This window comes from Streptomyces sp. NPDC054813, from assembly GCF_053611365.1.
In genome coordinates this window covers 244117-300059 of the sequence record NZ_JBSHAF010000003.1, presented here as the reverse complement: position 1 = coordinate 300059, position 55943 = coordinate 244117, and the positions used below count along the sequence as shown (strand labels likewise).

The 55943-nt window shown below is 67.2% G+C and carries 59 protein-coding genes, 1 tRNA gene and 2 pseudogenes (2 of these 62 only partly in view); 6 read left to right on the top strand and 56 right to left on the bottom strand.

Going from position 1 to position 55943, the window contains the following annotated elements; all coding sequences use genetic code 11:
• Positions 1-1870, top strand: partial view of an acyltransferase family protein gene (locus ACWGJB_RS07525; protein WP_453379273.1) — the 3' portion only. Its footprint begins 161 nt before the window's first position; 1870 of the gene's 2031 nt are visible here — the last part of the coding sequence; its start codon lies off the left edge, out of view; the stop codon is at positions 1868-1870.
• On the opposite strand, the gene truA is transcribed toward ACWGJB_RS07525, so the two are convergent.
• The 38 genes and pseudogenes from truA to ACWGJB_RS07335 all read right to left on the bottom strand — a co-directional run bounded on the left by truA (position 1833) and on the right by ACWGJB_RS07335 (position 27726).
• Positions 1833-2717: a tRNA pseudouridine(38-40) synthase TruA gene (truA, locus tag ACWGJB_RS07520; RefSeq protein ID WP_453379272.1), complete on the bottom strand. Its 885-nt coding sequence runs from the start codon at positions 2715-2717 to the stop codon at positions 1833-1835. The two genes, ACWGJB_RS07525 and truA, sit on opposite strands and share 38 nt — an antisense overlap.
• A 127-nt stretch (positions 2718-2844) precedes the next feature.
• Positions 2845-3354: a 50S ribosomal protein L17 gene (gene rplQ, locus ACWGJB_RS07515; RefSeq protein WP_453379271.1), complete on the bottom strand. Its 510-nt coding sequence runs from the start codon at positions 3352-3354 to the stop codon at positions 2845-2847.
• A 179-nt stretch (positions 3355-3533) separates the two neighbouring features.
• The gene (locus tag ACWGJB_RS07510; protein ID WP_003966937.1) at positions 3534-4556 is read right to left on the bottom strand and encodes a DNA-directed RNA polymerase subunit alpha; all 1023 of its coding nucleotides are present in this window, start codon (positions 4554-4556) and stop codon (positions 3534-3536) included.
• A gap of 124 nt (positions 4557-4680) precedes the next feature.
• Positions 4681-5085 carry a 30S ribosomal protein S11 gene (gene rpsK, locus ACWGJB_RS07505; RefSeq protein WP_003956432.1) on the bottom strand — a complete coding sequence of 135 codons (405 nt, stop codon included), beginning with the start codon at positions 5083-5085 and terminating at the stop codon, positions 4681-4683.
• Between the two features lie 70 nt (positions 5086-5155).
• The gene (gene rpsM / locus ACWGJB_RS07500; RefSeq protein WP_020941684.1) at positions 5156-5536 is read right to left on the bottom strand and encodes a 30S ribosomal protein S13; all 381 of its coding nucleotides are present in this window, start codon (positions 5534-5536) and stop codon (positions 5156-5158) included.
• A gap of 208 nt (positions 5537-5744) precedes the next feature.
• A complete protein-coding gene (gene rpmJ / locus ACWGJB_RS07495; protein ID WP_003998809.1) occupies positions 5745-5858 on the bottom strand; it encodes a 50S ribosomal protein L36 in 114 nt (37 codons plus the stop codon).
• A gap of 61 nt (positions 5859-5919) precedes the next feature.
• Positions 5920-6141 carry a translation initiation factor IF-1 gene (infA, locus tag ACWGJB_RS07490; protein WP_003948620.1) on the bottom strand — a complete coding sequence of 74 codons (222 nt, stop codon included), beginning with the start codon at positions 6139-6141 and terminating at the stop codon, positions 5920-5922.
• 238 nt (positions 6142-6379) lie between these two features.
• Positions 6380-7216: a type I methionyl aminopeptidase gene (gene map / locus ACWGJB_RS07485; RefSeq protein WP_453379270.1), complete on the bottom strand. Its 837-nt coding sequence runs from the start codon at positions 7214-7216 to the stop codon at positions 6380-6382.
• 105 nt (positions 7217-7321) lie between these two features.
• Positions 7322-7987 (bottom strand): adenylate kinase, encoded by a 666-nt coding sequence (locus ACWGJB_RS07480; protein ID WP_453379269.1) that lies wholly within the window; start codon positions 7985-7987, stop codon positions 7322-7324.
• Positions 7987-9300 (bottom strand): preprotein translocase subunit SecY, encoded by a 1314-nt coding sequence (gene secY, locus ACWGJB_RS07475; protein ID WP_453379268.1) that lies wholly within the window; start codon positions 9298-9300, stop codon positions 7987-7989. Before secY ends, ACWGJB_RS07480 begins: the two co-directional genes overlap by 1 nt.
• A gap of 608 nt (positions 9301-9908) precedes the next feature.
• Positions 9909-10364 carry a 50S ribosomal protein L15 gene (gene rplO / locus ACWGJB_RS07470; protein WP_007443991.1) on the bottom strand — a complete coding sequence of 152 codons (456 nt, stop codon included), beginning with the start codon at positions 10362-10364 and terminating at the stop codon, positions 9909-9911.
• Positions 10365-10366: 2 nt separating this feature from the next.
• Positions 10367-10549, bottom strand: coding sequence for a 50S ribosomal protein L30 (rpmD, locus tag ACWGJB_RS07465; RefSeq protein ID WP_006376032.1), 183 nt, complete (start codon positions 10547-10549; stop codon positions 10367-10369).
• The gene (gene rpsE, locus ACWGJB_RS07460) at positions 10549-11154 is read right to left on the bottom strand and encodes a 30S ribosomal protein S5 (protein ID WP_016645168.1); all 606 of its coding nucleotides are present in this window, start codon (positions 11152-11154) and stop codon (positions 10549-10551) included. Before rpsE ends, rpmD begins: the two co-directional genes overlap by 1 nt.
• Positions 11155-11190: 36 nt before the next feature.
• On the bottom strand, positions 11191-11574 hold the full coding sequence (gene rplR / locus ACWGJB_RS07455) for a 50S ribosomal protein L18 (RefSeq protein WP_089099426.1): 384 nt from the start codon (positions 11572-11574) through the stop codon (positions 11191-11193).
• 3 nt (positions 11575-11577) lie between these two features.
• Entirely contained in the window at positions 11578-12117 is a 540-nt protein-coding gene (gene rplF, locus ACWGJB_RS07450) for a 50S ribosomal protein L6 (RefSeq protein WP_360487416.1), read from the bottom strand.
• Between the two features lie 24 nt (positions 12118-12141).
• Entirely contained in the window at positions 12142-12540 is a 399-nt protein-coding gene (gene rpsH, locus ACWGJB_RS07445; protein WP_089099428.1) for a 30S ribosomal protein S8, read from the bottom strand.
• A gap of 213 nt (positions 12541-12753) precedes the next feature.
• Positions 12754-12939, bottom strand: coding sequence for a type Z 30S ribosomal protein S14 (locus ACWGJB_RS07440; RefSeq protein ID WP_003948630.1), 186 nt, complete (start codon positions 12937-12939; stop codon positions 12754-12756).
• 5 nt (positions 12940-12944) lie between these two features.
• On the bottom strand, positions 12945-13502 hold the full coding sequence (gene rplE / locus ACWGJB_RS07435; protein WP_093499638.1) for a 50S ribosomal protein L5: 558 nt from the start codon (positions 13500-13502) through the stop codon (positions 12945-12947).
• Positions 13502-13825 carry a 50S ribosomal protein L24 gene (gene rplX / locus ACWGJB_RS07430; RefSeq protein ID WP_030967306.1) on the bottom strand — a complete coding sequence of 108 codons (324 nt, stop codon included), beginning with the start codon at positions 13823-13825 and terminating at the stop codon, positions 13502-13504. Before rplX ends, rplE begins: the two co-directional genes overlap by 1 nt.
• A gap of 2 nt (positions 13826-13827) precedes the next feature.
• Positions 13828-14196, bottom strand: a complete 369-nt coding sequence (gene rplN, locus ACWGJB_RS07425; RefSeq protein ID WP_003992364.1) for a 50S ribosomal protein L14 — start codon at positions 14194-14196, stop codon at positions 13828-13830.
• Between the two features lie 100 nt (positions 14197-14296).
• The gene (gene rpsQ / locus ACWGJB_RS07420) at positions 14297-14584 is read right to left on the bottom strand and encodes a 30S ribosomal protein S17 (RefSeq protein ID WP_189268843.1); all 288 of its coding nucleotides are present in this window, start codon (positions 14582-14584) and stop codon (positions 14297-14299) included.
• The gene (gene rpmC / locus ACWGJB_RS07415; protein WP_030174543.1) at positions 14584-14808 is read right to left on the bottom strand and encodes a 50S ribosomal protein L29; all 225 of its coding nucleotides are present in this window, start codon (positions 14806-14808) and stop codon (positions 14584-14586) included. The genes rpsQ and rpmC overlap by 1 nt, the downstream gene beginning before the upstream one ends.
• Positions 14808-15227: a 50S ribosomal protein L16 gene (gene rplP / locus ACWGJB_RS07410; RefSeq protein WP_030788270.1), complete on the bottom strand. Its 420-nt coding sequence runs from the start codon at positions 15225-15227 to the stop codon at positions 14808-14810. The genes rpmC and rplP overlap by 1 nt, the downstream gene beginning before the upstream one ends.
• Before the next feature lie 5 nt (positions 15228-15232).
• Positions 15233-16060, bottom strand: coding sequence for a 30S ribosomal protein S3 (rpsC, locus tag ACWGJB_RS07405; RefSeq protein ID WP_093499641.1), 828 nt, complete (start codon positions 16058-16060; stop codon positions 15233-15235).
• Positions 16060-16407, bottom strand: coding sequence for a 50S ribosomal protein L22 (gene rplV, locus ACWGJB_RS07400; RefSeq protein WP_003974262.1), 348 nt, complete (start codon positions 16405-16407; stop codon positions 16060-16062). Before rplV ends, rpsC begins: the two co-directional genes overlap by 1 nt.
• Positions 16408-16451: 44 nt before the next feature.
• Positions 16452-16733 carry a 30S ribosomal protein S19 gene (gene rpsS / locus ACWGJB_RS07395; protein WP_052580781.1) on the bottom strand — a complete coding sequence of 94 codons (282 nt, stop codon included), beginning with the start codon at positions 16731-16733 and terminating at the stop codon, positions 16452-16454.
• A 12-nt stretch (positions 16734-16745) separates the two neighbouring features.
• Positions 16746-17582 carry a 50S ribosomal protein L2 gene (gene rplB / locus ACWGJB_RS07390; protein ID WP_189268841.1) on the bottom strand — a complete coding sequence of 279 codons (837 nt, stop codon included), beginning with the start codon at positions 17580-17582 and terminating at the stop codon, positions 16746-16748.
• Positions 17583-17620: 38 nt separating this feature from the next.
• A complete protein-coding gene (gene rplW, locus ACWGJB_RS07385) occupies positions 17621-18040 on the bottom strand; it encodes a 50S ribosomal protein L23 (protein WP_362562744.1) in 420 nt (139 codons plus the stop codon).
• Positions 18040-18696, bottom strand: coding sequence for a 50S ribosomal protein L4 (gene rplD / locus ACWGJB_RS07380; protein WP_352223083.1), 657 nt, complete (start codon positions 18694-18696; stop codon positions 18040-18042). Before rplD ends, rplW begins: the two co-directional genes overlap by 1 nt.
• A 7-nt stretch (positions 18697-18703) precedes the next feature.
• Positions 18704-19348 (bottom strand): 50S ribosomal protein L3, encoded by a 645-nt coding sequence (rplC, locus tag ACWGJB_RS07375; protein WP_132890200.1) that lies wholly within the window; start codon positions 19346-19348, stop codon positions 18704-18706.
• Between the two features lie 17 nt (positions 19349-19365).
• On the bottom strand, positions 19366-19674 hold the full coding sequence (rpsJ, locus tag ACWGJB_RS07370; protein WP_003948644.1) for a 30S ribosomal protein S10: 309 nt from the start codon (positions 19672-19674) through the stop codon (positions 19366-19368).
• Between the two features lie 455 nt (positions 19675-20129).
• A complete protein-coding gene (locus tag ACWGJB_RS07365) occupies positions 20130-20666 on the bottom strand; it encodes a hypothetical protein (protein ID WP_453379267.1) in 537 nt (178 codons plus the stop codon).
• A gap of 357 nt (positions 20667-21023) precedes the next feature.
• Positions 21024-21569, bottom strand: a complete 546-nt coding sequence (locus tag ACWGJB_RS07360) for an SMI1/KNR4 family protein (protein WP_453379266.1) — start codon at positions 21567-21569, stop codon at positions 21024-21026.
• Positions 21566-21973, bottom strand: a pseudogene (locus ACWGJB_RS07355) (DNA/RNA non-specific endonuclease); the annotation flags it as partial. The gene ACWGJB_RS07360 and the pseudogene ACWGJB_RS07355, both read right to left, overlap by 4 nt.
• A gap of 69 nt (positions 21974-22042) precedes the next feature.
• A pseudogene (locus ACWGJB_RS07350) lies at positions 22043-26180 on the bottom strand (RHS repeat-associated core domain-containing protein); the annotation flags it as partial.
• Between the two features lie 51 nt (positions 26181-26231).
• On the bottom strand, positions 26232-26444 hold the full coding sequence (locus ACWGJB_RS07345; protein ID WP_453379265.1) for a bacteriocin immunity protein: 213 nt from the start codon (positions 26442-26444) through the stop codon (positions 26232-26234).
• Between the two features lie 162 nt (positions 26445-26606).
• On the bottom strand, positions 26607-27065 hold the full coding sequence (locus ACWGJB_RS07340; RefSeq protein WP_453379264.1) for a hypothetical protein: 459 nt from the start codon (positions 27063-27065) through the stop codon (positions 26607-26609).
• A 13-nt stretch (positions 27066-27078) separates the two neighbouring features.
• A complete protein-coding gene (locus ACWGJB_RS07335; protein WP_453379263.1) occupies positions 27079-27726 on the bottom strand; it encodes a hypothetical protein in 648 nt (215 codons plus the stop codon).
• Between the two features lie 80 nt (positions 27727-27806).
• Here ACWGJB_RS07335 and ACWGJB_RS07330 point away from each other — a divergent pair, with 80 nt between their 5' ends.
• On the top strand, positions 27807-28151 hold the full coding sequence (locus ACWGJB_RS07330) for a hypothetical protein (protein ID WP_453379262.1): 345 nt from the start codon (positions 27807-27809) through the stop codon (positions 28149-28151).
• Positions 28152-28184: 33 nt separating this feature from the next.
• Here the strand turns inward: ACWGJB_RS07330 and ACWGJB_RS07325 are convergent, their stop codons facing one another.
• A complete protein-coding gene (locus ACWGJB_RS07325; RefSeq protein WP_453379465.1) occupies positions 28185-28664 on the bottom strand; it encodes a hypothetical protein in 480 nt (159 codons plus the stop codon).
• Positions 28665-28950: 286 nt separating this feature from the next.
• Between ACWGJB_RS07325 and ACWGJB_RS07320 the strand changes: the two genes are divergently transcribed.
• Complete coding sequence (locus ACWGJB_RS07320) at positions 28951-29487, top strand: hypothetical protein (RefSeq protein ID WP_453379261.1); 537 nt, start codon at positions 28951-28953, stop codon at positions 29485-29487.
• Positions 29488-29634: 147 nt separating this feature from the next.
• On the top strand, positions 29635-30477 hold the full coding sequence (locus tag ACWGJB_RS07315) for an FkbM family methyltransferase (protein WP_453379260.1): 843 nt from the start codon (positions 29635-29637) through the stop codon (positions 30475-30477).
• A 362-nt stretch (positions 30478-30839) separates the two neighbouring features.
• Here the strand turns inward: ACWGJB_RS07315 and ACWGJB_RS07310 are convergent, their stop codons facing one another.
• The 16 genes from ACWGJB_RS07310 to ACWGJB_RS07235 form a co-directional block, all read right to left on the bottom strand.
• Positions 30840-33377 carry a glycosyl hydrolase 115 family protein gene (locus ACWGJB_RS07310; protein ID WP_453379259.1) on the bottom strand — a complete coding sequence of 846 codons (2538 nt, stop codon included), beginning with the start codon at positions 33375-33377 and terminating at the stop codon, positions 30840-30842.
• A 206-nt stretch (positions 33378-33583) separates the two neighbouring features.
• Positions 33584-34777, bottom strand: a complete 1194-nt coding sequence (gene tuf / locus ACWGJB_RS07305; protein ID WP_351693772.1) for an elongation factor Tu — start codon at positions 34775-34777, stop codon at positions 33584-33586.
• A gap of 156 nt (positions 34778-34933) precedes the next feature.
• Positions 34934-37060: an elongation factor G gene (gene fusA / locus ACWGJB_RS07300; protein ID WP_352223089.1), complete on the bottom strand. Its 2127-nt coding sequence runs from the start codon at positions 37058-37060 to the stop codon at positions 34934-34936.
• A gap of 39 nt (positions 37061-37099) precedes the next feature.
• Entirely contained in the window at positions 37100-37570 is a 471-nt protein-coding gene (gene rpsG, locus ACWGJB_RS07295) for a 30S ribosomal protein S7 (protein ID WP_007384059.1), read from the bottom strand.
• A gap of 2 nt (positions 37571-37572) precedes the next feature.
• On the bottom strand, positions 37573-37944 hold the full coding sequence (gene rpsL, locus ACWGJB_RS07290) for a 30S ribosomal protein S12 (protein WP_003948652.1): 372 nt from the start codon (positions 37942-37944) through the stop codon (positions 37573-37575).
• Positions 37945-38430: 486 nt separating this feature from the next.
• The gene (locus ACWGJB_RS07285; RefSeq protein ID WP_453379258.1) at positions 38431-38532 is read right to left on the bottom strand and encodes an Lsr2 family DNA-binding protein; all 102 of its coding nucleotides are present in this window, start codon (positions 38530-38532) and stop codon (positions 38431-38433) included.
• A gap of 813 nt (positions 38533-39345) precedes the next feature.
• On the bottom strand, positions 39346-43245 hold the full coding sequence (locus ACWGJB_RS07280; RefSeq protein ID WP_453379257.1) for a DNA-directed RNA polymerase subunit beta': 3900 nt from the start codon (positions 43243-43245) through the stop codon (positions 39346-39348).
• Between the two features lie 102 nt (positions 43246-43347).
• A complete protein-coding gene (gene rpoB / locus ACWGJB_RS07275) occupies positions 43348-46833 on the bottom strand; it encodes a DNA-directed RNA polymerase subunit beta (protein WP_453379256.1) in 3486 nt (1161 codons plus the stop codon).
• A gap of 553 nt (positions 46834-47386) precedes the next feature.
• A complete protein-coding gene (gene rplL, locus ACWGJB_RS07270; protein WP_351694530.1) occupies positions 47387-47770 on the bottom strand; it encodes a 50S ribosomal protein L7/L12 in 384 nt (127 codons plus the stop codon).
• Between the two features lie 123 nt (positions 47771-47893).
• Positions 47894-48424, bottom strand: a complete 531-nt coding sequence (gene rplJ, locus ACWGJB_RS07265) for a 50S ribosomal protein L10 (RefSeq protein ID WP_351748947.1) — start codon at positions 48422-48424, stop codon at positions 47894-47896.
• A gap of 294 nt (positions 48425-48718) precedes the next feature.
• Positions 48719-49579 carry a hypothetical protein gene (locus ACWGJB_RS07260; protein WP_453379255.1) on the bottom strand — a complete coding sequence of 287 codons (861 nt, stop codon included), beginning with the start codon at positions 49577-49579 and terminating at the stop codon, positions 48719-48721.
• A gap of 239 nt (positions 49580-49818) precedes the next feature.
• Complete coding sequence (rplA, locus tag ACWGJB_RS07255; protein WP_351748951.1) at positions 49819-50544, bottom strand: 50S ribosomal protein L1; 726 nt, start codon at positions 50542-50544, stop codon at positions 49819-49821.
• Positions 50545-50625: 81 nt separating this feature from the next.
• The gene (gene rplK, locus ACWGJB_RS07250; RefSeq protein WP_037858373.1) at positions 50626-51060 is read right to left on the bottom strand and encodes a 50S ribosomal protein L11; all 435 of its coding nucleotides are present in this window, start codon (positions 51058-51060) and stop codon (positions 50626-50628) included.
• A 238-nt stretch (positions 51061-51298) separates the two neighbouring features.
• A complete protein-coding gene (gene nusG, locus ACWGJB_RS07245) occupies positions 51299-52183 on the bottom strand; it encodes a transcription termination/antitermination protein NusG (protein ID WP_453379254.1) in 885 nt (294 codons plus the stop codon).
• Between the two features lie 80 nt (positions 52184-52263).
• Positions 52264-52551 (bottom strand): preprotein translocase subunit SecE, encoded by a 288-nt coding sequence (gene secE / locus ACWGJB_RS07240; RefSeq protein ID WP_071385039.1) that lies wholly within the window; start codon positions 52549-52551, stop codon positions 52264-52266.
• 108 nt (positions 52552-52659) lie between these two features.
• Positions 52660-52732 (bottom strand) — tRNA-Trp (locus ACWGJB_RS07235).
• A gap of 262 nt (positions 52733-52994) precedes the next feature.
• On the opposite strand from ACWGJB_RS07235, the gene ACWGJB_RS07230 reads away from it, so the two are divergent.
• Positions 52995-54221, top strand: a complete 1227-nt coding sequence (locus ACWGJB_RS07230) for a pyridoxal phosphate-dependent aminotransferase (RefSeq protein ID WP_453379253.1) — start codon at positions 52995-52997, stop codon at positions 54219-54221.
• Between the two features lie 132 nt (positions 54222-54353).
• Complete coding sequence (locus ACWGJB_RS07225; RefSeq protein WP_453379252.1) at positions 54354-55394, top strand: adenosine deaminase; 1041 nt, start codon at positions 54354-54356, stop codon at positions 55392-55394.
• Between the two features lie 24 nt (positions 55395-55418).
• Here the strand turns inward: ACWGJB_RS07225 and ACWGJB_RS07220 are convergent, their stop codons facing one another.
• A protein-coding gene (locus tag ACWGJB_RS07220; RefSeq protein ID WP_453379251.1) for a hypothetical protein crosses the window boundary here: on the bottom strand, positions 55419-55943 show its 3' portion. Its footprint extends 144 nt past the window's final position; 525 of the gene's 669 nt are visible here — the last part of the coding sequence; the start codon falls outside the window, past its right edge — the gene reads right to left on this strand; it ends in the stop codon at positions 55419-55421.

Genomic DNA, 55943 nt, shown 5'->3' with positions numbered 1-55943 from the left:
CTTCCTCATCGGCGGCCAGCTGCTCGCCGAGATCGACAAGTCGGGCAAGGTCTCCCTGACCAAGTTCTGGGCCCGCCGCTTCCGGCGCCTCGCCCCGGGCATGTCCGTCGTCATCCTCGCCACCGCTGCCCTGGCATGGCTCTACGCCAGCCCGCTCAGGTTCCGCCAGACCATGGAGGACGGCCTCGCCGCCTCGCTGAGCGTCATGAACTGGCGCCTGGTCGAGACGGGCACCGACTACTTCGCCAACGACGGGACCCAGTCCCCGTACCAGCACTTCTGGTCGCTGGGCATCGAGGAACAGTTCTATCTGGCGGCCCCGCTCACCCTGTTCGTCACCGTCTGGCTCAGCCGGAAGGTGTTCCGCAACCGCGTCCTGGTGGGCGTGTTCCTCATGGCGGTGATGGCCGGGTCGCTGTACCTGTCCGTGACGCAGACCAAGTCGAACCAGCCGCTCGCCTACTTCGGCACCCAGACCCGCATCTGGGAACTCACCTCCGGCATCATGCTCGCCCTCGGTGCGCCGCTGCTCTCCCGGATGAATCGCGGGGTCGCCGCGGTGATCTCCTGGCTGGGGCTCGCCACCGCGATCGGCACCGCGCTCCTCATCTCGGCGGAGACCCCCCTGCCGGGGTACGCGGTGGCCGGTCCGGTACTGGGCGCCGCCATGATCATCGCCGGCGGGTGCGCGGCTCCCCGCTTCGGCGCGGAGTGGTTCCTGCACAACCCGGTGCTCAACTCCGTCGCGAACGTCAGCTACGGCTGGTACCTCTGGCACTGGCCGATCCTCATCCTCTGGCCCGACATCACCGGCCACGACCTCTCCTACTCGGACCGCTTCCGCGTCGCCTCGCTCTCGCTGATCCTGGCCTACGCCATGTACCACGTGATCGAGTTCCGGTTCCGGAACAACGCCCAGCTGGTGGCCCGCCCCTGGAAGGGGATCTTCGCCGGCGGCACGGCGGTCGCGGGCACGGCCGGGGCCGCCGCCATCGCCATGACCGTCCTCCCGCTGAACATCTCGGGCTCGGCCGTGGCCGTCGACTCCAGCACCATCGGTTACAGCGGCGCGGCGTCGGTGAAGAGTTCCGTGCTCCAGAAGAAACTCACCGCGGCCGCCCAGGCAGCCCTGCCGAAGTCTCCCGACGACCGGACCCACTACGGCTGCATCGACAACACCGACGTCGAGAAGTTCGTCATGCGTGACAACTGCGTCATCGGGGACCCGGCCGGGAAGAAGTCGATCGCCGTCCTCGGCGACTCCCACGCCTGGCAGTGGGGGGACGCGTTCAACGAGATCGGGAAGAAGCTCGACGCCAAGGTCGTGACCATGGCGAAGGGCGGCTGCTCCCCCGAGGTCTACGCCATCAAGAACCCCGAGCTGAACCGCGAGTACTCCGAGTGCGACAGCTGGCGTGAATCGGTGTTCGAGCAGCTCAAGGACCTCAAGCCGGATGTCATTGTCGTCACCAGCCGGGTCCGCCAGGAGGCCACCGAAGCCGGTGCCGAGAAGACCTTCCAGGCCCTGGAGGACTCCGGCGCCCACCTCATCTACATGACGGACACCCCACAGCCCGGCAAGAACGTCCCGGACTGCCTCGCCACCCACACCGGCGACATCTCCGCCTGCAATCCGGGCCAGGACGCGGCCATCGAGTTCCCCGACTTCCGGACCATGGAGGAGAAAGTGGCCACGCGCCACGGCGCGGTGATCATCGACACCCTGCCCGCGTTCTGCGCGGACAACGTCTGCCCGACGGTGATCTCCGGCCAGATCGTCTACTTCGATTCCAGCCACATCACGGCGGGTTACGCGAAGACCCTGGTGCCCTTCATCCAGCCGACGGTGAAGAAGGTGCTGGCCGGCTGACCACATGTACCTCGCCGCGTACCCGGCGGGCCTCCCGCTGCCGCTCGGCAAGCCGGTCGTCCGCCGGGTACGCGACCTCCTCCAGCGTCAGCCCGTGCGGCCGCACGACATGCACGGCGCTGTCACGCACCCGCGCGTCCAGCACCTTCCGCGGCCACTCCACACCCCGGTGCCCGTCGCCGACGAACAGCAACGCGCCCACCATGGACCGCACCTGGTTGTGGCAGAAGGCATCGGCCCGGACCTCGATCTCGACGACACCATCCACGGTACGGCGCACCCCGAAGTCGAGGATCTCCCGGACCGTCGAGGCCCCCTCCCGCTTCTTCGCGTACGCGGCGAAGTCGTGCTCCCCGACCAGTGACTTGGCAGCCGCGTCCATCACGGCGACATCCAACTCCCAGTCGTGCCACAGGACGTGATTGCGCAGCAGCGGATCCACACCCCCCGGCCGGTCCCCGACCCGGTACACGTACCGTCGCCACAGCGCCGCGAACCGCGCGTTGAACCCCGTCGGCGCCTCACCCAGCTCCCACACCCGCACGTCCTTCGGCAGCCGCCCCGCGAGCCGCTTCAGCAGCTTCTCGCGCTGCTCCTCCCACACCCCGGCCGGCAGATCGACATGCGCCACCTGCCCCCGCGCATGCACCCCGGCATCCGTCCGCCCGGCCACGGTCAGGTCGTACGTCGTCTCCTGTGACCGAGTGACGACCCGCAGCGCCTCCTCGATCTCCCCCTGCACGGTCCGCTTCCCCCCGGCCTGCTTGGCCCACCCGTGGAAGTGGGTGCCGTCGTAGGACAGGTCGAGACGGACACGGACGTGGCCGGGCTGAACTTCGTCACTCACGGGAGAATCCTCTCAGGGCAAGAAAAGCGGGCCCGTCCCTGAAAGGAACGGACCCGCTCACGCGCCCCTTCAGGGGCGCGGTGAACTGCGCGACCAACCACTACGGCGCCGCAGTCAAAGGAAGGCCTTACGCCTCCTTCGACTCCTCGGCCTCGTCAGCCTTGGCGTCCTCGACGACCTCGGTCTCCTCGACCTTGGTCTCCTCGGCCTTGACCTCGGCGTCCTTGGCGGCACGCTTGGTGGCGGCCTCGGCCTCACCCGTCGCCTGCTGCGCGACCGTCAGCGCCTCGACCAGCTCGATGACAGCCATGGGCGCGTTGTCGCCACGACGGTTACCGATCTTGGTGATACGGGTGTAGCCACCCGGACGGTTCTCGTACCGCGGGCCGATCTCGGTGAAGAGCGTGTGCACGATGCTCTTGTCCGTGATGACCTGGAGCACCTGACGGCGGTTGTGAAGGTCACCCTTCTTCGCCTTGGTGACCAGACGCTCGGCGTACGGACGCAGCTTGCGCGCCTTCGCCTCGGTGGTGGTGATGCGGCCGTGCTCGAAAAGCGCCTTCGCGAGGTTCGCGAGGAGCAGCTTCTCGTGCGCGGCACTGCCGCCCAGACGGGCACCCTTGGTGGGCTTCGGCATGGTTCTTCTCCTGTGTGTCTGCCCCGGCCGTATCAGGTACCGGAGTCAGTATCCGAGCGGGCGGTCGCCCGTCGGAGATCCGGGGCGTCCCCGAAGGGGCGTCCCGGAGGGGGCGCGGGGAACTGCGCGATCAAGCACAGCGCACCCGCACCCGAGTACGGACCGCGCGGCCCGAGCTCTTAGTACTGCTCGGTCTCCACGAAGCCCGCGTCCGCGTCGTCGTCGGCACCGAAGGCGTCGGCGGCGGCGGTCGGGTCGAATCCGGGCGGGCTGTCCTTGAGGGCCAAGCCCATGCCGGCCAGCTTCGCCTTGACCTCGTCGATGGACTTCGCACCGAAGTTGCGGATGTCCAGGAGGTCGGCCTCGGAGCGCGCCACGAGCTCACCCACGGAGTGGATGCCCTCACGCTTGAGGCAGTTGTAGGAGCGGACCGTGAGCTCCAGCTCCTCGATCGGCAGCGCCAGATCGGCGGCCAGGGCAGCGTCCGTCGGGGACGGGCCCATGTCGATGCCCTCGGCGTCGATGTTCAGCTCACGGGCGAGACCGAACAGCTCGACCAGGGTCTTGCCGGCCGACGCCATGGCGTCACGCGGCCGCATGGCCTGCTTCGTCTCGACGTCGACGATCAGCTTGTCGAAGTCGGTGCGCTGCTCGACACGGGTCGCCTCGACCTTGTACGTGACCTTGAGCACCGGCGAGTAGATGGAGTCGACCGGGATACGGCCGATCTCCTGGCCCACCTGCTTGTTCTGCACGGCGGAGACGTAACCGCGGCCACGCTCGACCGTCAGCTCCATCTCCAGCTTGCCCTTGCCGTTGAGCGTGGCGAGGACCAGGTCGGGGTTGTGCACCTCGACACCGGCCGGGGGCGCGATATCGGCGGCGGTGACCAGACCCGGGCCCTGCTTGCGCAGGTACATCACGACCGGCTCGTCGTGCTCCGAGGAGACGACCAGCTGCTTGATGTTGAGGATCAGGTCGGTGACGTCCTCCTTGACGCCCGGCACGGTGGTGAACTCGTGCAGGACACCGTCGATGCGGATGCTGGTGACAGCAGCGCCGGGGATCGACGACAGGAGGGTGCGACGCAGGGAGTTGCCGAGGGTGTAGCCGAAGCCCGGCTCCAGCGGCTCGATCACGAACCGGGAGCGGAACTCGTCGACGACCTCTTCGGTCAACGAGGGACGCTGAGCGATCAGCATGTTGTGGATCCTTCAGTTGCGGGCGCCCGCTATTTGACGCCCTGCTGGTACTGCAAGGGTACGGGCGGTACGGCCCTTTTACGGAGCCGTACCGCCCGGAAACCTCAGGCCCGAAGGCGTCGCGTCAGACGCGGCGGCGCTTCGGCGGACGGCAGCCGTTGTGCGGGGTCGGGGTGACGTCCTGGATGGAGCCGACCTCGAGGCCCGTGGCCTGCAGGGAACGGATCGCGGTCTCACGACCGGAACCCGGGCCCTTCACGAACACGTCGACCTTGCGCATGCCGTGCTCCTGGGCGCGGCGGGCAGCCGACTCGGCGGCCATCTGCGCGGCGAACGGCGTGGACTTCCGGGAGCCCTTGAAGCCGACGTGGCCGGCGGAGGCCCAGGAGATCACGTTGCCGGACGGGTCCGTGATGGAGACGATCGTGTTGTTGAACGTGCTCTTGATGTGCGCGTGGCCGTGAGCGACGTTCTTCTTTTCCTTGCGGCGCACCTTCTTGGCAGCGCCCTGACGACCCTTGGGGGGCATCTAGTAACTCCTACGGGGAGGTGGTCGGTCCTACAGCGAAGACCGCTGATGAAGCGTTGTCCGCTGAGGACTACTTCTTGCCCGGCTTCTTCTTGCCGGCGATGGCGCGACGCGGGCCCTTGCGGGTGCGGGCGTTGGTGCTGGTGCGCTGACCGCGGACGGGCAGACCGCGGCGGTGACGCAGACCCTGGTAGCAGCCGATCTCGACCTTGCGGCGGATGTCGGCCTGGATCTCGCGACGGAGGTCACCCTCGGTCTTGATGTTGTTGTCGACGTACTCACGAATCGCGACCAGCTGCTCTTCAGTCAGGTCACGGACGCGGGTGTTCGGGTCGATGCCGGTCTCGGCCAGCGTCAGCTGGGAGAGCGTACGGCCGATGCCGAACACGTAGGTGAGGGCGACTTCCACACGCTTTTCGCGCGGGATGTCAACACCGGAAACGCGTGCCACTTCAATGGCTCCTGGTGATCTTCGGAGGTCTTCCGCAGGACCGGATCCCAGCCGCCGGCCTCTTCTGTTTCAAAGAGTAGGTACGACCTGGGTCCCCGGCCTCCGAACCGGGGGTGTCGAGCCGTGTGGGGCTCGGGCCCTGCGTATGAACAAATTCAGCTTGCGTCGCGCGAATCTCTGCGATGGATGCAGAGGGATCGGTCGTGCGTCAGCCCTGGCGCTGCTTGTGGCGCGGGTTCTCGCAGATGACCATGACCCGACCGTGACGGCGGATCACCCTGCACTTGTCGCAGATCTTCTTGACGCTCGGCTTGACCTTCATGGGATTGAGGTTCTCCGGGTCAGTTGCCGGCAGCCCCGCTCACACGGGACCTGGGCAAGATCTACTTGTATCGGTAGACGATCCGGCCACGCGTCAGGTCGTACGGAGACAACTCCACCACGACCCGGTCGTCAGGGAGGATGCGGATGTAGTGCATACGCATCTTGCCGCTGATGTGTGCCAGGACCTGGTGGCCGTTCTGGAGCTCGACCTTGAACATCGCGTTCGGAAGAGACTCGACGACAGTGCCCTCGATCTCGATGGCACCTTGCTTCTTGGCCACGCTTCGCCCTTCGAATCGACTACCTTGATCGACTCCCGCGTTTTCCCTTTCGGGCGCATGCGGACATGCGGGTGCACGAGAGCCGACGAGTCAGTCTACGTCAGCGCACCCGGAAAGACGAATCGGTGAAGTCTGCCCCACAGAGCAGATCATTAAGCGCCGTGCGCTGAAGCGCCCCTGTCAGGGGCGCGGGGAACTGCGCGCTCAGCCCCCACCCGGCCACAGCGTCGAAAAATGCTCAGGCCAGCGGATCCGGCGCAGCCGTGATCCCATGCTCGGCCAGCTTCGCCCGGCCCCCGTCGGGAGACGTCAGCACCAGGGGACCCTCTTCGGTCAGCGCAACGCTGTGCTCCCAGTGCGAGGACCAGGTCCCGTCGGTCGTGATGACCGTCCAGTCGTCCTCCAGCACCTCGGTCCGCGGCGTGCCCAGCGACACCATCGGCTCGATGGCCAGGCAGAACCCGGGGACCAGCTTCGGCCCCTTCCCCCGCCGCCGGTCGACGTAGTTCAGCAGGTGCGGGTCCATGTGCATCTCGGTGCCGATGCCGTGGCCGCCGTAGTCCTCGATGATCCCGTACCGGCCGCCGCCGGGCTTCGGCTGCCGGCGGATGTACGTCTCGATCGCCCGGGAGACGTCGACGAGCCGGCTCCCCTGCTTCATCGCCGCGATGCCGGCCCACATCGACTCCTCGGTCACCCGGGAGAGCTCGATCAGCTCCGGAGCGTGACCGGAGCCCACGAAGGCCGTGTAGGCGGCGTCACCGTGCCAGCCGTCGACGATCGCACCGCAGTCGATGGAGATGATGTCGCCGTCCTTGAGGACGACGTTGTCGGCCGGGATGCCGTGGACGACCACGTCGTTGACGGACGTGCAGATGGTGGCCGGGAAGCCGCCGTACCCGAGGAAGTTCGACTTGGCGCCGTGCTCGGCGAGGACCTTGCGGGCCACCTCGTCCAGGTCCTTGGTGCTGGCACCGGGGACCGCCACTTCGCGGGTGGCCGCGTGGATGGCGGCTACGACCAGGCCCGCCGCCCGCATCTTGGCGATCTGCTCGGGGGTCTTGATCTGCACCATGGGGGGCCTGCGCTCTCCGTCACTCACGTCAACGTCATCCGGATACCTGTACAACAGTACGGCCGCGGCACCCGAGGGGGCACCGCGGCCGGAACCGCCGCAGAACTACTTCTTTTCGTCCTCGTCCCGCCCCAGCGCTTCCAGCGCCCGACGGGTGATCTCGTCCACCGGGCCCAGCGAGGAGATCGTGCGGACCAGGCCCTGCGACTTGTAGTAGTCGATGATGGGCTCGGTCTGCGTGTGGTAGACCTCCAGCCGCGTACGGACGGTGTCCTCGGAGTCGTCGTCGCGCTGGTAGAGCTCGCCGCCGCAGATGTCGCAGACACCCTCGACCTTCGGCGGGCTGTACGTCACGTGGAAGACGTGGCCGTTGTCCTTGCGGCAGATGCGGCGGCCCGCGATCCGCTTGACGACCTCGTCCTCCGGGACCTCGAGGTCGAGTACGGCGTCGAGCTTGATGCCCTCGCTCTTCAGCAGCTCGTCGAGCGCCTCGGCCTGCGAGACGTTGCGCGGGAACCCGTCCAGCAGGAAACCGCCGGTCGCGTCCGGCTGCTCCATGCGGTCCTTGGCCATGGCGATGGTGACCTCGTCCGGGACGAGGTTGCCGGCGTCCATGTAGGACTTCGCGAGTTTCCCGAGATCCGTCTGCTGGCTGATGTTGGCCCGGAACAGGTCGCCCGTGGAGATGTGCGGGATCTTCAGCTTCTCGGCGAGGCGAACGGCTTGCGTTCCCTTACCGGCACCAGGCGGCCCGACGAGGACGATTCGCATCAGCGGAGGAACCCTTCGTAATTGCGCTGCTGAAGCTGGCTCTCGATCTGCTTCACCGTCTCCAGTCCCACACCCACGATGATGAGGATGCTGGTACCACCGAACGGGAAGTTGTTGCTTGCCCCAAAACCAACCAACGCCATCGTCGGTACGAGAGCGATCAGCCCCAGATACAGCGAACCCGGCCAGGTGATCCGGTTGAGCACGTACGAGAGGTACTCAGCGGTCGGTCGGCCAGCCCGGATGCCCGGGATGAAGCCACCATACTTCTTCATGTTGTCGGCTACTTCTTCGGGGTTGAAGGAGATGGCGACATAGAAGAACGCGAAGAAAACGATGAGCAAGAAGTACGAAACGATGTAAACCGGGTGGGTGCCCTTGGTCAGGTTCGTCTCGACCCAGGTCTTCCAGCCCGAGTTCCCGCCCGCGAACTGGGCGACCAGTGCCGGGATGTAGAGCAGCGACGAAGCGAAGATGACCGGGATCACACCGGCCTGGTTCACCTTGAGCGGGATGTACGTCGACGTACCGCCGTACGACCGGCGGCCGATCATGCGCTTCGCGTACTGGACCGGGATCCGGCGCTGGGCCTGCTCGACGAAGACCACCAGGGCGACCATGATCAGGCCGACCGCGATGACGCTGCCGAACTCGATCCAGCCGCCGGCCAGGGTGCCCTGCTTCTTGATGGCCCACAGCGCGGACGGGAAGGTCGCGGCGATCGAGATGAACATCAGGATCGACATGCCGTTGCCGATGCCGCGGTCGGTGATCAGCTCACCGAGCCACATGACGACGGCCGTACCGGCGGTCATGCAGATCACCATCGTGATGGTGGTGAAGATCGCCTGGTCCGGCACGATGCTGGAGGCGACCGTGCAGCCGTTGAAGAGGGCGCCGCTGCGGGCGGTGGCGACCAGGCCGGTGCCCTGCAGGATGGCCAGTGCCACCGTCAGGTAACGGGTGTACTGGGTGATCTTCGTCGTGCCCGCCTGGCCCTCCTTCTTCAGGGCTTCCAGGCGCGGGATGACCACGGTCAGCAGCTGCAGAATGATGCTGGCGGTGATGTACGGCATGATGCCGAGCGCGAAGATCGTGATCTGGAGCAGCGCACCACCGCTGAACATGTTGACGAGACCGAACAGGCCCTGGTTGCCGGAGGCCTCGTTCACACACGTCTGAACGGCTTTGTAGTTGACGCCGGGGATCGGGATATGGGTGCCGACCCGGTAGACCACGATGATGGCCAGCGTGAAGACCAGTTTCTTGCGCAGGTCGGGCGTCCTGAACGCCCGGGCGAACGCGGTGAGCACGGTGCCTCCTGCGACCCCCGCGTGTGCGCGCGTGAGGTGGATGACTAAGGGTTTGATGGCCGGTGGAACGAGATTACGGCATGCCAAGACGGCGCTGGATACCAGCGGCCCAGCCTACCCATATAGAGGTCCCTGCGGGACACCGTTCCGCATGGCTCTTCCGGAGCAATGTCTCGAACACGTGCGCCGTCGGCCTGCTTCCGCCCCCTGCACTCCGAGTTCGGGTGCCGAATCCGCCACGGCCGACCGGCCGACGTCCGCATCGGTCCGCGTGGCCTCCTGTCGTGAAGCACGGGGCCACACGGCGTTTGCCGCCGCCCCCGAGCCGCATCCCGGGCTGGACGACGTCCCGGGCGCCCCACCACGCAGCCGCCCGTGCACGGCGTCTCCATCGCGCCTGCGTGCTCTCGGCCTCCGCCACCACCGCGGCACGAATTCCGGCGAACAGGTCGTGACCATCACCCGTGTGGCGGGAAGCAGCGGCGGCGGAACGCCCGTAGGGCCGTGAAAACGCCCGTGGCGCCGTGAAATGAGAACGGCCGGGGACGCCCTCTTGCGAGGGCCGTCCCCGGCCGTTTCCGCTGACCTGGGTCAGGTGTCTACCGGGCTCAGACGAGCTCGGTGACGGTGCCGCCGGCGGCGGTGATCTTCTCCTTGGCGGAGCCGGAGACGGCGTCGACCGTCACCTGGAGCGCCACGGAGACCTCACCCTGGCCGAGCACCTTGACGAGGCTGTTCTTGCGAACGGCACCCTTGGCGACGAGCCCCTCGACGGTGACCTCGCCACCCTCCGGGTACAGCGCGGCCAGCTTGTCGAGGTTCACGACCTGGAACTCGGTCTTGAACGGGTTCTTGAAGCCCTTCAGCTTCGGAAGACGCATGTGGAGGGGCATCTGGCCACCCTCGAAGCGCTCCGGAACCTGGTAACGGGCCTTCGTACCCTTGGTACCACGACCAGCCGTCTTACCCTTCGACGCCTCACCACGACCCACACGGGTCTTGGCGGTCTTGGCGCCCGGGGCGGGACGGAGGTTGTGGATCTTGAGCGGGTTGTTCTCCGCCATGATCAGTCGACCTCCTCGACCGTCACGAGGTGGCGGACGGTGTGCACCATTCCGCGGAACTCGGGGCGGTCCTCCTTGACGACCACGGTGTTGATCCCCTTGAGACCAAGAGACCGCAGGGTGTCACGGTGGTTCTGCTTGCTGCCGATGTACGACTTCGTCTGCGTGACCTTGAGGCGAGCCATTACGCACCCGCCCCGGCACGTGCACGAAGGAGAGCCGCGGGGGCGACGTCCTCGAGGGGCAGACCGCGGCGGGCCGCGATCTCCTCGGGACGCTGCAGGCCCTTGAGGGCCGCCACGGTCGCGTGCACGATGTTGATCGCGTTGTCGGAGCCCAGGGACTTCGACAGGATGTCGTGAACGCCGGCGCACTCGAGCACGGCACGCACCGGGCCACCGGCGATAACACCGGTACCGGGGGAAGCCGGCTTGAGCAGGACGACGCCCGCGGCCTTCTCACCCTGGATCGGGTGCGGGATGGTGCCCTGGATACGGGGGACCTTGAAGAAGTGCTTCTTGGCCTCCTCAACACCCTTGGCGATGGCGGCCGGCACCTCCTTGGCCTTGCCGTAACCGACACCCACGGTGCCGTCACCGTCGCCCACCACGACCAGCGCGGTAAAGCTGAAGCGACGACCACCCTTCACAACCTTGGCGACGCGGTTGATCGCGACAACGCGCTCAACGTACGCGGTCTTCTCGGCGGCAGCAGCGCCGCCGTCACGGCCCTTCCGGTCCCGCCGCTCGCCGCCACCGGCACCGCCACCGCGGCGCTGGGGTCCAGCCATTGGATTACCTCTCTCTTTCCGCTAGCTACAAGCGGCTCAGAACTTGAGCCCGGCTTCGCGGGCGGCGTCCGCCAGGGCGGCGATGCGCCCCGCGTACTGGTTGCCACCACGGTCGAACACCACGGCCTCGACACCGGCGGCCTTGGCACGCTCGGCGACCAGAGCGCCGACCTGCTTGGCCTGCGCGGACTTGTCACCCTCGCCACCGCGGACCGAGGTGTCCAGCGTGGACGCCGACGCCAGGGTGTGACCCTTGATGTCGTCGATCACCTGGGCCACGATGTGGCGGTTCGAGCGGGTAACTACCAGACGGGGACGCTCCGCCGTACCGGAAATGTTCTTACGGATCCGGATGTGGCGGCGCTTGATCGCGGCGCGCTTGTAGGCGTCGCCCTTGAGGATCTTCTGTCCGTATGCCATGGCTTACTTACCCGCCTTTCCGACCTTGCGGCGGATGACTTCGCCCTCGTACTTGACGCCCTTGGCCTTGTACGGGTCGGGCTTGCGCAGCTTGCGGATGTTGGCCGCAACCTCGCCGACCTTCTGCTTGTCGATGCCCTCGACCTGGAAGCGGGTCGGGTTCTCCACCTTGAAGGAGATGCCCTCGGGGGCCTCGACCAGGATCGGGTGGCTGTAACCGAGCGCGAACTCGAGGTTCGCGCCCTTGGCGGTCACGCGGTAACCGACACCACTGATTTCGAGCTTCTTCACGTAACCCTGGGTCACGCCGGTGATCATGTTCGCCACCAGCGTGCGGGACAGGCCGTGCAGGGCCTTGCTCTGACGCTCGTCGTTGGGGCGGGTCACCGCGAGAGTGCCGTCCTCGCCCTTGGCGATGTCGATCGGAGCCACGATGGTGTGGGTCAGCTCGCCCTTGGGGCCCTTGACCTTCACCGTGCGACCGTCGATGGTGACGTCCACGCCGGCGGGAACCGCGATGGGGAGCTTGCCGATACGCGACATAGCTGTTTCCTCCGTTCCCTTCTGCTACCAGACGTAGGCGAGGACTTCCCCGCCTACGCCCTTCTTGCCGGCCTGCTTGTCGGTGAGGAGCCCGTGCGACGTGGAGATGATCGCCACGCCGAGGCCGCCCAGCACCTTGGGCAGGGAGGTGGACTTCGCGTACACCCGGAGACCGGGCTTGGAGATCCGCTTGATGCCCGCGATGGAGCGCTCACGGTTGGGACCGAACTTCAGGTCCAGGACGAGGTTCTTGCCGACCTCGGCGTCCTCGACCTTCCAGCCCGTGATGAAGCCCTCCTGCTGGAGGATCTCCGCGATGTGAGACTTGATCTTGGACGCCGGCATCGTCACGGAGTCGTGGTACGCCGAGTTCGCGTTCCGCAGACGCGTCAGCATGTCTGCGATCGGATCAGTCATGGTCATGAATTGGCCTGTGGCCTCTCTCGCCGGGGTTTCCTGGTGCGCCATCCCTCTCCCCGATCCGAGACGGGGCGGGTGCGGCGCGGTGGACCTACGGCGTAGTAAGTCGTACGGGCGACTGTCAGGCGCCCAACCCTCCAAGCCTAAGCCATGAAGGGGTGGGCGCCTGACACGCCCATTGCTTACCGAGAGCCTCCGGAATCCCTAAAAGGGGGATTACCAGGAGCTCTTGGTCACGCCCGGCAGCTCGCCACGGTGAGCCATCTCACGAAGGCACACGCGGCACAGGCCGAACTTGCGGTACACGGAGTGCGGGCGGCCACAACGCTGGCAGCGGGTGTAGCCACGCACACCGAACTTCGGCTTGCGAGCAGCCTTGGCAATCAGAGCCTTCTTCGCCATCTCGCTCACGCCTCCTTGAAGGGGAAGCCGAGGTGACGAAGGAGCGCGCGGCCCTCAGCGTCGTTGGTCGCCGTGGTCACCACGGTGATGTCCATACCCCGGGTGCGGTCGATCTTGTCCTGGTCGATCTCGTGGAACATGACCTGCTCCGTGAGACCGAAGGTGTAGTTGCCACGGCCGTCGAACTGCTTGGGGGACAGACCACGGAAGTCGCGGATGCGCGGCAGCGCGAGCGACAGGGTGCGGTCCAGGAACTCCCACATGCGGTCGCCACGGAGCGTGACGTGGGCACCGATCGGCTGACCCTCACGCAGCTTGAACTGCGCGATGGACTTGCGGGCCTTGGTGACGGCCGGCTTCTGACCGGTGATGGTGGTCAGGTCGCGGATCGCGCCCTCGATCAGCTTCGAGTCACGGGCGGCGTCGCCGACACCCATGTTGACCACGATCTTGACGAGGCCGGGGATCTGCATGACGTTCTCGTACTTGAACTCGTCACGCAGCTTGCCCGCGATCTCCTCGCGGTACTTCAGCTTCAGACGCGGAGCAGTGGTGGTAGCCATCAGATGTCCTCACCCGTCCGCTTGGCAACGCGGATCTTGTTGCCTTCGTCGTCGAAGCGGTAACCGACACGCGTGACAACCTTGTTGCCGTCCTTCTCAACGACCAGCTGGACGTTGGAGACGTGGACGGGCGCCTCGGTCGTGACGATGCCGCCGGCCTGCGAACCGCGAGCGGTCGGGCCGGCCTTGGTGTGCTTCTTGACCCGGTTGACACCCTCGACCAGGACGCGGTCCTCGCGGGGGTAGGCCGCGATGACCTTGCCCTGCTTGCCCTTGTCCTTACCGGTGATGACCTGGACCAGGTCGCCCTTCTTGATCTTCATGCTTACAGCACCTCCGGAGCCAGCGAGATGATCTTCATGAACTTCTTCTCGCGCAGCTCACGGCCGACCGGGCCGAAGATACGGGTACCACGAGGGTCGCCGTCGTTCTTCAGAATGACGGCGGCGTTCTCGTCGAACCGGATGTACGAGCCGTCCGGACGGCGGCGCTCCTTGACGGTGCGAACGATGACCGCCTTGATGACGTCACCCTTCTTCACGTTGCCGCCGGGGATCGCGTCCTTGACGGTGGCGACGATGACGTCACCGATGCCCGCGTAGCGGCGACCGGAGCCACCGAGCACACGGATGCAAAGGATTTCCTTCGCCCCCGTGTTGTCGGCGACGCGCAGTCGCGACTCCTGCTGGATCACGTCTATCTCCTGTGTGTCTGCCGGTTCCCCGGGGGCCGTTCAGAGGAACGGCCCCCGGAGCCTGGCGGAACTGTCCTGCGAGGGGTGCCCCGCAGGAGACTTACTTGGCCTTCTCGAGGATCTCGACGACGCGCCAGCGCTTCGTCGCGGACAGCGGCCGGGTCTCCATGAGGAGGACACGGTCGCCGACGCCCGCGGCGTTCTGCTCGTCGTGTGCCTTGAGCTTGTTCGTACGGCGGATGACCTTGCCGTACAGCGCGTGCTTGACGCGGTCCTCGACGGCGACGACGACGGTCTTGTCCATCTTGTCGCTGACGACGAGACCCTCACGGGTCTTGCGGAAGCTGCCGCGCGCCTCAGTGTTCTCAGTCACGTTGCTCTCGCTCATCAGGCGCTCTCCACCGTCTCGATGCCCAGCTCGCGCTCACGCATCAGGGTGTAGATCCGCGCGATGTCCTTACGGACGGCCTTGAGCCGACCGTGGTTCTCGAGCTGACCCGTCGCCGCCTGGAAGCGGAGGTTGAACAGCTCTTCCTTGGCCTCGCGGAGCTTGCCAAGAAGCTCCTCGTTGCCCAGCTCGCGCAGCTCGGACGCCTTGGTACCGGCCGACATCACGCTTCACCTGCCTCGCGCTTGACGATCCGGCACTTCATCGGCAGCTTGTGGGCTGCGCGAGTCAGGGCCTCACGGGCGATCTTCTCGTTGGGGTAGGACAGCTCGAACATGACCCGGCCCGGGTGCACGTTCGCGATCCACCACTCCGGAGAACCCTTACCGGAACCCATGCGGGTCTCGGCAGGCTTCTTCGTCAGCGGGCGGTCCGGGTAGATGTTGATCCAGACCTTGCCGCCACGCTTGATGTGGCGGGTCATCGCGATACGGGCCGCCTCGATCTGGCGGTTGGTCACGTACGCCGGCGTGAGGGCCTGGATGCCGTACTCGCCGAACGCGACCGTGGTACCGCCCTTGGCCTCACCACGACGCTTCGGGTGGTGCTGCTTGCGGTGCTTGACCCTACGGGGGATCAGCATGTCGGTCAGGCCTCCGTTCCGGTGCTCTCAGCAGCCGGAGCGGCAGCGGCCTCGGCCTGGGGGGCCTCGGCAGCGGGAGCCTGCTGCGGCTTGCGACCGCGCCGCTCGCCACCACGGCCACCACGGGCCGGGCGGTCACCAGCGCCACCACCACGGGCCGGGCGGTTGCCGGCGCGGGCAGCGGCGTTCTCGGCGCGGACCTCGGCGATGTTCTTGACGTCGCCCTTGTAGATCCAGACCTTCACACCGATGCGGCCGAAGGTCGTCTTGGCCTCGAAGAAGCCGTAGTCCACGTTCGCGCGGAGCGTGTGCAGGGGCACACGGCCCTCGCGGTAGAACTCCGAGCGGGACATCTCGGCGCCGCCGAGGCGGCCACCGCACTGGATCTTGATGCCCTTGGCGCCGGCCTTCATGGCGGACTGCATGCTCTTGCGCATGGCCCGACGGAAGGAGACGCGGGAGGACAGCTGCTCGGCGACGGCCTGGGCCACCAGCTGAGCGTCCGTCTCCGGGTTCTTGACCTCGAGGATGTTCAGCTGGACCTGCTTGCCGGTCAGCTTCTCCAGGTCACCGCGGATGCGGTCGGCCTCGGCGCCGCGGCGGCCGATGACGATGCCCGGACGCGCGGTGTGGATGTCCACGCGGACGCGGTCACGGGTGCGCTCGATCTCGACCTTCGAGATACCGGCGCGCTCCATGCCGGACGTCATCATCCGACGGATGGCGACGTCTTCCTTGACGTAGTCCTTGTACAGCTTGTCGGCGTACCACCGGGACTTGAAGTCCGTGGTGACACCGAGCCGGAACCCATGCGGGTTAACCTTCTGGCCCATTACCGGGTTCCTTCCTTGCTGCTGACGACCACGGTGATGTGGCTGGTCCGCTTGCGGATCCGGTAGGCACGGCCCTGAGCACGCGGACGGAACCGCTTCAGGGTCGGACCCTCGTCGACGTACGCCTCGGAGATGAAGAGGCTGTCGGCGTCGGTGTGGTCGTAGTTGTGCGCGGCGTTGGCGATGGCGCTGTCGAGCACCTTGCCGACCGGCACGGAGGCTGCCTGCGGAGCGAATCGCAGAACAGCCTGAGCCTCCGTGGCATCCATGCCACGGATAAGGTCCACCACGCGGCGGGCCTTCATGGGCGTAACGCGGATGTACCGCGCCTGGGCCCTGGCTTCCATGGTTGTCCCTCTCAGTTACTTACGTGTCTGAATGCGATCCGCTACTAGCGGCGCTTCGACTTCCGGTCGTCCTTGACGTGGCCCCGGAAGGTGCGGGTCGGCGAGAACTCGCCGAGCTTGTGGCCGACCATCGACTCGGTGACGAACACCGGGATGTGGATCTTGCCGTTGTGCACCGCGAGGGTGTGACCCAGCATGGCCGGGACGATCATCGAGCGGCGGGACCAGGTCTTGATGACGTTCTTGGTGCCGGCTTCGTTCTGGGCGTCCACCTTCTTGATCAGGTGGTCGTCGACGAAGGGCCCCTTCTTCAAGCTACGAGGCATCTCAACCAGTCCTTAACGCTTCTTGTTCGTCTTGCGGCGGCGGACGATGTACTTGTTCGACGCCTTCTTGGGCGAACGAGTACGACCTTCCTTCTTGCCCCACGGGGAGACGGGGTGACGACCACCGGACGTCCGGCCCTCACCACCACCGTGCGGGTGGTCGACCGGGTTCATGACGACACCACGGACGGTCGGGCGAACGCCCAGCCACCGCTTGCGGCCGGCCTTGCCCCAGTTGATGTTGCTCTGCTCGGCGTTGCCGACCTCACCGACGGTGGCGCGGCAGCGCGCGTCCACCATGCGGATCTCGCCGGACGGCATACGGAGGGTCGCCATGGCGCCCTCACGGGCGAGCAGCTGCACCGAGGCGCCCGCGGAACGGGCGAACTTGGCGCCACCACCGGGACGGAGCTCGATCGCGTGGATCGTGGTACCGACCGGGATGTTGCGGAGGGCCAGGTTGTTGCCCGGCTTGATGTCGGCCCCGGGACCGTTCTCCACGGTGTCGCCCTGCTGCAGGTTGCGCGGGGCGAGGATGTAGCGCTTCTCGCCGTCCGCGTAGTGCAGCAGCGCGATGCGCGCGGTGCGGTTGGGGTCGTACTCGATGTGCGCGACCTTCGCCGGCACGCCGTCCTTGTCGTGACGACGGAAGTCGATCACTCGGAAGGCGCGCTTGTGTCCGCCACCCTGGTGGCGAACGGTCACACGACCGGCGTTGTTACGGCCGCCCTTGCTGTGCAGCGGGCGGACCAGCGACTTCTCCGGCGTGGACCGCGTGACCTCGACGAAGTCGGCGACGCTGGCGCCACGACGGCCCGGCGTAGTCGGCTTGTACTTGCGGATTCCCATTTCTCAGTCCTCGTCCGATATCGGACGATCCGACCCGCTTACGCGGACGGACCGCCGAAGATGTCGATACGGTCGCCCTCGGCGAGGGTCACGATCGCGCGCTTGGAGCCCGCGCGCTGACCGAAACCGGTCTTGGTGCGCTTGCGCTTGCCCTGGCGGTTGAGGGTGTTGACCCCGGTGACCTTGACGTCGAAGACCGCCTGGACGGCCTGCTTGATCTGGGTCTTGTTGGCGCCCGGGGCGACGATGAACGTGTACTTGCCCTCGTCGAGAAGCGCGTAGCTCTTCTCCGAGACGACCGGCTTGAGCAGCACGTCACGGTGGTCCGTGAAGGACTTGCTCAGCGGGGTCTCGACGGTGTTCTTGCCCTCGGCCTCGTGGCGGCGCGCCTTGGCGACGCGCGCGGCCTTGGCGGCCTTGGCAGCCTTCGAGGCGATGCTCGGGTGACGGGTAGCCATCAGACCTCGGTCCCTTCGGTGTCGTTGGCCTTCGGGCCGGCGACGAAGGACTCGAAAGCGGCCTGGGTGAAGACCACGTCGTCCGAGACGAGAACGTCGTACGTGTTCAGCTGGCCCGGCTCCAGGATGTGGACCTGGGGCAGGTTGCGGGCGGACAGCCACGCGGCCTCGTCGGCGCGGTCGACGACCAGGAGCAGGTTCTTGCGCTCCGAGATCTTGCCGAACAGCGTGCGAGCGGCCTTGGTGCTGGGGTTCTCGCCCTCGACCACGCCGGAGACGACGTGGATGCGGTTGTGGCGCGCCCGGTCGGTGAGGGCGTGACGCAGAGCGGCAGCCTTCATCTTCTTCGGGGTGCGCTGCGAGTAGTCACGCGGCTGCGGGCCGTGGACGACGCCACCGCCGGCGAACTGCGGGGCGCGGGTCGAACCCTGACGGGCGCGACCGGTGCCCTTCTGGCGGTACGGCTTCTTGCCGCCACCACGGACCTCGCCACGGGTCTTCGTCTTGTGGGTGCCCTGGCGGGCAGCGGCCAGCTGTGCGACGACGACCTGGTGAAGCAGCGGAACGCTGACCTTCTCTACGTCGAAGATCTCCGCGGGGAGCTCGACGCTACCGGCCTTCTCGCCAGCGGGCGAAAGGATGTCAACAGTGCTCATCGGTACCTCAGGCCCCCTTGGCCGCGGTGCGGACCAGGACGAGGCCGCCGTTCGGACCGGGAACCGCGCCCTTGATGAGCAGCAGACCCTTCTCCGCGTCAACGGCGTGGACGGTCAGGTTCTGGGTGGTGACCCGCTCGTTGCCCATGCGACCCGCCATGCGGAGGCCCTTGAACACGCGGCCCGGGGTGGCGCAGCCACCGATGGAACCGGGAGAGCGGTGCTTGCGCTGGGTGCCGTGACCGGCGCCGAGGCCCTTGAAGTTGTGACGCTTCATGACACCGGCGAAGCCCTTGCCCTTGCTCTTGCCGGTGACGTCGACCTTCACGCCGGCCTCGAAGACCTCGGCGGTGACTTCCTGACCGAGGGTGTACTCGGTGGCGTCGGCCGTCCGGATCTCGACAAGGTGACGACGGGGGGTGACGTCGGCCTTCGCGAAGTGGCCCTTGAGGGGCTTGTTCACCTTGCGCGGGTCGATCTCGCCGAAGGCGAGCTGGACGGACTCGTAGCCGTCGACGTCGTTGGTACGGACCTGGGTGACGACGTTGGGGCCGGCCTTGACGACGGTGACCGGGACGACACGGTTGTTCTCGTCCCACACCTGCGTCATGCCGAGCTTCTCGCCCAGGATGCCCTTGATCTGCTTAGCCATTCTCAGATCACCGACCCTCAGAGCTTGATCTCGATGTCGACACCGGCCGGGAGGTCGAGTCGCATCAGAGAGTCAACGGTCTTGGGGGTCGGGTCGAGGATGTCGATCAGGCGCTTGTGCGTGCGCATCTCGAAGTGCTCGCGCGAGTCCTTGTACTTGTGCGGCGACTTGATGACGCAGTACACGTTCTTCTCAGTGGGCAGCGGCACCGGGCCCGCGACCGACGCACCAGTGCGGGTCACCGTCTCGACGATCTTCTTCGCCGAAGAGTCGATGACCTCGTGGTCGTAGGCCTTGAGCCGGATGCGGATCTTCTGTCCCGCCATGGCTACTCAGTAGTCCTGTCTCTTCTTACGCTCCGGAACCCGGCGGATTCCTTCTGCTGCCTTCGTTCTCTCCGACCCACGCGGTCGGGCGTGTCGCGCTCCCGCTGACACAGATGCCCCTTGTTCGAACATCCCTGCGGGGAATGCACACGGCCCTTCCGGAACCGCAAGCCGGGGGCGGAAGGCCCACCGGGCGCCTGATCGGTGCCGCACTCCACTTCCCGAAAGATTCCCGTACGTCCGCCCCAGTGCTGCCGTAGTGGCAGTTAGGACGACGAGTACTGTGGGACTCGCTTCCGGTCCTCCCGGCGGGAGGCGCGCAGCATCAACACTCGACCGAGCAACTCCGACAGTCTGCCATACGGGACACGGGGCTGGCCAATCGAGCGGGAGAGAATACCCCCAGGGTGACGTAGGTCAAACACGAGGTCGACCCGGGCGCCCGCCGACTCCCGTCACGACCAGTCCTCTTCCTCGCCGTCCTCGGCGTCGGCGTCCGGGTCGTCTTCGCGCACCACGACCACGAGCTGGACCGGCGCGTCGGTGTCACTGTGCTTCACCCCGGCCAGTACAGCCTTGTCCGCGACCGTCCACGCACGATGGTCGACGAAGTCCTCGCCGCCGGTCAGGTCCCGGTCGGACTCCCGGAGCCGGGGCCCGAGGGCTCCTGAGGTCAGCTGCGCGACGACGGCCGGCAGCTCGGCCAGGGCAACGTCGTACAGCTCTTCGACGTAGGTGTCCGGGTCCGGCCGCTCGTCCTCGACGTCGCGGTGCCAGAGAGTGAACTGCACCTCCACGGGCGCGTCCCCCTGCACCCAGGCGCTCGCACCGTCGCGCCGCCAGGTGGTCGCCCGCGCCTTCGCGGGATTCCTGCGCTCCCCCGCCCACCCCGCACCGGCGAGCACCGCCTCGACGGCCTGTCCGGTGAGCCCGTCGACATCGGCCAGCCGACTCAGTTCAGCGCTCACGTCGACCATGCCTTCCGCACTCATGCGGCCTTCCTGCAACCTGCCGGGGGAGCCTTGTCCGGCGTGCGGCCGGAGCCGGGGCACCGTTGAAGGTTGCGGGTGTCGTTGCGAGAGTCGCTCCGGCGAGGTCGCCTCTTGGAGGTCGGTGGATGGACGCGGGGCACGACAACAGGTGGTCGGTGGTGGGCAGGGAGATCCTGCGCGGCGAGGTCGAGGTGAGGGCCGCTCGCTGCCCGCACTGCGACGCTCAGGCCCTGACGTGCCGGGAAGTGGGCAGCCGCACGGGCAGGACGGGGTACGCGGACGTGCGGTGCGGGGACTGCGGGCATGGCATCTACATCGTGCGCGCCTTCGGGCAGGACGGTTATCCCGCCCCGCCTTTCATCGGCGACGAAGGGCGCTCGGATCCGGGTCCGGAGTGAAGACCGGGTGCGGATGCGGAAAGTCACTGGGAAACACATCCAACCGCGTCGTCCCGGACAGGATGGCCACAAGGAATTCCACGATTCCGCCTTCGAAGTGCGGCCACTTTGTGTTGCGGGCTCCGTTCGCGGTCACAGTCCACGCGTTCGGATCGCCTTCGGGACTGGTAATCCAATAGATCGTGTCACCATTGTCGGTTTTTCCAGCCGCCAGTAGGTCATCGATCGCGTACGGGACTTTCTTCTGCAGACTCTCAGGCATTTGCTCCAGGAGTTCAGCCGCACGTTCAGCTGCGTCGACGAGGCGCGTCGGGTAGAACCGGGAACTCGGATGCAAGATGGTCATGAATTGATCGAAGGATCCGGACCCGTACCGCTCCGCCAGCCATTTGTAGTCGTCGGGCAGCGAGATCCCCAGCTCGTCCTCGACTCGCTCCCAGTCGATGTCCGTCGCTACGTCCGCCGGAGGCGGCACCAGTCGCAGCAACTCTTCTCGTGCGGTCACAGCAGCTCCGTCTCTCCGAGTCCGAACATACCGGCAGGGTTCTCCAGTTCTTCGTCGAGGGTGAACCCTTTATCCCCCCGGGCGTGGAACGTCAGTTTATGGGGTGCCACGTCGCCCGGTTCAGGATAGTGGGCTCGAACCTCGTACCTGACGGTCTCGCCGGCGTCCACCGCGTCATAGATCTTTTGCTCGATCTGATCTCGCATGATCGGGGTATTGGTGGGGTCCTGAGTCAGAGTCACCAGGTTCTCCTCCAGATCCCCCCTTCCTCCCAGGCGATCCGCCAGCAGATGCCCGCGGCCTTCATTGAATTTCGTACCGTGCCCGCTCCATCCGGACGGGTGGACATCCTGAGCCGCGGAGGTTCCGGTGTCGAGCATGTCCTTCGAGATCACGGCATTGACTCCGGTCGCCCGCCCGTCGGCATCCAACGGCAGATAGTGGACGTTCCCGTTGTGTGCGTATACGCCGTTGCACGGTCCCAGGCCGAGTGGGTCGACCCATCGCCACGGGTTGTGGACATAGGTGACCGGGTTGAAGGCGAACTCGAGGCCTACCGGGTCCTGAGAGGCGTACCGGCCGGTTTCCGGGTCGTAGTACCGGTGAAAGTTGTAGTGGAAGCCCGTCTCCGGGTCGTGGTACTGCCCGGGGAAGCGCAGTGGTGTGAACGCGGTGCTGTCGGCGGCCTGGGCCGTGACACCCCACGTCGTCCTCCTCGATCGCCACGAGACCGTGCCGGCCTCGTCCACGAGTTCGGTGGGAGCACCGATGATGTCGGTGACGATGGCGAAGAACCGGGAGTCGATGTCCTCACGGGTCGCCGTGTCGGTGATGCGTTCCGTCTGCGCGAGCGGGCGCAGACCATCGTGGTCCCAGGTCAGGGTGACGGGGTGCGGCAGGTCGTCGGCGACCGTGGTCTGCTCGGTCAGGATCTCGCCGTCCCAGACGAATCGCGTGACCTCGACCGGCGTCACGCCGTCGGCCGCGCACTTCGTCTTCGACATCCGGCGTCCCATGGGGTCGTAGGCGTACCGCCAGACCGTCCCGTCCGGTGTGGTGACGGAGGTCAGCCGGTCCTCGGCATCCCATGCGTAGGACCAGACATCCGCCTTGCGTGACAGGAGGCGCTTGCGCCTGGCGATCACCCGCCCGGCCCCGTCGAACTCGTACCGCACCGGGCCCGCGCCATGGTGCGGCCACGTCGCTTCGACCTGGTTGCCGGCCTCGTCGTAGGCGTAGGACTCGACCCAGTCATGTGCACGCACGCCGGTGACGCGCCCGGCGGTGTCGAGGTCGATCGAGGTCGGCCCGGTCAGCGTGTCCGCCATACCCACCAGGTAGCCGTCGGGGCGGTACGAGTAGGCGCGCTGCTCCACTGTCTCGCCTGCCGCCGACAGCCTCTGGCCGACGAGGCGACCCGCCGGATCCCAGCTGTGTTCCAGCAGCAGTGAGTCGCCGATGAGGCGCGATGTCTCGCGTCCCGCCGCGTTGTGGGCGAAGTCGAGGCGGTGCCCCGAGGTGGTCAGTGACGTGGTCCGTCCTGCCGCGTCGAGCGTGTACTCGGCCACCGCGCCGGCCGGTGTGGTGCGTACGCTGCGGCGTCCCCGGGCGTCGTAACGGAAAGCGAGCGTACGGCCGTTGATCGTCTCGGCGGTGACGCGTCCTGCGCGGTCCCGGTGCCGGACCATCTCGCAGCCCGGGCCCAGGGCTCGGCTCAGCAGGCCGTTGGCGTCGTACGCGTACGAGGTGACCGTGCCGGCGGCGTCCTTCGCGACGGTCCGGCCGACCGCGTCCAGGCTGTAGCGGACGGTCTGCCCGAGTGGGTTGGTGCGGGCGACGAGCCGGCCTGCGGCGTCCCGGACGTAGGTGACCCGACGGTCCTCGAAGTCCTTCTCACCGATCAGCCGGCCTGCCGCGTCATAGGTGTACTCCCAGGTCAGCCCTCTTGGGTCGGTGACCGTGGTCAGGTTTCGGGTCGGTACGCGCGCTCAACAGGTCGAAATGCGTGTACTCGTACGTCGTGACACCGCCGCCCGCGTCCACGTGACGGGTGCAGTTGCCCTCTCCGTCGTACTCCCACGTTTCGGCCGCCCCGTCCGGGCCGACCCTCCTGGCGAGCTTTCCCTCAGGCGTCCATCGATAGCGGGTGACCCTTCCCTCCGGGTCCGTGACGCTGCGGACCCGGCCGAAGGCGTCGTACGCCTTCGTCACCCGGTTGCCCAGCGGGTCCGCCAACTCGACGCACAGTCCGCTCGGGTTGTTCGTCAGCCGTGTCCTGGAGCCCAACGCGTCGACGACACCCACGAGAGCACCCGTGTCGTCGTACTCGTAGCGCGTCGTGGCGCCGAGGGGATCGGTGACCGCGACGCAGTTGCCGCGACTGTCGTACTCCCTCGCGAGCGATGCACCGCCCGGCAGCACGACGGTCGCCAGCTGTCCTCTGTCGGTGTAGGAGTAGTGCGTCGTCGCCCCGTCCGGACGGGTGGCGGCGGTGAGCCGGCCGTCGGGTCCGTGGGTGAAGCGTGTCGAGTGCCCCAGGGCGTCCGTCCACGTCACCAGCTGCTGGCCGCTGCCGTACTCGTTGACCGTCACACCACCGCATGCGTCGATCTCGGCCTCGATCAGGAACCGCTCGTCGACCACGAAGCGGGTGACCGCTCCTTCGGAGTCGGTGTAGGTCGTGATGCGCTTTCCGGGCCAGGCGTCGTCGGTGCCGTCGTAGTCGAGGACGGCCGTCAGGTGCCCGGCTTCGCCGCCTTGCGCCACGCACCGGTCCCGCTCGTCGTACGCGTAGGTGTAGGTGCTTCCGTTGGTGTCCGTCCACGAAGTGACGCGCAGTCTGTCGTCGTAGCCGTACCGCAGCGGCAGGGCGGACGAGTTGACGACCTCGGTGAGATCGCCGTCCGTGTAGCCGTACCGCATGACCTCGGTGTCCGTGCCGTCCTCGGCCGCGCCCACCAGGTGGAGCGCCGTCACGCGCCGGCCTTCGGTCGTGATTCTCACGTGGTAGCCACCCGTGTGCCGGATGGCGGCCGGCGCCCCGTCGGGGGCGTAGTCGAACTCGACGGCGTTGCCGTGGCGGTCCGCTATCCGCAGCAGAGGGCAGAGCCCGTCGGCGGGCCTGCCGAAGTGGCGGGTCAGGCCGGACGCGGGATCCTGCACCCGGTACCCACCGCCGTCGAGACGGCGGAGGGGCCAGCGGGGCCCGGTCGCCGGCAACGTCGGGGTGTCGGGATCGGCGGGATGCGCGTACGCCAGCAGCCGGCCGTCCTCGGTGACGAAGACGACGCCTTGCTCGTCGATCTCCAGGCGCTGGTCGATCGTGGATGCCCAGGACGGCCCGAACCACCAGCCTGTCCGGTATCCGGACGCCACCTGCCGGGACAGACCCAGCGGCAGGGTTCCGGGGAGATTCAGATCCGTCTGCGTGAGGAACATCCAGCCGGTCGCCATGTCGATAGGGTCGCCACAGCCCCGGATCCGCGACTTCAGGCGGCCGAGCGCGTCCTTCCCACCGGTGAGGGCGTCGTCGAGCATCCGGCGCCCGCTCTTGCCCAGCCCGCGGACGGCGAGGCTCATGGCCTTCATGCCGCCGCGGAGGTTCTTCATCTCCTTCAGCCCCTTGGCGAGCTTGCCGAGGCTGGTGATGCCCTTGCCGCCGGGTATGCAGTCCAGCGCCGCGAACGCCACATCCCATAGAGACGCTTGGCCCTTGGAGTATTTGTAGAGCGTGTCGGCGAGCACGACGAGGGCGGCGACGAGGACGATCGCGCCGAGGATCGGCCCGCCGATGATCATCGCGATGATCCCGACGACCGCGACGACGACCTTGCAGACGGTGACGATGGTGTCCCAGTTGCCCTCGAACCAGTGACCCACGTCCTGCCACCAGTGCCGGTTCGGAATCCCCGCGTCGGACGCCTCGTCGATCTTCCGCTTCGCCTCACCCGCCGCGTCGTCCCGCATCTTCCGGGCGTCCTCGGCCATCTTCTTCGCCGCGTCGAGGGCGTTCTGCGCGCTGGTGACGTCCGACTGCGCCTTGGTGTGCGCGGACTTGGCGCTCTGCACGTCCCGGGTGGCGGCCCGCACCTTCGCCTCGTCCGGCTTGTCACCGTCCGACTTGCTGCCGGTGGGATCGTCCTTGTACTTGTCCGCTTCCTTGCCGGCCCGGGTCACCCACGAATCGGCCGAGGACAGCCGGGACTTGGCGGAGGAGAGGTCGCTCTGGGCTTCCTTCGCCTTGACCAGGGCCTTGTCGGCCAGGGCCTGCGCGCGCTCCAGCTTGGGCCAGTAGTCCGCGAGCGCGTCGCCGCGCAGTTCGTACGACTTCTTCAGCTTCTTCAGGTTCTTCGGGACGTCCTTGAACTGCTCCTTGAACACCTCCGCCGACTTGCCCGCCCACTGGAGAAGGGTGTCCTCGCCGGCCATGCCCTTGACCAGGCGCAGGGCGTCGGAGACATCGTCGGCGAAGTCATGCAACTGCTTCGCGAGGGAACGGACACGCTGCGGGTCACCCGGGGTGGGGTCCCTGTCGAGGTCGAGTGGATGCCAGTCCGCCGGCCGATAACCCGCAACCCCCGTCGCGTACGCCCCGTCAACAAGCCTGTGCACACGCGAACTTACAAGGAACGGCCGTTCGAGGTGAGGCCCAGCGGGACAGGCTCACAACGCGATCGGACGGTAGGCCAGAGCCTGGTCCACCACTTCCTCAGCCGTGAGCTCCGGGTCCGAGTAGTAGATCAAGTCGCTCACCCGGGGATGCAGGACACTCTGCTTCAGTCCCTCCAGCAGCGCGTCATGTTCCCGCTCGGGGAGGCGCGCGTCCATGATCTGCTGAACCAGCCGAATGAGCTCGTCACGCGTTTTCGAAGGCACGTAAGCATCCTCTCGGCTCAGCCGAAGTGTTCGGCGAAGTCGCTGTGTTCAGTCCTGGCCGTCTGTTCGCGAACTTCTTGCGGAGAGGGATGCGGACCCCGGCGGTGGTGGTACGAGTCGTAGCAGCTCTTCGTGTGCGGTGGTCGTCACTGCTCCATCCGTTCACCGGTGGCTGCGGCCGCGCAAGGTCCGCCAGCCGTCTTCGATCGCGTCCGGGGAGCGCAGCCAGCAGTACTCCAGCTTGTCGCGCACCGTGACGTACCTGCGCCGGCGCTTGAACCACGGTGGCAGGTCCCGGTACGGCACGAAGGCCAGCGTGTCCCTGATCGGGTGCTCGGCGACGCCGCCGAGGCCTTCGGCGCGCAAGGCCTCGAACAGTTCCGGAGTCAGCCGTCGGTTGAGCCGTGCCGCGTGCCCGGCCGCGACGAAGGCGTTCGTTCGCTGGAGTCCGTCCCGGAACCCCATCACCTTGACGATCCGGGGCGACGCCGCCTCCAGCGGGCAGTGGAACGCCAGCCCGATCACCGCCGTGCCGAGATGGTCCTCGCCGCGCTCGAACGCGGCATCCCACTCTTCAGGATCGTCGAGCCCCAGCAGGCCTTCGCCGCTCTCCCAGTCCAAGGAGCCGGCCCGCTCAGTCCGCGAAGCGGAACGTCGACGTGATCGCGTCGAAGATGTCGAAGAAGGAGTCGGCGAGGTCGAGGACCTGGCTGCTGCCGGCGACCAGGGCGACCTTGCCCTCCTGGCCGGGGACCGGGATGAACGTCTGCATCAGGACCGCGCGGATCGTGCGGTTGAGGCTGTCCTCGGGGACCGGGATGTCCTCGATGCCGTACGTCCGGGCGGCCGGGCCCACGCCGGGGATGTCGACGGTCGTCACCTTGCGCCAGGAGTCGCCCTCCCGGTTCGCCTCCTTCGGCGCGAGCTGGGCGGCGATGGCCGCCGGGTCGTTGGAGAGCGGCGCCCCCTCGCGCGTCCGGCCGCCGACCAGCGACACCGTGACCGAACCCGTGATCGGGGTGTCGCCGCCGAAGCTCTCCGCCATGCAGCCGCAGTACATCGCGCCCGACTTCCACGCGTCGGCCGCGGACTTGCGCAGGAAGCCGACGTACGTGTCCCGGTACTGGGCCAGTTCCGGGTGCTGGGCCACCCGCTCGTTCACCATCCGCCGGATCGAGTCGTCCCGCGACTCCGGCCGGACGTCGAACTCCCACCACGACTCGGGCACCTTGATCCGGAATCCGCCGCGCTCGATGGTGAGCGTTTCTATGTAGCGGGCCATGGTGTACGTCGTCCCCCGTCTGATGGTGTGATGTACGGTGCGGGCCCAGACTACGAGACACGCGAACGGGGGACGGTCACGTGGGCAAAGGCAAGAGCGATCTCGCGATACCGCTGAGCGAGCTGGAGGACTACGGCCGTCAGCTGCGCTCCATCAAGGAACGTCTGAACCACACCAAGAAGATGTTCGAGTCCTTCAAAGACGACGTCGGCAGCGGCACGGTCTACGACGCCCTTGACGACTTCGAGTCCAACTGGCACGACGGCCGCGAGGACATCACCAAGCAGATCGACTCGCTCGCCGACATGTCCGACACCGTCGTCCGCGAGTTCAAGAAGCTGGACGACGACCTCGCGAAGAAGGCGAAGGACGCGGTACGGCCGGAGGAGCAGCAGCAGGGTGGCGGCGGGCCGAAGGCGGAGTAGTACGCGCTCAGCCGGGACCGGTCGCCCGGCCGGTCATTCCCCGGGGTCCACGTTCCAGGTCTGCGGCAGTTCGCCGCCGCAGAAGACGCAGGCGAAGTCGGACTCGCGGACGATGTTGCGCTCCGCGCAGCGCGGGCAACGCCGGAACACCACCTCGTGCATGAAGCGGGCGGGGTGGCCGAGCGGGATGCCGTCGAGTGCGCGGGCGACCGCGGGCCACGACGTGACGTCGGGGCAGTAGCCCGTCGACTGGTTCCTGACCTCGCCGACCAGCCGGTGCCCTGCCTCGCGTACGAAGGTGATCTCCCCGGCGCCCAGTACCGCCCCTCCCCCCGGACAGGCCACGTGCTCGCTACGGCGGGGAGCCAGCCGTATCCGGCCGTCGAGGCCGACGACGTAGGTGAACGGCTCGGCCAGCTCCGTCGGCGACTGTCGTCCGGCCCACGAGTCGAAGTCGGCGGCGGATGCGATACCTGCCCCGGTGCCGGTGGGCCGCGTCACCGCGGCGGCCAGCTCGGCGGGGCCGACATAGCGGTAGCTCCGCTCCGGCGGGCTCGTGAGCGACTCCTCCAGGCCGCTGTCGCCCACGCGCAGCGGCGTCCGTCTCACGCGACTGCTCACGGCCGCTCGCAGCGGAGCAACTACGGGCGTGGAGGCTGCGGTCGGAGGACGCGGCGCAGGACGGACGCCGTCGGCCAGCCCGTAGGGCGCTCCATCCGGTTTTGTTAGACCGCCGTCCCGTCGGCGGGTTACCGTACGGACACGTCGTGTTGCCCACGGTCACCCGAGGGGGAGCCCTGTGTCATCGCCCTGCGATCCCGAGTACGCCCCCGCCGGTGACGTGGGTGCGGCGCTCATGATGATCGACTCCCGGCTCAGGTCCATCTACGACGGCAAGGCCGGGATCGACCCCGAACAGCAGGAGCTGATCGACCAGTTCACCGCGTCGATGGGGCCAACGGGCGTCGACGACCTGGTGGAGGGCGCGTGCACCCTCATCTACATGTACATGCAGTGGCTGCGGATGGCGTACGAGGACCACGACAGGGACGTGATCGAGTACGTGGTGCCCAGCTTCGTGGCGTCGACCCGCATGATGCGCAAGAGCGTCCGCCCCGAGGTCATCCCCACCATGACCGGCCTGCTGGTGGCGGCCGGCACCGGCCTGAGCCCCAGCCTGTGGCGCAGACAGTACGGGGACTGGACCAAGGACGAGATGAACGCCCTGGAGGCTACGGCCGTGCTGCTCGCGGAGCATATCAACCGGCTCACCGACGACCAGGACTTCGCCACCCGGCTGATCACCGAGGCCCTGACCCGCTCGAGCGAAGAATGACCCACCTCAGGAGAAAGGAAAGGTGAATTCCAAGTTATTCGGAATGGTTGCCGGATGAAATAGCCGCTCGCATGCGCCTGTGACCAGCCCTTACGGAATATTTTCGGACCCTGTGACAATTCCTGGCCCTGGCTTTACCATCGCCCAATGCGCATTTCCGAGGTCGAAGCAGCCAATGCCCGCATGCTGGCCCACGCACCATCGGTCCGGCCCGTGGCCACCGGCGACATCATCCGCGTGCACCGCAAGAAGTTCCCGTACCGCGGCTACGTCGAGATCGACTCGCCGTACTGTCCGCCGTTCGTGATGTTCTGCGTGAACGACGATGCGGTCGCCATGGACACCCTGTGGAACGGGAAGTTCGGCTACGAGCCCGGCACCCTCGCCACCTGGTCCCGGCTGGCGGCGCGGAGCGCGACGATCGCGGACGTCGGCGCCCATGTCGGCTACTTCTCGATGATCGCCGCGCACGCCGCCCCGAAGGCGAAGGTGCACTCCTTCGAGCCGGTCGACCAGATCCACTCGAGGCTGTCCGTGAACGTCCGCTCGAACGGCGTCCAGAACGTCAAGCTCCACCAGGCCGGCGTCTCCAGCGAGCCCGGCTGGGCTGACATCAGTGTCCGGTTCTCCGGGAACCTGCTGTCCACCGGTTCGACCCTGGAGGGCGCTGCACCCGACGCCCAGCTCAAGCGCATCCAGCTCGTCACCCTCGACGAGGTGTTCGCCGACACCAAGCTGGACCTCGTCAAGATCGACGTGGAGGGCCACGAGATGTCGGTGCTGCGCGGAGCCCGGCAGGTGCTGCGGCGCGACCGGCCCACGCTGGTGATGGAGGCCCTGGTCGACGCCGACCTCGACGACCTCATCGCCCAGTTCGAACCCCTCGGCTACGACGTCCACTGGATCGCCGAGCACGACGGTTCGCTGGTGCACTGGAAGGCACCCCGACCGCCGCACACCCGGAACCTGCTCTTCGCACCGCAGGCCTGAGCGCCGCGGGCCTGAGGCTGTCCCCACCCCCGGCCCACCCGTCTGCCGGATGGTCGTAGCTCCTCGGCGTCCGGCACCGTGAGGAGCGGAAACGCCAGTCGCGTGTGGGTGGAAGGACGCCATCGTGCGAAACGCCGTCGGGACCGCAGCTCTTCTCCTCGCCCTCGCCGTGCCGGCCATGGGGGCGGCACCGGACACCAGCGCCGCCACCGGTCTGTGGCGCATGGACGGGTACGGGACCATCCTCGCCGTCGACGGCCGAGGGGCGCAGGAGTACCAGACGACCGCCGTCAGCTGCCTGAAGGGGTACTTCGCCAAGGCGACCGCGAAACCGGGGACGTACGACGTCGAGGGCGCCGTGCTCACCGTGCGGCCCGCCCCCGACGGGGAACACGCCCGGTTCGGCGCCGACGTCGCGGTGGGGCACCGGCAGCTGCGCCGGACCGGCTCCCTGCCGGCCGCCTGCACCCGGCCGCCCGCGACCCGCTCACCGTCAGCGATCCCGAGGACCGGCCGGCCGGTGCCCGTGACCAGTCCACCCGCACCTCCACCCGGACCTGCCGCGTAACCCGGCCCCGCGGACGATCCACCACCAGCCAGGGCACCGACGTCCGCACCCGGTAGTCGAAGGGGGTACGGCCCCGGTTGAACACCTCGACGTACTGCTGCGGCCGGGTCTGGTACGGGCTGAACGACGGCAGATCCAACGAGTCCCCGTCCGGGTCTCCGTCCCCGTCCACCGACACCCCGAGCCCCGCCGCCTCCGGCACCTCGATCCGCCGTACCGCCGGGAAGAGGACGTCCGGCAGGGCCACGTTGTCCTTCTCCGGCTGCTGCCAGGGCGCGTTGGGGCCGTACCGGTCCACGTCCCCGTAGTCGACGTGCGGCTGGCTCTGGAAGCCCCGCCATTTGCCGCCCGCCACACCGGAGTTGAAACGCTCGGCCAGGGCGAAGTCGCGCAGCAGGCCCTGTTCCGCCTCCGCCGCTCGGTCGTTGGCCGCCGCCCTGCCCTCGCGCGCGTAACGCAGGTTCGTGAACTCGGCCTGCCGCAGCGCGTAGAGGTTGGCGGTCGCCGTCACCTCGTACCCGACCAGTTCGAACCACGCGTCCCGTACCGCCGCCGGCAGCCGGCGCTCGATCCGCGTCGCCCTTCTCCCCAGCTCCCGCCACTCCTCCGTCACCCGCTCCAACTCACGGTGCTCGAAGGAGAAGGGCGTCTGCTGATCGTCGTACAGCACCTGGCCGTCGTCCGCGAGCGTGATCCGGCGGTTCAGCAGCTCCGGCTTGCGGCGCGCCTGCAACTGGCCGTACAACGCGAGCAGTTCGCCGACCTCCCGGGCCGCCGCCTCGCCGAAGTTCTGGCGTGCGTATCCCCGTTCCCATGCACCGAGTCGGTCGATGTCCCAGCGTTCCGGATTCCAGGCGTAGTCGAGGAAGAACTGGGTCGGCAGTTCGTTGCCCTTCAGGTCGCCCACGTTGGCCACCCACAGGCCGTGGTTGCCGTAGGCGTGCGCCTGGTGGAGCTGGTCCCAGACGTTGCGCAGGTTGGCCGTGTCGACCCACTTGTAGTTGCGGCCGGCACCGACGTAGTCGAAGTGGTAGTACAGGCCGTATCCGCCGCTCCGGGGCTCCGCCGGGGAGGGGTGTCTGCGGATGTTGCCCCAGTTGTCGTCCGTCAGGACCACGGTGACGTCGTCGGGAGCCCGTAGCCCCCGGTCCCAGTAGCGCTGGACCTCCTTGTAGAGCGTCCACACCTGGGGGGTCTCGGCGGCCGGCCGCCCCGTCACCTCCTCGATGATCTGCCGCTGCGCCGCGATGATCTCCTGCATCAGCTCGATGCCGTCGCCGTCGGGAAGGCCGGTGTCGCCGTTGCCGCGCATGCCGAGGGTGACCACGCCCTCGAAGCCCTGGTCCACCATGCGCTGGATGCCGGCCCGCCAGTACGCCCTGATCGCCGTCGGGTTGCGCAGGTACGACCACTCGCCCGTGCCCCCGTAGGGGTCGGTGCCGTTGGCCGCGTGGCGGTTCCACTCCTCGATCCCCCGCATCATCGGGGCCTCGTGAGACGTGCCCATGACAACACCGTACGCGGAGGCCCTGCGGTGGTTCTCCGGGTCGTCCTCCGCGAACGCCCGCCCCCACACCGCCGGCCAGAGGTAGTTGCCCTTCAGCCGGAGCAGCACCTCGAAGACGCGGGCATAGAAGTCCCCGTTGAAGCCGCCGGGATAGCCGGGGGCCTTGCCGGGTCCGAACCAGGCCGGGGCCCAGGTCCCGAGCGCCGGGTTCTCGTCGTTGACGAAGAAGCCGCGGTACTTCACCGCCGGCGTGCCCTGGGTGTGGCGGCCCGGCAGCACCCACACCCGGTCGCGGTGGACCGGCGGCACGTCGTCCCACCAGTACCAGGGCGAGACCCCGATGCCGCAGGAGACGTCGTACGCCCCGAAGATCGTGCCGCGCGGGTCGCTGCCCGCGATGACGAAGGCCTGCTCCACGCCGGGCAGCGGATGCTCGACCACCGTCTGGAGCGAGGTCTCCCAACGGCCCCGGACCCCCGTCACGTCCAGCCTGCCGGACGCCACCAGGCCGTCGATCAGCGGGCTGCGCCCGATCGTGCCGACGAGCACCACGTGCCGGGCGATCGTCGAGCCCGGCCGGACGCCGGTCACCCGCTCGATGTCGGCACGGAGGTCGCCCGCCACCCGTACGACTCCGGGGTGATCCTCGGCGCTCACCACGACCGGGGCGCCGACCAGCGAGAACGCCCCGCCCGTGAAGGAGATGTACGCCCCGGGGTCCGTCACCCTCGGTTCGCCGTCGCCGCCCGCCCGGGCGAGACCCGACGACAGCACCGGTACGGCGGCGGCACCCGCGCCCAGCACAGCCCTGCGGCTGACAGACATGGCTCACCCCTTCACACGAATTTGGTCAGCGGCATGACAAATAGTGGGGTGAGTGGCTCCCGGGAGCCAGGGGTCGTGCCCGCCGAATAGTTTCGGAGCGACTCGGAACTGCTCGGAGCAACGGGGACAACGGCGAAGGGGCCCGTACGACCGAAGTCGTACGGGCCCCTTCAGATACCTACCGGGTCAGCCCTTGCGGGCCGAGATCACTTGTTGATCTTGGTGACCTGGCCGGCGCCCACCGTGCGACCACCCTCACGGATGGCGAACTTCAGGCCCTCCTCCATGGCGATGGGCTGGATCAGCTCCACCTTCATGTCGGTGTTGTCGCCCGGCATGACCATCTCGGTGCCCTCGGGGAGGGTCACGACGCCGGTCACGTCCGTGGTACGGAAGTAGAACTGCGGGCGGTAGTTGTTGAAGAACGGCGTGTGACGGCCACCCTCGTCCTTGGACAGGATGTACGCGGTCGCCTCGAACTCGGTGTGCGGCGTGACCGAACCCGGCTTGATGATGACCTGGCCGCGCTCGACGTCCTCGCGCTTGATGCCACGGAGGAGCAGACCGACGTTCTCACCGGCCTGGCCCTCGTCGAGCAGCTTGCGGAACATCTCGATGCCGGTGACCGTGGTGGTGGTCTTCTCGGTCTTGATGCCGATGATGTCGACAGTCTCGTTGACCTTGAGGACACCACGCTCGATACGACCGGTGACGACGGTGCCACGACCGGTGATCGTGAAGACGTCCTCGATCGGCATCAGGAACGGCTTGTCGACGTCACGCTCGGGCTCCGGGATGGACTCGTCCACGGCCTTCATCAGGTCGAGGACGGACTGCGTCCACTCGGCGTCGCCCTCGAGGGCCTTGAGCGCGGAGACCTTGACGACCGGCAGGTCGTCGCCCGGGAACTCGTACTCGGAGAGGAGCTCACGGACCTCGAGCTCGACGAGCTCCAGGATCTCCTCGTCGTCCACCATGTCGGCCTTGTTCAGGGCGACGACGATGTACGGCACGCCGACCTGGCGGGCCAGGAGCACGTGCTCCTTGGTCTGCGGCATCGGACCGTCGGTGGCGGCGACGACGAGGATCGCGCCGTCCATCTGCGCGGCACCGGTGATCATGTTCTTGATGTAGTCCGCGTGACCGGGGCAGTCGACGTGGGCGTAGTGACGGGTCTCCGTCTGGTACTCGACGTGCGCGATGGAGATGGTGATACCGCGCTGACGCTCCTCGGGCGCCTTGTCGATGTTGTCGAACGCGGTGGCCTCGTTCAGGTCCGGGTACGCGTCGTGCAGCACCTTGGTAATGGCGGCCGTGAGGGTCGTCTTACCGTGGTCGATGTGACCGATGGTGCCGATGTTGACGTGCGGCTTAGTCCGCTCGAACTTCGCCTTCGCCACTGGGGTCCTCCTGGGAGTGGTTCTGTACGCCTTGATTCGATCGGCGCCAGGTGATCTTTGCTGTTGGTTCCCGGGCCCCGGGCCATTCCGCCACGAATGCGGAGGAACGGCCCGTGAGGCTCCGGGGTCAAGCCTAAAGCGTCGTAGCGCGGTGCGTTACTCGCCCTTGGCCTTCGCGATGATCTCCTCGGCGACGTTCCGCGGAACCTCGGCGTAGGAGTCGAACTGCATGGAGTAGCTGGCCCGGCCGGACGTCTTGCTGCGCAGGTCGCCGACGTAACCGAACATCTCCGAGAGGGGCACGAGGCCCTTCACGACGCGGGCACCGGCCCGCTCCTCCATGGCCTGGATCTGACCACGGCGGGAGTTGATGTCGCCGATGACCTCACCCATGTAGTCCTCGGGCGTGGTGACCTCGACGGCCATCATCGGCTCAAGGAGCACGGGGGACGCCTTGCGCGCGGCCTCCTTGAAGGCCTGCGAACCGGCGATCTTGAACGCGAGCTCGGAGGAGTCGACCTCGTGGTAGGCACCGTCGAGAAGCGTGACGCGGACGCCCGTCATCTCGTACCCGGCGAGGATGCCGAACTGCATGGCCTCCTGCGCACCGGCGTCCACCGAAGGGATGTACTCCTTCGGGATACGGCCACCGGTCACCTTGTTCACGAACTCGTACGAGGCGTCGCCGCTCTCGATGGGCTCGATCGCGATCTGCACCTTGGCGAACTGACCGGTACCACCGGTCTGCTTCTTGTGGGTGTAGTCCACGCGCTCGACGGCCTTGCGGATCGTCTCGCGGTACGCGACCTGCGGCTTGCCGACGTTGGCCTCGACCTTGAACTCACGGCGCATACGGTCGACCAGCACCTCGAGGTGCAGCTCGCCCATACCACCGATGATGGTCTGGCCGGTCTCCTCGTCCGAGTGGACCTGGAAGGACGGGTCCTCCTCGGCCAGGCGCTGGATCGCGACGCCCAGCTTCTCCTGGTCGCCCTTCGACTTGGGCTCGATGGCGACCTGGATGACCGGCGCCGGGAAGTCCATGGACTCCAGGATCACCGGCTGCTTGTCGTCGCAAAGCGTCTCACCGGTCGTGGTCTGCTTCAGACCCATGACGGCGATGATGTCGCCGGCGCCCACCGACTCGATCTCCTCACGCTTGTTCGCGTGCATGCGGTAGATCTTGCCGATGCGCTCCTTCTTGCCCTTGACGGAGTTCAGCACGGCGGTGCCGGACTCCAGGCGGCCCGAGTAGACCCGGACGAAGGTGAGCTTGCCGAGGTGCGGGTCGCTCATGATCTTGAACGCCAGCGCGGACAGCGGCTCGTCGTCGGACGGCTTGCGCTTGACGACGACCTCGGGGTCCTTGACGTCGTGGCCCTCGATGGCCTCGACGTCGAGCGGGGTCGGCAGGTAGCGCACGACCGCGTCGAGCAGGGGCTGGACACCCTTGTTCTTGAACGCGGTACCGCAGAACACGGGGGTGACCGTGACACCGTCGGACTTGCCGGACGCGATGGTGATACGACGGATCGCGGCGTACAGCTGCTCCTCGGTGGGCTCCTGGCCCTCCAGGAACAGCTCCATGATCTCGTCGTCGTTCTCCGCGACGGCCTCGACCAGCTTGCCGCGGTACTCCTCGGCAGCCTCGGTGTGCGTGGCCGGGATGTCGACGACGTCGTACATCTCGCCCTTCGCCGCCTCGGCGGACCACACGAGCGCCTTCATGCGGACCAGGTCCACAACGCCCTTGAAGTCCATCTCGGCACCGATCGGCAGCTGCATGACGAGCGGCACCGCACCCAGACGGTCCGAGATCATGTCCACACAGCGGTGGAACTCGGCGCCGGTACGGTCCAGCTTGTTCACGAAGCAGATGCGCGGCACGCCGTAGCGGTCGGCCTGACGCCACACCGTCTCGGACTGGGGCTCGACACCGGCGACACCGTCGAACACCGTCACGGCACCGTCGAGGACGCGCAGCGAACGCTCCACCTCGACGGTGAAGTCGACGTGGCCCGGGGTGTCGATGATGTTGATCGTGTAGTCGTTGTCCTCAAGCGGCCAGTGACAGGTGGTGGCAGCAGAGGTGATCGTGATGCCACGCTCCTGCTCCTGCTCCATCCAGTCCATGGTGGCAGCGCCGTCGTGGACCTCACCGATCTTGTACGACACACCGGTGTAGAACAGGATCCGCTCGGTGGTGGTCGTCTTGCCCGCGTCGATGTGGGCCATGATCCCGATGTTGCGGACCCTGGCCAGGTCAAGTGAAGTGGTAGCCATAAGGCTTCAGTCTTCTCTCGGTCTCGATGTGGGTAGCGACTACCAGCGGTAGTGCGCGAAGGCCTTGTTGGACTCGGCCATCTTGTGGGTGTCCTCGCGCTTCTTGACGGCCGCACCAAGGCCGTTCGAAGCGTCGAGAAGCTCGTTGAGCAGACGCTCGGTCATGGTCTTCTCGCGACGGGCGCGGGAGTAGCCGACCAGCCAGCGCAGCGCCAGGGTGTTGGCGCGGCCGGGCTTGACCTCGACCGGCACCTGGTAGGTGGCGCCACCGACACGGCGGGACTTGACCTCAAGCGTGGGCTTGATGTTCTCCAGCGCGCGCTTGAGCGTGATGACCGGGTCGTTGCTGGTCTTCTCGCGCAGGCCCTCCATGGCGCCGTACACGATGCGCTCGGCGGTGGAGCGCTTGCCGTTCAGCAGCACCTTGTTGATGAGCGAGGTGACAAGAGGAGAACCGTAGACCGGGTCGATGATGACCGGGCGCTTCGGGGCAGGGCCCTTACGAGGCATTCTTACTTCTCCTTCTTGGCGCCGTAGCGGCTGCGGGCCTGCTTGCGGTTCTTGACACCCTGGGTGTCAAGCGAGCCGCGGATGATCTTGTAGCGAACACCGGGCAGGTCCTTCACACGGCCGCCGCGCACGAGCACGATGGAGTGCTCCTGCAGGTTGTGTCCCTCACCCGGAATGTAAGCAGTGACCTCGATACCGCTGGTCAGACGCACACGCGCGACCTTACGCAGGGCCGAGTTCGGCTTCTTCGGGGTGGTCGTGAACACACGCGTGCAGACGCCACGACGCTGAGGGGAACCCTCGAGTGCGGGCGTCTTGTTCTTCTCGACCTTGTCCTGCCGGCCCTTACGGACCAGCTGCTGGATCGTAGGCACTACTTCTCCGGTTTCTGTGTGCCGAATGGTGAAGCTAACCTGGAACGTCGCCGACCCACGCGGTCGGGTGTGTCGGATTCCGCGGACTCCTGCCGAACGGCAGAAGGGGGCGCGGATCGCGGTGGCCACTTCGTCACTCCGGTGCGGTTTGAAGGCACGCACGAGGATCAGGGCACACCCCAGGCACAAGGTCTGAGCGTACCCAGCGCAATCACTTCGGTCAAAACAAAAGAAGCGGGACCGGTCGAGGAGGGCCTGAGCTGCGGTTTCGTAACCGCCTTCCGATATACCACGAACACGAACGACACGCGAACGGAAGAGGACACGGGCTGCCGAGGCTTGGTTCGACGCCTGTACAACGCCGATCAGACCTTCTGATCGGCGGGTCACCTCAGCCTGGTGGTGTTCTTCAGCACGGCCGCGGTGGCGTCGGGGTGGTAGCGCACTACGTGATCTTCGAGTCGGGGAATCCGTGGCCGGCGCCGTTCAGGTGCCGTCGACCACGGCCAGGTACTCGGCGACGAGGCCGTTCGGCAGGCGCCCCTTGGAGCTGACCGGCCGTCCGTTCGTCTCGGCCCAACGCCGCACCTGTTCCGGGGAGACATCAGGAGCTGTACGCCAGATGCCGCGAACCGTCAGCGCACCTTCGCTGAATTCGATGTCATTCTCGCAGTTCCCGCTCTCCCAGAGAGCAGGACCGGGTCCGTCTTTCGAAAGGAATTCCGGGATTCACCGACGTGCATCAGAAAGCATGGTCGACCATCTTCACGGCCGAGGCTTCGGCTGGCTTGTTTCTTCGTTTGCGCGAGGAGATGAAAGGTGAGCCGACGTGTCAGCTCCCCGCGGGAGAGCCGACGAGCAGGGAACCGGAGAGTCAGCCGGCGCAGGGCCGCCCCGGTTTCCGACTCCTCGCAGCGAGCCGACAGAACCCCTCCGACCAGCGCGACCTTGCCACGCAGGATGCGCACGAGGTCGAGCGAGTTCCCGGAATCGAGCCACTCGACGGGCACCGGCGTAGGGGCGAAGGCGTGAGTGCCGGCCGGTTCGAGGAGCGAACCGCCGCCGGCGAGGTACCCCCACTGTGGCTTGCCGGCTTTGTCTCAGGCGCTTTCTGATACATGCCGATGAATCCCGGAATTTCGTTCGTCTGTGCCGGCTGGAGAGTCCCACAGCTCACGTAAGTTCGGGATCAGCTGGTCCATATCTACGGGAATCCAAGGGCAGTCGAGAGCTTCGCGGATGGGGTTAATACCCCAGTTTTCACATTGCCTTGGCGGATAAATTCACCACTCAACTGTGCAACGTGATCAATATCGGCCGCCCCGATATGCCGTGTGCGAGTCCGGACACGCCGAAGGGCGGCCACCCCATACCGGGGTGACCGCCCTTCGGAACCAACTACTACTGGTTGTACGGACCGTAGTCGTAGTCCTCCAGCGGAACGGCCTGGCCGGAGCCGGTGCCGAACGGCGAGTAGTCGATGTCGTCGTAGCCGACGGCCGAGTACATCGCGGCCTTCGCCTCCTCGGTCGGCTCGACCCGGATGTTGCGGTAGCGGGACAGACCCGTACCGGCCGGGATGAGCTTACCGATGATGACGTTCTCCTTGAGGCCGATCAGCGAGTCGGACTTGGCGTTGATCGCCGCGTCCGTGAGGACTCGCGTCGTCTCCTGGAAGGACGCCGCAGACAGCCAGGACTCCGTGGCCAGCGAGGCCTTGGTGATACCCATGAGCTGCGGACGACCGGAGGCCGGGTGACCGCCCTCCTGGACCACACGACGGTTCTCGTGCTCGAACTTCGAGCGCTCGACCAGCTCGCCGGGCAGCAGCTCGGCGTCGCCGGACTCGATGATCGTCACGCGGCGCAGCATCTGCCGGATGATGATCTCGATGTGCTTGTCGTGGATCGACACACCCTGCGAGTTGTAGACCTTCTGGACCTCGCCGACCAGGTGGACCTGGACGGCACGCTGACCCAGGATGCGCAGCACGTCGTGCGGGTTGGTGGCACCCACGGTGAGCTTCTGACCCACCTCGACGTGCTCGCCCTCGCTGACCAGGAGCCGGGCGCGCTTCGAGATCGGGAACGCCGTCTCGTCGCTGCCGTCGTCCGGGGTGATGACGATCTTCTTGGTCTTCTCGGTCTCCTCGATCCGCACGCGGCCCTGGGCCTCGGAGATCGGGGCGACACCCTTCGGGGTACGGGCCTCGAAGAGCTCGACGACACGCGGCAGACCCTGGGTGATGTCGTCACCGGCCACACCACCGGTGTGGAAGGTACGCATCGTCAGCTGGGTACCGGGCTCACCGATGGACTGGGCGGCGATGATGCCGACCGCCTCACCGATGTCGACCAGCTTGCCGGTGGCCAGCGAACGGCCGTAGCACATGGCGCAGGTGCCGACGGCGGACTCACAGGTCAGGACCGAGCGGGTCTTGACCTCGGAGACGCCACGGGCGACCAGTTCCTCGATGAGGACGTCACCGAGGTCGGTGTTGGCCGGAGCCAGCACCACGCCGTCGACGACGATGTCCTCGGCCAGCGCACGTGCGTACACGCTGGTCTCGACGTTCTCCGCCTTGCGCAGCACACCGTCCGCGCCGACCTCCGCGATGTGCAGCTTGAGGCCGCGTTCGGTGCCGCAGTCCTCCTCGCGGATGATGACGTCCTGGGAGACGTCGACCAGACGACGGGTGAGGTAACCCGAGTCGGCGGTACGCAGAGCGGTGTCCGCCAGACCCTTTCGAGCACCGTGGGTCGAGATGAAGTACTCCAGCACCGACAGGCCCTCACGGAAGGAGGCCTTGATCGGACGCGGGATCGTCTCGTTCTTGGCGTTCGACACCAGACCACGCATACCGGCGATCTGGCGCATCTGCATCATGTTTCCTCGGGCACCCGAGTCAACCATCATGAAGATGGGGTTCGTCTTGGGGAAGTTCTCGTTCATCGCCTCGGCGACCTCGTTGGTCGCCTTGGTCCAGATCGCGATGAGCTCCTGAGTGCGCTCTTCCTTGGTGATCAGACCGCGCTCGTACTGCTTCTGGACCTTCTCGTCCTGCGCCTCGTAGCCCGCGACGATCGCCTTCTTCGCCTCGGGGACGACGACGTCGGAGATGGCCACGGTGACACCGGAACGGGTGCCCCAGTAGAAGCCGGCCGCCTTCAGGTTGTCGAGCGTCGCCGCCACGATGACCTTGGGGTAGCGCTCCGCCAGGTCGTTGACGATCTCGCCGAGCTGCTTCTTGCCCACCGAGTAGTCGACGAACGGGTAGTCCTCGGGCAGCAGCTCGTTGAAGAGCGCGCGGCCCAGGGTGGTACGCAGCCGGAAGGTGTCACCGGTCTGGTACTCCGGCTCGCCCTCCTCGACGGCCGGCGGGGTCCAGCCGCGCGGCGGGATGGTGCCCACCGGGAAGCGGATGTCGATCGCCGACTGCAGCGCGAGCTCGCCGGCGTCGAACGCCATGATCGCCTCGGCGGTGGACCCGAAGGCCCGGCCCTCGCCCTTGACGTCACGCAGTTCGCCGTCGGTGGTGAGGAAGAACAGACCGAGGACCATGTCCTGGGTCGGCATCGTCACCGGACGGCCGTCGGCGGGCTTGAGGATGTTGTTCGAGGACAGCATCAGGATGCGGGCCTCGGCCTGAGCCTCCGCGGACAGCGGAAGGTGCACGGCCATCTGGTCACCGTCGAAGTCCGCGTTGAACGCGGTGCAGACGAGCGGGTGGATCTGGATGGCCTTGCCCTCGACCAGCTGCGGCTCGAAGGCCTGGATGCCGAGACGGTGCAGGGTGGGCGCACGGTTCAGCAGCACCGGGTGCTCGGCGATGACCTCTTCGAGGACGTCGTACACGACGGTGCGGCCGCGCTCCACCATGCGCTTGGCGGACTTGATGTTCTGCGCGTGGTTCAGGTCGACCAGGCGCTTCATCACGAACGGCTTGAAGAGCTCCAGCGCCATCGCCTTCGGCAGACCGCACTGGTGCAGCTTCAGCTGCGGACCGACGACGATCACGGAACGCGCGGAGTAGTCCACACGCTTGCCGAGCAGGTTCTGACGGAATCGACCCTGCTTGCCCTTCAGCATGTCGCTGAGGGACTTCAGCGGGCGGTTACCGGGACCGGTGACCGGGCGACCACGACGACCGTTGTCGAAGAGGGCGTCCACGGCCTCCTGGAGCATGCGCTTCTCGTTGTTCACGATGATCTCGGGCGCACCGAGGTCGAGAAGGCGCTTCAGGCGGTTGTTGCGGTTGATCACACGGCGGTACAGGTCGTTCAGGTCGGAGGTCGCGAAGCGGCCACCGTCCAGCTGCACCATCGGACGCAGGTCCGGCGGGATGACCGGGACGCAGTCCAGGACCATGCCCTTGGGGCTGTTGGACGTCTGCAGGAACGCGGAGACGACCTTCAGCCGCTTCAGGGCGCGGGTCTTCTTCTGGCCCTTGCCGGTGCGGATGATCTCGCGGAGCTTCTCGGCCTCCTCGTCGAGGTCGAAGGACTCCAGGCGCTTCTGCAGCGCCGCGGCACCCATCGAACCGTCGAAGTAGGTACCGAAGCGGTCGCGCAGCTCGCGGTAGAGCAGCTCGTCGCCCTCCAGGTCCTGGACCTTGAGGTTCTTGAAGCGGGTCCACACCTCGTCGAGGCGGTCGATCTCGCGCTGCGAACGGTCGCGCAGCTGCTTCATCTCACGCTCGGCACCCTCGCGCACCTTGCGGCGCACGTCGGCCTTGGCGCCCTCGGCCTCCAGCTCGGCCAGGTCGCTTTCCAGCTTCTTGGCGCGGGCCTCCAGGTCGGAGTCGCGGCGGTTCTCGACCTGCTGGCGCTCCACCGAGACGTGCGCCTCCAGGGAGGGCAGGTCGCGGGTACGGCGCTCCTCGTCGACGAACGTGATCATGTACGCCGCGAAGTAGATGACCTTCTCCAGGTCCTTCGGGGCGAGGTCGAGCAGGTAGCCCAGGCGCGACGGGACACCCTTGAAGTACCAGATGTGCGTGACGGGGGCGGCAAGCTCGATGTGGCCCATCCGCTCACGGCGCACCTTGGCGCGGGTCACCTCGACGCCGCAGCGCTCACAGATGATGCCCTTGAAGCGGACACGCTTGTACTTACCGCAGTAGCACTCCCAGTCCCGGGTGGGGCCGAAGATCTTCTCGCAGAAGAGCCCGTCCTTTTCCGGCTTGAGGGTGCGGTAGTTGATCGTCTCGGGCTTCTTGACCTCGCCGTGGCTCCACTGACGGATGTCGTCAGCGGTGGCCAGGCCGATCCGGAGCTCGTCGAAGAAGTTGACGTCGAGCACTATGCGTCAATCCCTCTCAGGGTTGTGAGTCTTTGGTCTGATACGGGGGCCTGGGGGTCGGCGGGGGCCTCACACGGTGGCGAGGCCCCTACCGGACTCCCGTCAGACCTCTTCGACGCTGCTCGGCTCGCGCCGGGACAGGTCGATGCCGAGCTCCTCCGCCGCGCGGAAGACGTCCTCGTCGGTGTCACGCATCTCGATGGACATACCGTCGCTGGACAGCACCTCCACGTTCAGGCAGAGCGACTGCATCTCCTTGATGAGGACCTTGAAGGACTCGGGGATGCCGGGCTCGGGGATGTTCTCGCCCTTGACGATGGCCTCGTAGACCTTCACGCGGCCGGTGACGTCGTCGGACTTGATGGTCAGCAGCTCCTGGAGGGCGTACGCGGCGCCGTAAGCCTCCAGCGCCCACACCTCCATCTCGCCGAACCGCTGGCCACCGAACTGGGCCTTACCACCCAGCGGCTGCTGGGTGATCATCGAGTAGGGGCCGGTCGACCGGGCGTGCAGCTTGTCGTCGACCAGGTGGTGCAGCTTGAGGATGTACATGTAGCCGACCGAGATCGGGTCCGGGAACGGCTCACCGCTACGGCCGTCGAACAGCCGCGCCTTGCCGGACGGGAGGACCAGGCGGTCGCCGTCGCGGTTCGGGATGGTGTGCTGCAGCAGACCCGCCAGCTCGTCCTCGCGGGCACCGTCGAACACCGGGGTGGCGACGTTGGTGCGCGGGGCGACCTGGTCGGCGCCGATGACCTGGAGACGCTGGGCCCACTCGTCGGCGAGGCCGGAGACGTCCCAGCCGCGGCTGGCGAGCCAGCCGAGGTGGATCTCCAGGACCTGTCCCGGGTTCATTCGGGACGGGACACCCAGCGGGTTGAGGATGATGTCGACCGGGGTGCCGTCCTCCAGGAACGGCATGTCCTCGATCGGCAGGATCTTGGAGATGACACCCTTGTTGCCGTGCCGGCCGGCCAGCTTGTCACCGTCGGTGATCTTGCGCTTCTGCGCCACGTACACGCGCACCAGCTGGTTGACGCCGGGCGGCAGCTCGTCGCCCTCCTCGCGGTCGAAGACGCGGACGCCGATGACCTTGCCGATCTCGCCGTGCGGGACCTTCAGCGAGGTGTCACGGACCTCACGGGCCTTCTCACCGAAGATCGCGCGCAGCAGGCGCTCCTCCGGCGTCAGCTCGGTCTCACCCTTGGGCGTGACCTTGCCGACGAGGATGTCACCGGCGACGACCTCGGCACCGATCCGGATGATGCCGCGCTCGTCGAGGTCGGCGAGGACCTCCTCGGAGACGTTCGGGATGTCCCGGGTGATCTCCTCGGGGCCGAGCTTGGTGTCACGGGCGTCGACCTCGTGCTCCTCGATGTGGATCGAGGAGAGGACGTCGTCCTGCACGAGGCGCTGCGACAGGATGATCGCGTCCTCGTAGTTGTGACCCTCCCACGGCATGAACGCCACGAGCAGGTTCTTGCCGAGCGCCATCTCGCCGTTCTGGGTGGCGGGACCGTCGGCGAGCACCTGGCCCGTGATGATCCGGTCGCCCTCGTTGACGATGACCTTCTGGTTGACCGAGGTGCCCTGGTTGGAGCGGGAGAACTTGGCCAGCCGGTAGGTGATGTAGGTGCCGTCGTCGTTGGCGGTGGTGATGTAGTCCGCGGAGACCTCCTGGACCACACCGTCCTTCTCGGCCTTGACCACGTCACCGGCGTCGACGGCGGAGCGGTACTCCATGCCGGTGCCGACGAGCGGGGACTCGCTCTTGATGAGGGGCACGGCCTGACGCATCATGTTCGCGCCCATGAGGGCACGGTTGGCGTCGTCGTGCTCCAGGAACGGGATCATGGCGGTCGCGACCGACACCATCTGGCGCGGCGAGACGTCCATGTAGTCCACGTCTTCACCGGCGACGTAGTCGACCTCGCCGCCACGGCGGCGGACCAGGACGCGGTTCTCGGAGAAGCGCATGTCGTCGTTGAGGCCGGCGTTGGCCTGCGCGATGACGAATCGGTCCTCTTCGTCGGCGGTCAGGTAGTCCACCTCGTCGGTGACCTGGTCGTCGACGACCTTGCGGTACGGCGTCTCGACGAAACCGAACGCGTTGACCCGACCGTAGGAGGCGAGCGAGCCGATCAGACCGATGTTCGGGCCTTCGGGGGTCTCGATCGGGCACATACGGCCGTAGTGCGACGGGTGCACGTCACGGACCTCGAAGCCGGCCCGCTCACGGGAGAGACCACCCGGGCCAAGAGCCGACAGACGGCGCTTGTGGGTGAGACCCGACAGCGGGTTGTTCTGGTCCATGAACTGGGACAGCTGGCTGGTGCCGAAGAACTCCTTGATGGAGGCGACGACCGGCCGGATGTTGATCAGGGTCTGCGGCGTGATCGCCTCGACGTCCTGGGTGGTCATGCGCTCACGCACGACGCGCTCCATACGGGCCAGACCCGTACGGACCTGGTTCTGGATGAGCTCGCCGACGCTGCGCAGACGACGGTTGCCGAAGTGGTCGATGTCGTCGGTCTCGACGACGATCGAGCCACCGCTGTCGCCGACCGTCTCGGTCTCGCCCGCGTGCAGCTTCACCAGGTACTTGATCGTCGAGATGATGTCCTCGACGGTCAGGATGCCGGCATCCAGCGGGGCGTCCGCGCCCAGCTTCTTGTTGACCTTGTAGCGGCCGACCTTGGCGAGGTCGTAGCGCTTCGGGTTGAAGTACAGGTTCTCCAGAAGCGTCTGCGCGGCCTCGCGCGTGGGGGGCTCGCCCGGACGCAGCTTGCGGTAGATGTCGAGCAGCGCGTCGTCCTGGCCCTGGGTGTGGTCCTTCTCCAGGGTGGCGCGCATCGACTCGTACTCGCCGAACTCCTCGAGGATCTGCTCGGTGGTCCAGCCGAGCGCCTTGAGCAGCACGGTGACCGACTGCTTGCGCTTGCGGTCGATACGGACACCGACCATGTCGCGCTTGTCGATCTCCATCTCCAGCCAGGCACCCCGGGACGGGATGATCTTGGCGGAGAAGATGTCCTTGTCGGACGTCTTGTCGATCGAGGAGTCGAAGTAGACACCGGGCGAACGGACCAGCTGCGACACCACGACACGCTCGGTGCCGTTGATGACGAAGGTGCCCTTGTTCGTCATGAGCGGGAAGTCGCCCATGAAGACCGTCTGGGACTTGATCTCACCGGTCTCGTTGTTGGTGAACTCCGCCGTGACGAAGAGCGGGGCGGCGTACGTGAAGTCGCGCTCCTTGCACTCGTCGATGCTGTTCTTCGGCGGCTCGAAACGGTGGTCGCGGAACGTCAGCGACATCGACCCGGAGAAGTCCTCGATCGGGGAGATCTCCTCGAAGATCTCCTCCAGACCGGACTTGGTGGGGACGTCCTGACCGGACTCCAGAGCCTCCTCGACCCGACTCTGCCAGGCGGTGTTGCCGAGCAGCCAGTCGAAGCTCTCGGTCTGCAGCGCGAGCAGGTTGGGAACCTCGAGAGGCTCCTTGATCTTTGCAAAAGAGATGCGCAGCGGGGCGGTGCTGGCGCCGTTGTTCGTATTCGCGTTCGAGGCAGTGCGCGAGGCGGCCAAGAGGGGGTCCTTCCGAGGGCTCGGACTCACTACGCGCTCCCCGGTCCCTTCCCGGACACAGAGACAGAAACCCCAAGTCAGAGGAGGTTCGGTCGTCGGCATTCGGGTGAGGGCAGACCCCTGGTGACGGGCAGGGGACAGCTAACAGGCAGCGCAAAGGGTCAGTGTAGCCACTTGGCACACTGATGTCCAGTCTCCATTTTCTGAGACCCTCGCCATCGTCAACGCCTGCGTCCTGCCTGCCCTCAACGCACGTTGATACTGCCCTCTTCGTCGCCGATCCATGCCTCGGATTCGGACCGTTTGGCGACGCGTCCTGAGAATTGCGCGCTGCGTGCGGTTCGTCAAGGCCCCCCTGCGCAAACCCGGTGCGCCAGGGACACGACGAAGATCACCATACCCCCCGCCGGAGCGGGTGCAAGGCAACCGTGGTCGGCCTCCCAGGAACGCCGAAGAGCGACCACCCGGATGGATGATCGCTCTTCGCGGTCCGCGCGTTACAGCCCCGAAGGACGTGTTTCAGCGCACAGAGGTCTGGTCGACCTCAGAGGCCTTACTTGACCTCGACGGAGGCGCCGGCGCCCTTGAGGGACTCGGCGGCCTTCTCGGCGGCGTCCTTGGCGACCTTCTCGAGGACGGGCTTCGGGGCGCCGTCCACGAGGTCCTTGGCCTCCTTCAGGCCGAGCGAGGTCAGCTCACGCACGACCTTGATGACCTGGATCTTCTTTTCGCCGGCACCGGTGAGGATGACGTCGAACTCGTCCTTCTCCTCCTCGACCGGGGCGGCGGCGGCCGGACCGGCCGGGCCCGCGACGGCAACCGCGGCGGCGGCGGTGACGTCGAACTTCTCCTCGAACGCCTTCACGAACTCGGAGAGCTGGATGAGGGTCATGCCCTCGAACTCGGCGAGCAGTTCGTCCTGGGTGAGAGCCACGATGGCTTTCCTTCCACTAATTCGGCTGGTGCCGGGATGTACATGTCTGGCGGGCGTACGTTCGGCCCGCTAACGACCTCTGCCTCGGGCGGGAAGCCTCAGGCGGCGGTCATTTCGGGAGCCGAATTACTCGGCACCGCCCTGCTCGTCCTGCTTGGCACGGAGCGCGTCCACGGTGCGGACGAGCTTCGAGGGAAGCGCCTGGAAGAGCTGAGCAGTCTGCGTCTGCTTGCCCTTCATGGCGCCCGCCAGCTTGGCGAGCAGAACCTCGCGGGACTCGAGGTCCGCAAGCTTCTTGATCTCGTCGGCGGACAGCGCCTTGCCGTCAAGGACACCGCCCTTGATGACGAGGTTCGGGTTGTCCTTGGCGAAGTCACGAAGACCCTTCGCCGACTCCACCGGGTCACCGGTGACGAAGGCGACCGCCGTCGGACCGTTGAACAGGTCGTCGAGCGTGGAGATCCCGGCCTCGTTGGCCGCAATCTTGGTCAGCGTGTTCTTCACCACGGCGTACTGGGCGTTCTCACCGAGCGAACGGCGCAGCGTCTTGAGCTGCGCCACGGTGAGACCCCGGTACTCGGTCAGCACGGCGGCGTTCGAGCTGCGGAACTGCTCCGTCAGCTCGGCTACCGCGGCAGCCTTGTCGGGCCTTGCCATAGAGCGTCGGCCTCCTTCCGGGTGATGAGGACCGCTCAGAAGGGGCTGGGAAAACGAAACGCCCCGGCGCAGGCGCACGGGGCGTAGCTCGACCGATCACACACACCTGAGCGCGTGTCCCGGGAGTACTTCCACAGTCACCTGCGCGGGTCGTCCGCGGTTCAGCGGATCCTTCGGCCACCGCGCCCTCTTACGAGCACACGGCAACGACCAGCGGTCTTTGGCTTCGTTAGGAGAGTACGGGACCGGTGCACTGTCGAGCAAATCCGGCCCTACGACGTTGCCGTGCGGGGCTCAGGAGGCGGTGCCGTCCAGCTTCTTCAGCAGTGTCCTGAAGTCCTCGGTGTCGCCGGCCGGGGGCCGCTCGGCGCTGACCCGCACGCCGTAGTCGCTGTAGTAGGCGGTCTGGGTCAGCGCGCCGTTCGCCGTGGCGGCCTTCTCGACCTTCTTGACCAGCAGGTCCTTGTCGTCGACCCAGATGTCGACGGTCTCGGTGCCGACGCCGGCCTGGGTGAACTGGTCGCGCAGCTCGCTCTGGCCGCTCAGGTCGGAGACGCTCACCGTGCCCGAGTAGTGGGTGGTGTGCACGCCGGAGACCTGCTCCTCGCCGGTCCTGCGTACGTCCCCGGAGGCGAGCAGCAGTCGTACCGACCGGTTGGGCGTGGTGTTGCGCATCAGGTCGGTCATCATCGCGCCCGAGCCGCCGCCCAGGGTGGCGAGGTAGTCGTACGGGTACTTGATCCAGTGCCTGCCGCCCAGCCTGCGGGCGAAGGCGGGGCCGACCTTGGCGTAGTAGGCGTCCTGGAGGTAGCGGGTCTCCAGGGACGTGGAGTCGAGGCTGCGCATCAGGTCGGCGGTGCTGCCGCCGGTGTAGGTGATGGTGAGCGTGCCGGTGAGGCCGTCCGTCCAGCCGAGGGCGCCCTCGGCCTTCGTGGACATCAGCGAGCCCAGGGCCGTGGTGGAGCGCACCCGCACCGACCGTGCCCGGTGCGTGGACCGCTCGGCGGAGCGCAGAGCGGCGAGGGCGTGGACCTGAGGGGCGGTGCCGCTGCCCTCGGGGTCCGGGCCGGACGCGGAGGTGCAGGCGGCCGCCCCGGTCAGCGTGGTCGCCACCGCGATCGCCAGAGCCGCCCGGCGCACCCTCGACCTCGTCATGTCGGCCCACCCCCTACGAGTCCCGCAGCCCTGACGCTAACCCAGGCCACTGACAGCCGTGGCGGAAGCCCACCGAAGGCCGGGCCTGCGCACCCGGGAGAACAGGGCGGGCCAGTGCGCGTGGAAGCAGAGCGGTCCCGGCACCGGAAAACGGGACGGGCCCCGCAACCCTCTCGGGTTGCGGGGCCCGTCCTGGTGCTGACGCGTCCCTGACGCGGCTGCCGGACCGAGCGCGGGGCTCAGACGGCGGCCGGGTCCTCCTCGGTGAGGAGGTTGCGGGTGCGGTTCGAGTCGACCGGGATGCCGGGGCCCATCGTGGTGCTGATGGCGGCCTTCTTGATGTAGCGGCCCTTGGCGGCGGACGGCTTCAGACGGAGGATCTCCTCCAGCGCGGCGCCGTAGTTCTCCACCAGCTTGTCGTCGTCGAAGGACGTCTTGCCGATGATGAAGTGCAGGTTCGAGTGCTTGTCGACGCGGAACTCGATCTTGCCGCCCTTGATCTCGGTCACGGCCTTGGCGGTGTCCGGGGTCACGGTGCCGGTCTTCGGGTTCGGCATCAGACCACGCGGGCCGAGGACGCGGCCGAGGCGGCCGACCTTGCCCATGAGGTCCGGGGTGGCGACGACGGCGTCGAAGTCCAGACGGCCCTTCGCCACCTCGTCGATCAGTTCGTCGGCGCCGACGATGTCGGCGCCCGCGGCACGCGCGGCCTCGGCACGGTCACCGGTCGCGAAGACCAGGACCCGGGCGGTCTTGCCGGTGCCGTGCGGGAGGTTCACGGTGCCACGGACCATCTGGTCGGCCTTGCGCGGGTCGACACCCAGACGGAAGGCGACCTCGACGGTGCCGTCGAACTTGGTCGTGGAGGTCTCCTTGGCGAGACGGACGGCCTCGAGCGGGGCGTACAGCTTCTCCCGGTCGATCTTCTCGTCCGCAGCGCGAAGGGCCTTGCTGCGCTTGCTCACAACTTGCTCCTGTGGGTTCTGAAGGAGTCGTGGTGTACGGGCCGAGCAGGCCCTACCACGGTGGTTCTACGAAGGTGGGGTTCAGCCCTCGACCGTGATGCCCATGGAACGGGCGGTGCCGGCGATGATCTTCGACGCGGCGTCCAGGTCGTTGGCGTTCAGGTCGGGAAGCTTGGTCTGGGCGATCTCCCGGACCTGCGCCTCGGTGATCTTGGCGACCTTGGTCTTGTGGGGCTCGCCGGAGCCCTTCTCGACACCAGCGGCCTTGAGGATCATCTTCGCGGCCGGCGGGGTCTTGGTGACGAAGGTGAAGGAGCGGTCTTCGTAGACCGTGATCTCGACCGGGATGACCCAACCGCGCTGCGACTCGGTCGCGGCGTTGTAGGCCTTGCAGAACTCCATGATGTTGACACCGTGCTGACCGAGCGCGGGGCCGACCGGCGGGGCCGGGTTCGCCGCACCGGCGTTGATCTGGAGCTTGATAAGCCCCGTGACCTTCTTCTTCTTGGGAGGCATAGCTCTCCGGGTCCTTTCCATTCGGGTCCTGCCCACATCCGGGGACCACCCGGACACAGGCATACCGCACAACGATAACGGGTATGGATGCGCGGCCAAAAACGAAGAGGTCAGGGGGCTCGCCTAGGAGCCGACCCTGACCCGTCCCACCAGGGGCGCGGGGCTGCATCGAATATGCAGCTACCGCCGCGGGGGGCGCGACCAGCCCCCACGCACCCGCAGCCGACGAACTACCGACTCAGTTCTTCTGAATCTGGTCGAACGAAAGCTCGACGGGCGTCTCACGCCCGAAGATCTCCACCAGACCCTTGACCTTCTTGGAGTCGGGGTTGATCTCGTTGATCGTCGCCTGCAGCGTGGCGAACGGACCGTCGGTCACCGTCACCGAGTCGCCCACCTCGAAGTCCAGCACCTGGACCTCGACCTTGCGCTGCGGCGCCGGCTTGCCCTCGGCCTCCGCCGCCTCGCGCGCCGCCTTCTCCTCGGCCTCCGGTGCGAGCATCTTGACGATCTCGTCCAGGGTCAGCGGGTAGGGGTCGTAGGCGTTGCCGACGAAGCCGGTGACACCCGGGGTGTTGCGGACGACGCCCCAGGACTCGTTCGTCAGGTCCATGCGGACGAGCACGTAACCGGGCAGCTTGTTCTGCTTGATGGTCTTGCGGTCGCCGTTCTTGATCTGGACGACCTCTTCCTGCGGCACCTCGGCCTGGAAGATGTAGTCCTCGACGTTCAGCGAGACGGCGCGCTGCTCCAGGTTGGTCTTCACGCGGTTCTCGTAGCCGGCGTAGGTGTGGATGACGTACCACTCACCCGGCAGCAGACGCAGTTCCTCGCGGAGCGCCTGGACGGGGTCGACCGGCTCGGCGGGCTCTTCCTCAGCGGCCTCTTCGGCCTCGTCGGCGTCTTCCTCGGCAGCCTCGTCGGCCTCTTCCGCGTCGACGGCCTCGTCCTCGTCCTCGACGTGGACCGCGGTCTCCTCGGCCGGCTCCCCCAGTTCGGCCTCTGCAGCCTCGAACTCGTCCTGCTCGTCCGCGCCCTCGACGATGTCGAGCTCGTCGTCGACCGTCTCGGCCGCCTGCCCGCGGGGCTCGGTGGCGTCGTCGTTCAGGTTCGGGTCAGACACGATGGCTGCTTCTTCCTGGATACATAGGGGTGGAACATGCGAAAACGGGCGCCGGTACCACGGCGCCCTTCGCTCTGTGCTCAGCCGAAGACGTACTTGGCAGCGTGGTTGAGTCCATAGTCAATCACGGTCACCAGAGCGATCATGATGGCGACGAAGAAGATCACCACGGTGGTGTACGACGTCAGCTGGTTACGAGTCGGCCAGACGACCTTGCGGAGCTCCGCGATGATCTGGCGATAGAAGGTGGCAAGGCGCTTCAGCGGGCCCTTCTTGGCACGCTTACCGCCCTTGCGGGCCTTCTTCTTGGACTCCGACACCTCGTCCTGGGCATCAGGCGTATCGATGGAGCCCACGGCGTCCGTCATTCATCCTCACCTGATCCCGGGTCGTGGCCGTGCCGCGCCCGGTTCCTGAGCCGCACGGCGGTGCAATGCTTGTACGTACATGCGCACACATCCTGGCGGTGTGTGTAGCAGGGCCGGAGGGACTTGAACCCCCAACCGCCGGTTTTGGAGACCGGTGCTCTACCAATTGAGCTACGACCCTTTGCTGTGTCCCCCAACGTACCGCATCCGGCCGAGTGCTCGGAGTGCACCCGCTCGGTCGCGCCTGCTGAAGGCCAACGAGGAGAGAGTGTACGTGGTCCGCGGCGCCGCGTCGAACAGAAAGTGGCAGTCCGGCGCGACCGTACGGAAGATCGTCCTGGCCGGGGGCGGGATCCGCACGCTTGTTCACGGTCCGGCCCGTGGTTGTTCAGTCTGTGAAACCGGCGTGCCAGGCAGGTTTCCGGTCTGAAACGATGGGCCCCATGAGCGCTGCAACCCCTCCCACCGAGCGCCGGGTCTCCGCCCGAGTCGGCGCGATCTCCGAGTCCGCCACCCTCGCCGTGGACGCCAAGGCCAAGGCCCTGAAGGCCGCCGGGCGCCCGGTGATCGGCTTCGGTGCCGGTGAGCCCGACTTCCCGACCCCGGACTACATCGTCGACGCCGCGATCGAGGCCTGCAAGAACCCGAAGTACCACCGGTACACGCCGGCCGGCGGTCTGCCCGAGCTGAAGGCCGCGATCGCCGCGAAGACGCTGCGCGACTCCGGCTACGAGGTGGACGCGAGCCAGGTCCTCGTCACCAACGGCGGCAAGCAGGCGATCTACGAGGCCTTCGCCGCGATCCTGGACCCGGGCGACGAGGTCATCGTCCCCGCCCCGTACTGGACGACGTACCCGGAGTCGATCCGTCTCGCCGGCGGCGTCCCGGTGGAGGTGGTCGCGGACGAGACGACCGGCTACCGCGTCTCCGTGGAGCAGCTGGAGGCGGCGCGCACGGAGAAGACGAAGGTCGTGCTCTTCGTCTCCCCGTCCAACCCGACCGGCGCGGTCTACAGCGAGGCCGAGACCGAGGCGATCGGCCGCTGGGCCGTCGAGCACGGCCTGTGGGTGCTGACCGACGAGATCTACGAGCACCTCGTCTACGGCGACGCGAAGTTCACCTCGCTGCCGGCGATCCTGCCCGAGCTGCGTGACAAGTGCGTCGTCGTCAACGGTGTCGCCAAGACGTACGCGATGACGGGCTGGCGGGTGGGCTGGGTCATCGGCCCCAAGGACGTCGTCAAGGCGGCCACGAACCTCCAGTCGCACGCCACCTCGAACGTCTCCAACGTGGCCCAGGTCGCCGCCCTGGCCGCCGTCTCCGGCGACCTGGCGGCCGTGGCGAAGATGCGCGAGGCCTTCGACCGGCGCCGCAGGACCATCGTGCGGATGCTCAACGAGATCGACGGCGTGGTCTGCCCGGAGCCCGAGGGCGCCTTCTACGTGTACCCGTCGGTCAAGGCGCTGCTCGGCAAGGAGATCCGCGGCAAGCGCCCGGCCTCCTCGGTGGAGCTGGCCGGGCTGATCCTGGAGGAGGCCGAGGTCGCGGTCGTACCCGGTGAGGCCTTCGGCACGCCCGGCTACCTGCGGCTGTCGTACGCGCTCGGCGACGAGGACCTCGCCGAGGGCGTGAGCCGGATGCAGAAGCTGCTGGCCGAGGCGCAGGACTGACCCTCTTTCCGCGCTCCACGCGCGCGTGCGGGCCGTTTCCCTACCGGGAGGCGGCCCGTTCGCGTGTGCGAGCAAGGCCACTAAAGGGGAATCGGCTACCGGTACGGCGGTCGCGTACGGCAGGATCCTGGAATGGAGCACGTACGTGATGTCTCTGAGCTGCCGAAGGCTCATCTGCATCTGCACTTCACCGGTTCGATGCGGCCGGCGACCGTCCTGGAACTGGCCGACAAATACGGCGTACGCCTTCCCGAGGCGCTGACCGACGCCCTGACCAGCGGCGAACCACCAAGACTGCGGGCCACCGACGAACGCGGCTGGTTCCGCTTCCAGCGGTTGTACGACGCCGCGCGCTCCTGCCTGAGAGAGCCCGAGGACATCCGACGGCTGGTCCGGGAGGCCGCCGAGGAGGACATCAAGGACGGCTCGGGCTGGCTGGAGATCCAGGTGGACCCGACGTCCTACGCCCCCAGGCTGGGTGGGCTGATCGCGGCCCTTGAGATCATCCTGGACGCGGTGGAGACGACCTCCCGGGAGACGGGCCTCGGTATGCGCGTCCTGGTGGCCGCGAACCGCATGAAGCACCCGCTGGACGCGCGCACGCTCGCGCGGCTGGCCGTGCGGTACGCGGACCGGGGTGTGGTCGGCTTCGGGCTCTCGAACGACGAGCGCCGGGGTATGGCACGGGACTTCGACCGGGCGTTCCACATCGCGCGCGAGGGCGGGCTGCTGGCGGCCCCGCACGGCGGCGAGCTGACCGGGCCGGCGTCGGTGCGGGACTGCCTGGACGATCTGCACGCCTCCCGGATCGGGCACGGCGTGCGGGCGGCGGAGGACCCGCGGCTGCTCAGGCGTCTGTCGGAGCGGGGCATCACCTGCGAGGTGTGCCCGGCCTCCAACGTGGCCCTGGGCGTCTACGAGAAGCACGAGGACGTCCCGCTGCGCACGCTCTTCGAGGCGGGCGTCCCGATGGCGCTGGGCGCCGACGACCCGCTCCTGTTCGGCTCCCGCCTGGCCGCCCAGTACGACATCGCGCGCGTGCATCACGGTTTCACGGACGCCGAACTGGCGGAGCTGGCGCGGCAGTCGGTACAGGGTTCGGCGGCGCCGCAGGACGTGAAGGCGAGGCTCCTGACAGGCGTCGACGAGTGGCTCGCCGCGCCGGTTTCCTGATCGGGGTCTTCGCCAGGGCCTTCGTCAGGGCCTTCGGAACTGGGTGTACGGCGGGTACGCCTTGAAGCAGACCAGCACCTCGACGGGGTGCCCGCCGCCGGGCGGCTGTCGCAGCCCCCACAGCCCCGACAGCAGTGCCGAGTGTCCCTCGGCCACCCGCTTCTGCCGGGGCCCCCAGCCGGCCGTGTAGGCCAGGGACATGGCGGTCTCGGCGAAGGCGTCCCGGCCGCCGAAGAGGAAGAAGGTGTTCGCGTGGGTGGTATGCCGTAGCTCGTCCCTGCGGTCGTGGTACCGCCACCGCGCGCGCCAGGCGGCGGCGTCCCGCGCGGTGCGCGCCTCGTCGGTGCGGACGGTGAGTGAGACGCCGCCGTGCCGCAGCCGCCGGCGCAGCCCGGGCCACTGCGAGGCGCGCAGGCCGAGCGGGCCGTGGGCCAGGACGAGATCGACGAGCGGCCCCTGCCCCTCGTCGGGCGGCACCCCGTCCCGCAGCGGCACATGGACGATCGTGTGCGGTGAGTGGGCGGCGAACGAGAACAGCCCGGCGAGCCG

Excerpts from the sequence above, each read along its gene's own strand:
- rpmD (WP_006376032.1), bottom strand. The coding sequence starts at position 10,549 with ATGGCTCGCCTCAAGGTCACGCAGACGAAGTCGTACATCGGCAGCAAG.
- rplD (WP_352223083.1), bottom strand. The coding sequence starts at position 18,696 with ATGAGCACTGTTGACATCCTTTCGCCCGCTGGCGAGAAGGCCGGTAGC.
- rpmC (WP_030174543.1), bottom strand. The coding sequence starts at position 14,808 with ATGTCGGCCGGTACCAAGGCGTCCGAGCTGCGCGAGCTGGGCAACGAG.
- ACWGJB_RS07440 (WP_003948630.1), bottom strand. The coding sequence starts at position 12,939 with ATGGCGAAGAAGGCTCTGATTGCCAAGGCTGCTCGCAAGCCGAAGTTC.
- rplF (WP_360487416.1), bottom strand. The coding sequence starts at position 12,117 with ATGTCGCGTATCGGCAAGCTCCCCATCGCGGTTCCCGCCGGCGTGGAC.
- rplX (WP_030967306.1), bottom strand. The coding sequence starts at position 13,825 with ATGAAGATCAAGAAGGGCGACCTGGTCCAGGTCATCACCGGTAAGGAC.
- rpsJ (WP_003948644.1), bottom strand. The coding sequence starts at position 19,674 with ATGGCGGGACAGAAGATCCGCATCCGGCTCAAGGCCTACGACCACGAG.
- ACWGJB_RS07230 (WP_453379253.1), top strand. The coding sequence starts at position 52,995 with ATGAGCGCTGCAACCCCTCCCACCGAGCGCCGGGTCTCCGCCCGAGTC.
- ACWGJB_RS07310 (WP_453379259.1), bottom strand. The coding sequence starts at position 33,377 with ATGTCTGTCAGCCGCAGGGCTGTGCTGGGCGCGGGTGCCGCCGCCGTA.
- rpsE (WP_016645168.1), bottom strand. The coding sequence starts at position 11,154 with ATGGCTGGACCCCAGCGCCGCGGTGGCGGTGCCGGTGGCGGCGAGCGG.
- rplQ (WP_453379271.1), bottom strand. The coding sequence starts at position 3,354 with ATGCCGAAGCCCACCAAGGGTGCCCGTCTGGGCGGCAGTGCCGCGCAC.
- rplR (WP_089099426.1), bottom strand. The coding sequence starts at position 11,574 with ATGGCATACGGACAGAAGATCCTCAAGGGCGACGCCTACAAGCGCGCC.
- rplP (WP_030788270.1), bottom strand. The coding sequence starts at position 15,227 with ATGCTGATCCCCCGTAGGGTCAAGCACCGCAAGCAGCACCACCCGAAG.
- rpsQ (WP_189268843.1), bottom strand. The coding sequence starts at position 14,584 with ATGAGCGAGAGCAACGTGACTGAGAACACTGAGGCGCGCGGCAGCTTC.
- rpsS (WP_052580781.1), bottom strand. The coding sequence starts at position 16,733 with ATGCCTCGTAGCTTGAAGAAGGGGCCCTTCGTCGACGACCACCTGATC.
- rpsC (WP_093499641.1), bottom strand. The coding sequence starts at position 16,060 with ATGGGCCAGAAGGTTAACCCGCATGGGTTCCGGCTCGGTGTCACCACG.
- rpsG (WP_007384059.1), bottom strand. The coding sequence starts at position 37,570 with ATGCCTCGTAAGGGCCCTGCCCCGAAGCGCCCGGTCATCATCGACCCG.
- rplV (WP_003974262.1), bottom strand. The coding sequence starts at position 16,407 with ATGGAAGCCAGGGCCCAGGCGCGGTACATCCGCGTTACGCCCATGAAG.
- rplJ (WP_351748947.1), bottom strand. The coding sequence starts at position 48,424 with ATGGCAAGGCCCGACAAGGCTGCCGCGGTAGCCGAGCTGACGGAGCAG.
- rpsH (WP_089099428.1), bottom strand. The coding sequence starts at position 12,540 with ATGACCATGACTGATCCGATCGCAGACATGCTGACGCGTCTGCGGAAC.
- rplE (WP_093499638.1), bottom strand. The coding sequence starts at position 13,502 with ATGGCTACCACCACTGCTCCGCGTCTGAAGCTGAAGTACCGCGAGGAG.
- rplB (WP_189268841.1), bottom strand. The coding sequence starts at position 17,582 with ATGGGAATCCGCAAGTACAAGCCGACTACGCCGGGCCGTCGTGGCGCC.
- fusA (WP_352223089.1), bottom strand. The coding sequence starts at position 37,060 with ATGGCTACCACTTCACTTGACCTGGCCAGGGTCCGCAACATCGGGATC.
- rplO (WP_007443991.1), bottom strand. The coding sequence starts at position 10,364 with ATGGCGGAGAACAACCCGCTCAAGATCCACAACCTCCGTCCCGCCCCG.
- ACWGJB_RS07510 (WP_003966937.1), bottom strand. The coding sequence starts at position 4,556 with ATGCTGATCGCTCAGCGTCCCTCGTTGACCGAAGAGGTCGTCGACGAG.
- rplC (WP_132890200.1), bottom strand. The coding sequence starts at position 19,348 with ATGGCTAAGCAGATCAAGGGCATCCTGGGCGAGAAGCTCGGCATGACG.
- rpsK (WP_003956432.1), bottom strand. The coding sequence starts at position 5,085 with ATGCCCCCCAAGGGTCGTCAGGGCGCTGCCAAGAAGGTGCGCCGCAAG.
- secE (WP_071385039.1), bottom strand. The coding sequence starts at position 52,551 with ATGACGGACGCCGTGGGCTCCATCGATACGCCTGATGCCCAGGACGAG.
- ACWGJB_RS07225 (WP_453379252.1), top strand. The coding sequence starts at position 54,354 with ATGGAGCACGTACGTGATGTCTCTGAGCTGCCGAAGGCTCATCTGCAT.
- ACWGJB_RS07335 (WP_453379263.1), bottom strand. The coding sequence starts at position 27,726 with ATGGCCCGCTACATAGAAACGCTCACCATCGAGCGCGGCGGATTCCGG.
- map (WP_453379270.1), bottom strand. The coding sequence starts at position 7,216 with ATGGTGCAGATCAAGACCCCCGAGCAGATCGCCAAGATGCGGGCGGCG.
- rpmJ (WP_003998809.1), bottom strand. The coding sequence starts at position 5,858 with ATGAAGGTCAAGCCGAGCGTCAAGAAGATCTGCGACAAGTGCAGGGTG.
- ACWGJB_RS07365 (WP_453379267.1), bottom strand. The coding sequence starts at position 20,666 with ATGAGTGCGGAAGGCATGGTCGACGTGAGCGCTGAACTGAGTCGGCTG.
- ACWGJB_RS07480 (WP_453379269.1), bottom strand. The coding sequence starts at position 7,987 with ATGCGAATCGTCCTCGTCGGGCCGCCTGGTGCCGGTAAGGGAACGCAA.
- ACWGJB_RS07260 (WP_453379255.1), bottom strand. The coding sequence starts at position 49,579 with ATGACGAGGTCGAGGGTGCGCCGGGCGGCTCTGGCGATCGCGGTGGCG.
- rplW (WP_362562744.1), bottom strand. The coding sequence starts at position 18,040 with ATGGCTACCCGTCACCCGAGCATCGCCTCGAAGGCTGCCAAGGCCGCC.
- rplK (WP_037858373.1), bottom strand. The coding sequence starts at position 51,060 with ATGCCTCCCAAGAAGAAGAAGGTCACGGGGCTTATCAAGCTCCAGATC.
- ACWGJB_RS07315 (WP_453379260.1), top strand. The coding sequence starts at position 29,635 with ATGCGCATTTCCGAGGTCGAAGCAGCCAATGCCCGCATGCTGGCCCAC.